The following is a 49,062-nucleotide window of genomic DNA, read 5'->3' as shown; positions in this document are numbered from 1 at the left end:
TTACTCACCCGTCCGCCACTAAGACAATCAGCGAACCAATTGTCTCCGTTCGACTTGCATGTGTTAGGCACGCCGCCAGCGTTCGTCCTGAGCCAGGATCAAACTCTCAATAATATGGTATCTTAACTACTCTTTCGAGCATTTAAAATCGTCACATTCTTGATCGCTGAATCTCAGCTTCTCAAAGTTTTTTATAGTTAGGCTCACGGTCGCTGACAACGCCGCTGCCCAACTTAAGGTCCCTTTTCACTGGCACATCTTTCGATGTGTCTGGTGCGTTCTTTTCTTACATTGTTTAATTTACAAGGTACACACAGTCGTGCTGTTGCCTCCCATGAGGCAAGATTGTAGGATACCACAGGATATCCTGATTGTCAACCTTTCGGCTGCCGCCAATCTCTGGCAGCGCTTCTTTTCCGGTTGATCGTGCGCTCTCTTACCCGAGGCGCGGATGTTAGAATACCATAGAGTATTCCATTTGTCAACCCTTGATTTTGCGATCCGTCAATTTTTTTTGGCGGCCGGCTCTCTTGAGTTGTCCTTGCTCCCTCCGTCTGACGGGAGGATGTTTAGGTTAACATACCGAATCGCTTTTGTCAACCATAAATCGCGCTATTTTTTACTGGGCCGTGAAGCCCCGCAGCGGGCTTTAGGCGTTAAAGAAGATCAGGCTGATATACGTCACCATATTGTTGCCGCAATCCACCGTCACGCCGAGCAGGGATGCCGTTTCCATGATCAGAATACCGTGGCTTTCGATCGTGGACAGGCGGTCCTCCGGATGGCGGCAGGGCGCGCCGGGATAGGTACATTCCTCGCAGAGCATGCAGCCGGTGGACAGCGCCAGGACCTTGCCGAAATGCTCCTGAAACCTCCCGCGCAGCTCCAGCGTCATGCGTTCATGGTCCCGCCGGGCCTCCAGGCAGGCGGAAAAATTCAAGCAGTCGGGCACCTCGGCGACGCTTGTAAACAGGAACGCGTGCTCAAAGGCCCCGCACTCCTCAATACAGTGGTCTATGGCGTCAATGGCCGGCGGGCAGGCCCAGGACTGGCCGTAGTGCGGGCACTCGTGCTCGCAGATGTACCGCACCTTGTCTGAGAAAATGAGGTTCCGGGGCTCCAGATAGTAAAATTCACAGACCGGATAATCGTAGATGAACCCCTCGATGATTCCCTTATAATCTTTTTCACCATTCATTTTAATAATAAGCTCCTCAAGGTAAAGGAAAAGCTGAAAACCCGCTTCATGGCGAAACGAGTTTTCATGTTTTTGTTTGCCTGTGGCATCGGGCGGCCTTAAAACGCGTTATTCGGCCGCCCTCGGGCCGGCGGCAATGATGTTTTTGGGCATGTCGGGATACTTCTTTGCAAAATTGTCCCGGAACATTCCCGCCAGCTTGTTTGCCGTCTCATCGTAAGCCTTTTTGTCCGCCCACGTATCCCGCGGATTCATGATCTCAGCCGGCACGTTGGGACAACTCTGCGGCACGTCCACATTAAACAGGCCGTCATGCTTGTATTCCGCCGAATCAAGCGTCCCGTTCAGGGCGGCGGCAATCATGGCGCGCGTGTAGCGCAGCTTCATTCTGCTGCCGACGCCATAGGGGCCGCCCGACCAGCCGGTATTCACGAGATAGACCTTCGTGTTGTACTTTGCGATCCTTTCACCCAGCATCTGCGCGTACCGGGCCGGGGCAAGCGGCATGAACGGTTCGCCGAACAGCGTGGAGAAGGTGGGCTGCGGCTCAACGACGCCGCGCTCCGTGCCGGCCAGCTTCGCCGTAAAGCCCGTGACGAAATGATACATGGCCGCATCCTGGTTCAGCCGTGAAATCGGAGGCAGAACCCCGAAAGCGTCGGCCGTCAGGAAAACGACGACCTTGGGGATGCCGCCGACGCCGGGGATCTCCGCGTTGCTTATAAAATCAATCGGATATCCGACGCGGGTATTTTCGGTTAAGCTGTCGTCCTGGAAATCGAACTCCCGGGTTTCGGGGTCCATCACCACGTTTTCGACCAGGCTGCCAAACCGGATCGCGCCGAAAATCTCCGGTTCGGCGTCCTTGTCCAGGTTGATGCATTTCGCGTAGCAGCCGCCCTCGAAATTGAAAATGCCCTGGTCCGACCAGCCGTGCTCGTCATCGCCGATCAATTTGAGCTGGGGGTCGGCGGAAAGAGTGGTTTTCCCGGTGCCTGACAGTCCGAAAAATACCGCCGTGTCGCCGGTCTCGGGATTCATATTGGCCGAGCAATGCATCGGCAGAATATTTTTCTCCAGCGGCATGACATAGTTCAGCGTCGAGAATACGGCTTTTTTGATCTCGCCGGCGTACTGCGTGCCGCAGATGACAATCATGTGCGCTTCATAGTCGATCATGATGGCCGCTTCGGAGTTCACGCCGTCAGCCTTGGGATCGCACTTAAACCCGGGGGCGCTCAGAATTGTAAAATCCGGCTCTCCGTAATGATCCAGTTCCTCTTTGGTGGGACGGATCAGCAGCTGATGGATAAACAGATTCTGGCTCGCGAGCTCGTTGACGACCCTGAATTTTTTTGTATAGGCAGGGTCGGCGCCGGCCCGGCCATCAAAGATAAACACCTCGCGGTTTTGCAGGTACGCCGCGACCTTGCCTTTGATGGCGTCAAATTTTTCCCGGCTGATGGGTTTGTTGGCCTTGCCCCACGCGATGACGTCGTGAACGCCCGGCGTATCGACGATAAACTTATCGTCCGGACTGCGGCCGGTATATTTGCCGGTCGTCACAACAAGCGCCCCGGTGTTGCTCAGCGTGCCTTCTCCGCGGCGCAGCGCCGCTTCCGTCAGCTGCGCGCCGGTCAGGTTGCGGTAAACAGTTTTTGCACCGATTATCCCAAGCTTTTCTATTCCGTATGTTTCCATTTTTCAACACCTTTGTTAATCAAATTTCCATCACGGCGAGGTTATTTGGGACGATGAGCTTTGCGTCCGTCACCGCCTGCACATCCTCCGCGGTGAAGCCGGGGGCGACCTCGGTCAGCACAATGCCGTCCTTGGTGATATCCATCACGCCCATTTCTGTAATGATTTTTTTGACGACGCCGACGGCCGTCAGCGGATACGTACACGTCTTCATGATTTTGGGCTCGCCCTTTATGGCGTGCTCCATCGCCACGATGACCTCTTTCGCGCCGACGACCAGGTCCATGGCGCCGCCCATGCCGGGGACGCGCTTTCCCGGCACCATCCAGTTGGCGATGTTCCCTTTTTCGTCGACCTGCAGGGCGCCGAGAATCGTGACGTCCACATGGCCCCCGCGGATAATCCCGAAGGACGTGGAGCTGTCGAAAAAGCAGGCCCCGGGCAGAACGGTGATTGGAAAGCCGCCCGCGTTGATGATCTCAGGATCTTCCTCCCCGGGCTTTGCCGCCGGGCCGGAACCAAGGATCCCGTGCTCGGCCTGCAGCGTTATCTGGATGCCCTCCGGCACGTAGTTTGCCACGAGCGTGGGCAGTCCTATGCCAAGATTGACGACGTCGCCGTCCTTGAGCTCCTTTGCCACGCGCTTGGCGATAAAATTCTTCGTGTCCATTTACGCATCCTCCGATTGCACGAGGGCGTCGATAAATATCCCCGGAATCGTCACAAGCTCCGGGTCCAGCTCGCCGACCTCCACGATCTTTTTGGCTTCCGCAACGACATAATCCGCCGCCCGCGCCATGATCGCGCCGAAGTTCTTCGTCGATCCGCGCATGAAGCAGTTGCCGAACTTATCGGCCACCGTCGCCTTGACGAAGGCGACATTTCCGCGCAGCGCCGTTTCCAGCAGGTAGTCCTTGCCGTCAAACGTGCGCTTCTCCTTGCCGTCCTCTATGATCGTTCCGACGCCCACCGGCGTATAGAAACCGGCGATACCGGCCCCGCCGCAGCGGATTTTTTCCGCCAGCGTCCCCTGCGGATACAGCGTCACGCTGTCCTTGTCGTCGATCAGCATCTGGCCCGTCATGGGGTTCGAGCCGATATATGACCCGTGTACCTTTTTGACGCGCCCCTGCTGCATCACCTTGATCATGTTTGAGTCAACCGTTCCCGTATCGTTGGAAACGATCGTCAGATCCTTTGCCGTGCTGGTCTCGAGAAGGGCTTTTATGAGTGTTTCGGGACTCCCTGCCATCAAAAAACCGCCTACGAGGAGCGTATCGCCGTCCTTAACCTTTTTAACGGCTTCTTCGGCGGTCGTTAATTTGTTCACAGTGATTCTCTCCTTGCCTCCAAATTTTAAGGCGCTGTGTCACTACTGAATATCAGAGGTTATTTGCCGATTCCGCTGGTAACCTCCGGTTTGATGCACTTTACAAACGCGCGCATCCGCGCGCGTTTGTAAGGCATGGCGTATCATTGGTATGTGTAAAAGCCTCTGCCGGTTTTTTTGCCGAGCAGCCCGCCCCTGACCATTTTCTTCAGGAGTATGTTCGGGCGGTATTTGGGGTCGCCCGTTTCTTCATAAAGAATATTCATGATATGGAGCACAACGTCGTTGCCGATGAGGTCTGAAAGCGCCAGCGGGCCCATGGGGTGGTTGGCGCCCAGCTGCATCGCCTTGTCGATATCTTCGGCGGACGCAATGCCGTCCTGGAGAACGCAGACGGCCTCGTTGATCATCGGAACGAGGATTTTATTGACGATAAAGCCGGGGCCGTCGTTGACCTCGACAGGCTCTTTGCCGATCACGCGGGACAGCTCCATGATCGCCTTGAATGTCTCGTCCGACGTGGCCATCCCACGGATGACCTCGACAAGCTTCATCACCGGCACGGGATTAAAAAAGTGCATGCCGATGAATTTGTCCTTGCGGGCCACCGCGGCCGAGATCTCCGTGATTGAGATGGAGGAGGTGTTGGTGGCCAGGATGGTCTCCGGCTTGCACAGGCCGTCCAGCTGCTTGAACAGGTCCTTTTTGATCTTGACGTCCTCGATGATCGCTTCGATCACCACATCGGCGTCGGCCGACGCGTTCAGGTCGGTGGTGAAGGAGATATGCGACTGCAGCTTCTGCTTGTCTTCCGCCGTTATTTTGCCCTTTTCCACGAGGCGGGCCAGGGACCTTTCCAGCTTGGCGGCGGATTTGCTGATGATGTCGTCCGTAATATCGCGGATGACCACGTCAAAGCCCTTTTGAGCAAAAACCTGGGCAATATCGGTGCCCATCGTACCGGCGCCGATCACACTGATTTTTTTCATAAAACAAAATCCTTCCCGGAGACGTCATACCAGGGGCCGGCGCCTCCGCATGGTGGTTACTTATTTTTAAACTGAGTGACCTTGCTCTTGCTGACAAAGGCGGTCATGGCATCCTTCTGGTCCTCGGTGGCAAAGCATACGGCAAAGGCCTGGGCCTCGTAGGCAAGCCCTGTCGCGATATCGCTCTGCATGCCCTTATTGATGGCGTCCTTGCTCTGCCGGACGGCCACCTGGGCGTTGGCGGCAATCTTGTTTGCCATCTCGAGGGCCGTGTTCAGAAGCTCTTCGTCGGGGACGACCTTGCTGACGAGGCCGATCCGCAGCGCCTCGTCGGCGCCGATCGTCTCGGCGGTCAGGATGAGCTCCTTGGCCTTTGAAGCGCCGACGATCCTGGGCAGCCGCTGGGTCCCGCCGAAGCCCGGCGTGATCCCGAGCCCCACCTCTGGCTGGCCGAATTTGGCCTTCGTGCCGGCAATCCGGATATCGCTGGCCATGGCCAGCTCACAGCCGCCGCCCAGCGCGTAGCCGTTGATGGCGGCGATGACGGGCTTGGACATGCTCTCGATTTTATAGAACACGCCGTTGCCGTAATCGCCGAAGGCCTTCGCCTCGACAGCAGTGAAATCCTTCATCTGCGAAATGTCCGCGCCGGCGACGAACGCCTTGCCCGCGCCCGTCAGGACGAGGACATAGACGTCGTTATCCGCTTCCGCCTGGCTCAGCGCCTGCGCCAGATCCTGGAGAACATTGGTGTTTAATGCGTTTAACGCTTCTGGTCTGTTGATGGTCAGGAGGGCGACATGCCCTTTCACCTCATAGGAGACGTTCATCAGGCGACATTCCCTTCGTTGTGTTATTACCTGTTCGGCGTGTAGCCCAGCTCGATGCCGGCGACAATGCCCATGTGGATGTTGGACGTGCCCTCCAGCGTTTCAAACTGCTTGGCGTCACGGAGCCATCTGCCGCAGGGATATTCGTCGGAATAGCCGTAGGAGCCGTAAATCTTCATGGCCATGTTGGCGCCGTGGACGGCGGCGTTGCAGGCGAACAGCTTCGCCATGGACGTGGCCTGCTGGCTGGGCAGCTTGTTTTCCTTCAGCCAGGCGGCTCTGAATACCATTAATTTTGCCGCGTCGTCCTCCAGCTTCATCTCGGCGATCTGCTGCTGGATCATCTGGAACTTGCCGATGGGCTGGCCGAACTGCGTGCGCTCATTGGCATACTGCACGGCGCCCTCAAGAGCGGCGGCCGACAGCGCCGCGGCGCCCGTGGCGCAGCCCATGCGCGTATTGTTCAGCATCCACATGCAGATCTGGAAACCCTTGTTCAGCGGCCCGAGGAGGTTCTCCTTTGGAATCTTGACGTCCTCAAAGACGAGCTCGGACGTGGGCGCCGGCCACATGCCGACCTTTTTGTGGATCGGAATCCTGCTGACGCCTTCGGTGGTTTCATTGTAATCGACGATGAAGCAGGAAACGCCCTTGGCGCCCGCGGCGGGATCGGTCTTGGCGTAGACGAGGCCGATATCGCAGGTGTGGCCGCCGGAGATCCACATTTTGCTGCCGTTTAACAGCCAGTGGTCGCCGCAATCCTTGGCCGTCATTTTCATGCTGGCCACGTCGGAGCCGGAGTTGGCTTCCGTGATGGCAAAGCTGCCGGCATACTCGCCGCTGCACAGGCCGGGGATATACTTCTGCTTCTGCTCCTCGGTGCCGTACTCGAGGATCGTCAGCGCGGGGCCCCAGACGTTGCCGCTGACGGACAGGCGCCAGGAGGTGTGGACCTTGGCGATCTCATACAGCGCGGCGACGGCTTCCATCCAGCCCAGGCCGTTTCCGCCGTACTCCTCGGGGATATTGAAGCCTAAAAGGCCCAGTTCGCCCATCTTGGACAGGATTTCACGGCGATAAAAATGGTTTTCTTCGTCCTCATCGACATGGGGCGCGATTTCTTTCTCCGCGAAATCTTTTGCCAGTTCTGCTATCATTTTTTGATCTTCAGTGTAACCGAAATCCATTGAATATTTCCTCCTTATTAATTTTCAAGCATCTTTCATCACGTGCCGTTTTACGCTGCGCCGCTATGCGAAAATGACCTTCCGGTTTGCCCCTGTTTCGCCTCGAAGCCGTGAGCGTCTGCCCACGGCTTTAAGACAAGTAACCCTTTTAACCGATGGAAACCACCGGCGTGCCGGTCTCGAGCACCGCGCCCTTGGACACGTGGACCTTTTTGACGGTGCCGGCGGCAGGCGCCACGATCTCGTTTTCCATCTTCATGGCCTCGAAAATCACGAGAACCTGTCCCGCCTTCACCTGCTGTCCCTCGGATACGGCAACGGAAAGGACGGTGCCGGGCAGCGGGGCCGTCACATCGCCGGAGCCGGCCGCCTTGGGCGCCGCGGCTGCTTTGGGTGCGGGCGCGGTCGCCGGCGCCGGTGCCGCGGGGGCCGCCTTCGGTGCGGAAACAGCGGCCTGGACGGACTTTACCTCAACGCCGCCATCGGCTTCTTCCACGCCCACATCATAGGTCTTGCCATTGATCGTAATTTTATAATTTTTCATATTACATCTGTCTCCGTTTCATCGAAATTTATCTGCAGCTGCGAATCGTGGGATTGATCGCCGGCATATCGGCGGTCGCTTTATGCGTGCTTCCGAAATTGCGGATGAGGGGATGAACCTGTTTCCCGCCATGCGCCTGAATCGCCGCTGTGATCACGGCAATGAGCTCGTCGCTGATGCCGTTTTCCTTTTCAAGGCGGCGCTCAAAGAAGGCTTTGGCGACCTGCGGGAAGAGCGCGTAGCTTAAAACGTCCTCCTCCGAGCGGGCAAGGTCTCCGATCTCCGCCTTGAGCTTTTCAAATTCCGGCTTGAGCAGATCGGCGGGGCGGACGGTGATCACTTCGTCGTCGCCGATGATCTTCTTCTGAACGGCGGTGTCCACAGGGCCGGGCAGCTGCCCGTATTCCCCGCGCATCAGCGCCTTGGATTCCTTGGTGACCATCTTGTAACGCTCTCCGCCGATGACATTCATGACGGCCTGTGTGCCGACGATCTGGCTTGTGGGCGTTACCAGTGGGGGATATCCGAATTCCTTGCGGACCCGGGGAATTTCGGCCAGAACGTCGTAATATTTATCCTCGGCCTTCGCTTCCTTCAGCTGGGAGATCAGGTTGGAGAGCATGCCGCCGGGGACCTGATACGTCAGTGTATTGGTGTCGACCTTCAGCACCTTGGGGTCAATGAGGCCCTGCGCAGCCATCTTGTCGGCGACGCCTCTGAAGTGCGCCGCGGCCCGGCTGAGCTTTTCAAGGTCGAGACCGGTGTCTCTCCCGTGGCCCTTGAGCGTGGCGACCAGCGGCTCGGTGGCCGGCTGGGACGTGCCGTTGCCCAGGGGCGACAGCGCGGTATCCACGATATCCACGCCGGCCAGCGCCGCCATGAGATAAACCATGTCGCCCGTGCCGGTGGTGTTGTGGGTGTGCAGATGGATCGGCACCTTCACGCGCTGTTTCAGCTTTTCAACGAGGCTGTACGCGGCCATCGGCAGGAGGAGGTTGGCCATATCCTTGATGCAGATGACGTCCGCGCCCATGTCCTCGAGCTTTAAAGCCAGATCGATGAAATACTGCTCGTTGTGGATCGGGCTTGTGGTGTACGACATGGCCGGCTCACAGAGCCCGCCGTATTCCTTGACGCTCTTCATGGCCTGCTGCAGGTTTCTCGTATCGTTCAGGGCGTCAAAAATCCTGACGACGTCGATGCCGTTTTCGATCGACTTTTTGCAGAATTTGTCCAGGACATCGTCGGAATAGTTCCGATAGCCCAGGATATTCTGCCCGCGCAGCAGCATCTGCAGCTTCGTATGCGGCAGCGCTTTCTTCAGCGTCCGCAGTCTTTCCCACGGGTCCTCGTCGAGAAACCGCATGCAGGAGTCGAACGTGGCGCCGCCCCAGCATTCCAGGGACCAGTAGCCGATGCTGTCGAGCACCTCGCAGGCGGGGAGCATATCCTCCGTGCGCATCCTGGTGGCGGCCTGAGACTGGTGGGCGTCTCTCAGGATCGTATCGGTAATGAGCAGCGGTTTTTTGTCCGTGGAGACCTTTATGCCACTTGACATTTTATCACCTCACAAATTTTGCTTGTCACGCGTTCAGCGCATCCCAGTCGCGGATGACGCGCGGTGTCAGCATCTGATGGAACGCGCACAGGCTCTTGGGATTCTGATAGGCGGCGCCGACAAAAGCGCAGATATAGCCGCGCAGTCCGTCCATCCGGACGATCTCGTCCACAAAGCCGACCTTGGCGCAGTAGCCCGGGCGGGACTTGTCATAGTAGCTCTTGATCAGATCGTTCATCTTGTCGATGACGGGCTGGATGTCCTTGCCCGCGTCCTGATCCTTCGCAAGCCGGCGGGCATACATGGCCGCGGCGGCCGTCTCACCGTGCATGACATAAATCTCGGTGGCCGCGGTGCCGAGGCTGAAGACGTTGGTATCGTTGCCCTGGGGACCGCCGATAACGTAGTGGGCGGCTGCCGTGCCCTTGCGGAGAGTGATCTCCATTTGGGGAATCTTCGCGTTCTGGATGCTGAAAATGAGGGACTGTCCAAGGCCCAGGAGCTCGGCCTTTTCAGCGGGGTCGCCCACGTCGATGCCGGTGGTGTCCTGGAGCCAGATGAGCGGAATACGGTCTCTGGCGCACAGCGTGACGAATTCGCTCATCTTGATGAGGCCCTGGCGGTACAGCTTGCCGCCGACGCCGACGCCGTTCTCGCGGTATTCCGGATAGTTCGGGAGCATGCCCTGATAGTTTGCCACGACGCCGCACAAAAGGCCGTTGACCTTGGCAAGGCCGGCGACGATTTCGGGGCCGTAGCCTTTTTTGAATTCCATAAACTCGCTGCCGTCAAACAGGCAGGCCAGGACCTTGCGCACGTCGTAAGCGCGGCGCTGGTTGAAGGGAACATGGGTATACAGGTCCGAGGAGGAATACGCGGGCTCCTTGGGATCGTCCACGCGGAAGAAATTTTCGTTGTAAGCGGGGATGGCGTCCATGTACTTCTTGATGGACTCCAGCACGCCCTCCTCCTGGGTGTAGACCTCGCGGAAGAAGCCGGTCTCGCCGAAGTGGACGGACACCGATCCGGGGGGATCCTCCTCCTTCGCGCCCTTCGTGGCGTCGATGAGGGTCTGGGCGGTCTCCTTGTCCACGTAGCCTTTAGGATTCATGCCGCCGACAATGCCGGCGCCGCCGACCGCCATATTCGCCTTTTCATGGGCCAAAAGGATGGTGGGGCTGATGGCGTGATAGCCGCCGCCGGCGGGATTCGTGCCGTAAATGCCGCAGATGATCGGAATACCGAGCTGCATCAGGTCGGCATGGCGGAAGAAGGGCGTACCGCCCGTGACGCGGCCGGCGTAAACCTTCTCCTGCTCATCCAGCTTGACACCGCTGCAATTGAGCACGTAGACAAGCGGAATGTTCAGCTGCTTGGCCATGTCGGTTGCGCGGGTCAGCTTCAGGGCCTGACCGGCAACCCAGGCGCCGGCCAGCTTTTTATTATCGGAGGCGATGATCACAGCCCACTTGTCATGGATTTTGCCGAGACCTGTGATGACGCCGGTGCTGCCGTCGGCATTGTCCTCGGGATTATAAAGGCTGTTGAGCGGAAACCAGGATCCCTCGTCTACGAGCAGATTCAGCCGCTGCATCGCGGTCATCTGACCGGACTTGTTGAGCGATTCGTCGGTACGGCCCGAGGCCAGGATGTCGGAAAGCTCTTTTTGAAGCTCTTCCTCGATTTTTTTCAGTTCGGCCTCGTTTTCGGCATTCGCCGTGTCAATGGGCGCGCCTATGGTGTTCATGTTCTGGAAATAGCTGGGCATAGAGTATCCAAATGTACTCATGCGGTTTCCTCCTTATCTTTCATTGACAATATCAATAATTATACGATTCCGTCAATATTATAGATGATGGCTCTCAAAAAGTATAGATAAGCACTTGTAAAAACTTCGACAAAAACGATTTTCCCGCGCCTCGCCGCGATTTTTGTCGAAACGGGGCGACGCTGTCCGGAGTGCGCCCGACGGGCGCAAAATAGTAATATAATATTATATCTCTAAAATAAATTTACAAAATTTATTACGCTTTGTAAATAATTAAATTACCATATCTGTGTAGGTGTTTTTATGTAGGATAGGTAGGAGTTTATGGGACGTCGATACTTAATTTCCGGTATTCGTCACATGGTTTACTCATTATAATTAAGACAATGGGAATTCCATTGCGGACAGCCGGCGGCAGAGGGAAAGAAAAAAGCAACGCCGCCTGGAAGCATTTCGTTGCAAATACAATGGAATATTTTTAAAAAATCAATTAAGATGTATATCATCGGAAAATCATTTTGCCCCTCGGCGGCAATACTGGCACAAGCGATACCAAGGACGGAAAGAAAGGTGAAACGCAATGAAAAGTGTATTAAAAGGCAATGTTTTTTGGGTCGGCAAGGTCGACTGGGAGCTCCAGACATTTCATGGCAACGAATATTCCACACACAACGGCTCCTCCTACAACGCATACCTCATAAAAGAAGAAAAGACGGTCCTGATCGACACGGTGTGGGCACCTTTCGCGAAGGAATTTGTTGAAAATCTGGCCTCTGAAATCGATTTGAATCAAATCGACTTCATTATCGCCAATCACGGCGAGCCTGATCACAGCGGCGCGCTTCCCGCACTGATGCAGCGCATCCCGAAAACACCGATCTACTGCACGGCCAACGCGGTCAAATCTCTGCGGGGGCAGTATCATCAGGACTGGGATTTTCATGTCGTCAAAACCGGGGACAAGCTGAGCGTCGGCAACGGCAAGGAGCTCATATTTGTGGAAATGCCGATGCTGCATTGGCCGGACAGCATGGCCACATACCTCACGGGCGACCAAATTCTGTTCAGCAACGATGCCTTCGGCCAGCACCTGGCCACCACCGCCCTGTTCAACGACCTGGTCGACCAGTGCGGCCTGATGAACGAAGCCATGAAGTACTATGCCAATATCCTGACGCCCTTCAGCCAGATATTGCGCAAAAAGCTGGAAGAGATCACTGCCTTTAACCTGCAGATCGATATGATCGCCACGAGCCACGGCGTCGTCTGGCGCGACAATCCCATGCAGATCGTGGAGAAGTACGCGCTTTGGGCCGACGATTATCAGGAAAACCAGATAACCATTATTTACGACACCATGTGGAACGGCACCAGGGCCCTGGCCGAAAAGATCGCCGAGGGCATACACGCGGCGGCTCCCGACGTGGCCGTCAAGGTGTTCAACATTACAAAAAGCGATGAAAACGACGTGATCACGGAGGTCTTCAAATCAAAAACCGTCCTCGTGGGGTCACCGACGAACTCCAGAAGCGTCCTGCATTCGATCGCCGGGTTTATACATCTGATGAAAGAGCTCCGGTTCAAAAACAAAAAGGCCGCGGCATTCGGGTGCTACGGCTGGAGCGGCGAAGCGGTCGGCGTCATCAGCGCCATGCTGGAGGACGCCGGCTTCCAAATCGTCGATCAGGGCTTTAAGAATCAGTGGAACCCGGATGGCGACGCCAGGCGGCGCGCTTTTGAATTCGGGGAAAAAATCGCCGCAATGTAGGCCGCACCGCTTGCCAACAGGCCTTTTTGTTTATTTTGAACTTATATTCAATATATAATTATCAGGTCAATTCACACAACATCACTGTGCTGCCCGGACGCTCCAGCCCAGGCTCTCCTGCTGAATGCGGTACAGCCTTTCATATAGGCCCTTGTTTTGCATCAGCGTTTCGTGGGTGCCCTCCTCGGCCAGCCGGCCGTCATTGAGGACGATGATTTTATCCGCGCCCGCCACGGTCCTGAGCCGGTGGGCGATCACGATGACCGTCTTGCCCGCGATAAGCTTGGAGATGGCCTGCTGAATGAGCGCCTCGTTTTCCGGGTCCAGGGAGGCGGTCGCCTCGTCCAGGAGGACGATGGGCGCGTCTTTCAAAAGCGCGCGGGCGATGGATATCCGCTGGCGCTCGCCGCCGGAAAGCGTGCTGCCGTTTTCGCCCAGCATCGTCTCATAGCCGTCCGGCAGGGCGCGGATGAATTCGTCGCAGCAGGCGGCCTTGGCCGCGGCCATAACCTGCGCCTCGGAGGCCTCCATGTTCCCGACGCGGATGTTGTTGTAGACCGTGTCGTTAAACAGCACCACATCCTGGAAGACGAAGGACATATAGCTCATCAGGTGCTCGGGGTCCAGCGTTTTCACATCGACGCCGCCGATTTTGACGGAGCCCTCACCCACATCCCAGAACCGCGCGATGAGCCTCGAAACGGTGCTCTTCCCGCAGCCGGAGGGGCCTACCAGCGCCGTGATGGCGTCTGCCGGGATGGACACCGTCAGGTTCTTGATCACCGCGTCCTCCTTGGGATTTTTCGCGTTATAGCTGAAAGACACGTTTTCAAAGTCGATGTCCCAGCGCCCGAGCTTTTTCTCCGCGTCGCCTTCCATGACCGGCGTATCCATCAGCGTGCGCATCCGTTTTGTGGCGATGCGGTGATAAAAGAGCTCCGGCAGGAGGGTGAACTCCACGAGGACCGGACCGTAGATCCTGACGACGATGACAAAGAACATCAACAGCGGGATGAGCTCGATCCTGCCCCCGGTCAGGAGGTATGTGCCGGTGAAAACCGTCAGGCCCACGCCCGCCTGCAGGATCATCTGCGCCCCGGTGACGAAGACGCCGGTGCCAAATTCCATTTTGATGGCCATCTTTTTCATCAGGCGCAGGGCGCTGTCGAGCGCCGCGAATTTTGAGCCGTCCAGCCCGCAGGCCTTGATGACCTTGATGCCCTCCAGATACTCCTGCACCTGGCCGGACGCTTTCAGCTTCGAGTCCACCTGCTTTTCACTCAGGCGGTTTTGTATCCTCCTGCTGGCCAGGATAATGAGCAGTGCAACCGGTACGGTGACGAACACGGCCAGTGCCATCCGCCAGTCAAAGGCGGCCATCAGGATACAGACAAGCGTGATGGAGATGGCGTTGGCGCTCAGCTGCGGGATGATATGGCTCAAAACGTGCTCCGTCGTCGAGCAGTCGGCCATGATATTCGTGGTGAGCTCGGACAGATCCTTGGAGTTAAAAAAGCTCATGGGCAGCTTTCGGATGTGCTCGGCAACGCTGATCCGTGAGGTCTCGGCCTCCATATACGAGGTGATGTACGTTTTTTTATAGTCGTTTTTGCTGGCGAAAAACACCAGCACGCCGGCGACGATGCCGCCCCCCAGGAAAAGCCACATCCTGGTCCAGGACAGCTCCTGTCCCATCAGCGGCTTTAAAAGCTCCGCGAAAATCTGGATGGTCACCATGAAAGGCAGCATCAGCGCCAGGTTTGTGAGCGTGCAGGCGGCGATGGCTTTCTTTAAATCGGAATACCCCTTATCGGTCAGCATCAAAAAGCTCTGGAGCTTACGCATGTACCCCGGCCCCCCTTCTGTCCATTTTCCAGTCAAGCGTTTTCGTATACATGTTCCACATGTCGAAATATTTGCCGCGGCCTGCCAGGAGCGCGCCGTGCCCGCCCTGCTCGATGAGGCGCCCCTTGTCCATGACGACGATCCTGTTGGCGCTGCGGACGGTGGACAGGCGGTGGGCGATCATGATCACTGTCTTGCCGTGCATCAGCTTTTCAAAGGCCCGCTGGATCAGGTATTCGTTCTCTGGGTCGGAAAACGCCGTGGCCTCGTCGAGCACGATGATGGGCGCGTCTTTGACGATGGCCCGGGCGATGGCGATACGCTGCTGCTCCCCGCCCGAGAGATGGACGCCCTTTGTACCGATGACCGTATGATATTTGTCGGGCAGCTTCTCGACGAATTCGTGGCACTGGGCCGCCCGCGCCGCCGCGATCACCTGTTCGTCCGTGGCGCTTTGGTTGCCAAGGCGGATGTTGTCCAGGATGCTTTGCTTGAACAGGAACACATCCTGAAATACAAAGCTGACCTTTTCCATGAGATATTCGCTCCTCATATCGCGTACATCCACGCCGCCGATCCTGATGCGCCCCTCCGTCACGTCGAAAAAGCGCGGGATGAGGTGCGCGATGGTGCTCTTGCCGCCGCCCGAGGGGCCGACAATGGCCGTGATCTGATTCTCCTCCGCCCGGAAGGAGACGCCGGACAGTGCCTCCGCCGCCGTCCCCGCATAGGAGAAGGACACGTTTTCAAAGGCGACGTCGTGCCCCCGGGTCTCCTTAGGAAGCCGCGCCTGGGGCAGGGGTGCTGTGTGCAGGACTTCGTCCATGCGTTCGACGCCGCCGATGATGTTCAGGCCGTTTGAGGCGACGTACATGATCTTCATCATGACGGTGGCGATAGAGGGCACAAAAATCAGGTAGAAGATGAACGCAACCGCAAACGCGGCGTAGTCCGCCGTGCGGAGCCCTACCAGGATGGCCGCCGGGATCAAAAACAGGTAGACGTTGTTGATGATGGTGGTGAAGGCCGACATGTAGTTTTCCCAGCTCAGCGTATAGGGAATGACCATTTTGGTGTATTCCCTGATGGCGGTGTGCATTCTGCGGAAGGAGTACACCGTCTGCTTAAAGGCCTTGACGACGGTGATGCCGCGGATATACTCGACGGCGGCGTTGTTCATATCCTCCATGGAGGTCTGATATTTATCCATCATCTTCTTTGCGCCGTCGTTGCCGTAGGCCTTCATCTGGATCACAAAGGCAATAATGATGCCCACCGTGGCCGCAAGGCCGAAGCGCCAGTCCACCGCGAACAAAATGACGAGCATCACGACCGGCGCCACAAAGGACGCCACAATATCAGGGAGCTGATGCGCGATAAAACCTTCGATCTTCTCAATATTCTCGTCCATGATCTTGCGCAGCTTGCCGCTGCCCACAAGCACGTGGAAGCCCAGCGGCACCTTGGCCAGATGGGACGCAAAATTCACCTTCAGCTCGTACAGCGTGCCGAACGCCGCCAGGTGCGAGCACATCAGCGCCGCAAAATACAGCAGGACGTTGAGCAGGATGCCGCCCAGCGCCAGCCCGCCATAGTCCAGGGCCGTCCGCAAATCCAGGTTCCCGAAATCCGGATACACCCCAATGATCTCCCGTATGAGAAAGTATATGGCGATGTGCGGGATAAACGAGGCCACGGAGGCCAGTGCCGACAGGACCACCGATGAGATCATCAGCGGCTTTTTAGTAGCCGCCAGCTCCAGCAGCCGCGCCATGCCGGTTTTCGGTTTTGCCGCTGTTTCCTTTTGTTTCATAATTGACCACTTCCTTCAAAAAATGCCGTTTGATTTTTTCCACGCCGGGACCATCCAGGGCGTAATGATCGGTCACGGTCCCGCCGGACAGCTCCAGCACCGAGGTGCAGCAGCTTAAAATAAACTCCAGATCATGGGTGATGACGGCCGTGATGAACACGCGGTCCGCCATATCCTGAATGAGAGCGCATATCCTGCGCATGTTAACGGCGTCGAGCCCGCTCGTCGGCTCGTCGTAGAGGAGGATCTCCTTGCCCGCGAACGCGGCGGCGGCCACGGCGAGCCTCTGCTTCTGTCCGCCGGACAGGGCCATGGGGTGCTTATCCCGGAGCTCGTACAGGCCGAGCGCCCGCAGCAGGTCCTCCGCCTCTTTGACGGGCGCCTCCCGCCGCCCCAGCGAGAGCTCCTCCAGGACGCTCTCCGTAAACAGCTGGCGGCTCACATCCTGCATGACCATATAGCTCATTTCAACGCGCTTTTTATCGCTCAGGGCTTTCCCGTCCACGGAAAAGGTCCCCTTATGCCTGAGGATACCGCCCAGGCAGTGGGCAAAGGTGGACTTTCCCGCGCCGTTTGCGCCCACCACCGCGAGGATTTCGCCCGAGGGGAGGCTCAGCCGCGGGATGTCCAGCACCCTCCGGCGGCCGCGCCTGCAGACGAGGTTTTCAATGAGCAGGGCGCCGCCGTCCCGAGGCGCGGCAGCCCGTCCCCTATAGTCCGCGCCGTTTAGGTCAAGGCTCCGCAGACCCATGGCGGCCCGCTCGCCGGGCGGCAGCGCGCGCATCTCCCGCCGATCCAGCGCCCTTGTCACTCTCCCGTCCTCCATATAGAGATACATGTCGGCCAGCTCCGCGAGATAGTACAGGCGGTGCTCGGAAATTAAAAGCGTTTTGCCCCGGGCCTTGAGCGCGGCCAGGATCTGCCGGAGCTTTTCCGTGGCGCCGGCGTCGAGGTTTGCCGAGGGCTCGTCGAGAACATAGACCTCGGGGCCTGCGGCATAGACGGAGCCGCAGGCGATGCGCTGCTTTTCGCCCCCGGAGAGCTCGAAGATGCTGCGGTCCATCAGGCCGTCCAGGCCGAAGAGAACGCGGGCGCCGTCCACCCGCCTTAAAATCTCCTCCCGGGGCAGGCCCTGGTTCTCGCAGCCGAAGGCGAGCTCGCCCGTCGTGTCCACATTGAAAAACTGGCTGCGCGGGTTCTGGAACACGGAGCCCACGATTTCGGCGGTCTTTGCCAGAGAGCGCGCGGCACTGTCCCTGCCACCCACCCGCACCTCGCCTGAGAGCACCCCCTCGTAAAAATGCGGGATCAGGCCGTTTACCAGCCGGGTCAGCGTCGTCTTGCCGCAGCCGCTCCTGCCGCAGAGCACCACGCAGTCGCCCTTTCGGATGTGGAGGTCCACCTCCCGGACACCGCCGGACGCGTCGCCGCCTGTACCGTAGCGAAAGCTCACATTTTGCAGAGTGATCATCCCCTCTCCCCTCATCCGGCCACCGCGCAGACCGCTATGGCCAGGCCTGCCAGCATGACGGGATAGTCTGCGGGACCGAGGGCCACCTGCGTGACGCAGGTGCGCGCCTTTCCGCTGTCCAGCCCGCGCGCCAGTGAGGCCGCCGCCAATTCCCCGGCAATGCCGGAGGCCGACATCAGCAGGGGGATCATCACGTATTCCAGCGTCAGCATCGGACGTATGGCCACGCTTTTGAATGAGATTCCGATGCCGCGGAACTTCATCGCGGCGCGGATGGCCTGCCATTCCTCTTTCACCGTCGGTATGAAGCGGAACATGACCGACACCGGAATAGTGATCTTATCGCTGACGTGCATCTTGCACAGGGCGGCGATAAACGCGCTCACAGTCGTGGTTTTCACCACCAGCGTAAACGCCATGCAGACGGGCAGGTAAATGCGGACAATGCGCGTCACGGCGAGGAGGACGACTCCGGCCGCGCCGTCCAAAAGAGAGGCGCCGAAAATGTCGGGCAGCAGCATCGCCGCGAATACCGCCAGCAGCTTCACGGCGAATCCTGTCTGCCGCTCATTGAGCAAAAGCAGTGTGAGAAACAAGATCAGCATGACCTCGGCGCTTTTAGGAGCCGCGCTCAGCGCGGCAAAACTGCCGGTGAGCAGCACCAGCAGCTTTGTCCGGGGGTCCAGCCGGATATAGGGTTTCTTTATTTGCGCGGCGCGGGTTGTCTCCATTCAAACCACGCCCGCTTTTTCAAAGTGTTTTTTCAGGAGCCGTTTGCCGATGGCGCCGCCGATAAACCCGCCCAGAACAGCGCTGCCGATCACCACCGGAACGATCCATGGGGGCGTCAGGGCGTCCATTCTGGCGGCGAACCCGGCGCCGTATGTATTTTCAATAGTGGCCAGCACCGCCGCTTTGGCGAACACCAGCATCCAGAACGGCCCGGCCGTGCTGCAGGCAAAAACGCAGAAGCTGGCGGCGTACCAGCCCTTCGACCCGTATCTTCCCAGCGCTGCCAGAAGCTCCGCCAGAAGCGCGCATATAATGCCCCACGCCGGGGCGGCCCAGCCGCCGGTGGAGGACAGCACCAGCGACACCACCACGCCCAGAATGAGTATCGCGCCGCGCTTGGGTATCTTCATGCAATACAGCATATACACCGTGCCCAGCACGACGGCGCAGAGGAGCGGCGCCATCAGCCAGGTCACGGGGGTGAGGCTGGCTGTGGAAACGATGACCAGCATGATCACCACATACAGCGCCGCAAAGGCGCCCGCCACAATAAGGTCTTTTACCGTCAGTTTCTTTTTTATCATGATCACCTTTTCTCCCTCGATTTGCGTACATATGAGGCAAAGTATTTTGTTAGATATATCTAACTCATTGTGATCATTATACATGACATTTTGCCGGCGGGGATGTACCGAACGGGATTGTTTTTCACCCAAAACGGATTTTGTGCGAAAACCTTCTCACCGCAGCTTTCTGTACTCCGACGGCTTGACGCCGTATTTTGCTTTGAATTTCTCCGTAAAGTGGTTTGTGCTGCTGTAGCCCACCGACAGGGCCGCCTCCGCGACGCTCATCCCCCGCTCTCCCATGAGCAGCCGCGCCGATTCCATGCGCTTGTTGATGATATAAGCATAAACGGGCAGCCCGAACAGCTCCCGGAACCCGGCTTTCAGCTTATATTCGTTCAGGCCGGAAAGCCGCGCCAGCCCCCGGATTGTCGGCGGGGCGTCGATGGCGCCGTCCAGAATGCTCCGGGCATGGTGCAGCGCCGCGATATCGGCCTTTGAGAAGCCCGGAAGAGCGCCGGAATTTCCATTTTCCAGGAGCATCTCGTCCAGATAGACAGCCAACAGCTCCAGGGCCTTCCCCTCAAGATAAATTCTTTCAATATCCCCGCGGTACCGGCAGCGGAGGATGTCGGCCAGAATCAGCCGGATACCCGGCGAAAACCTTTTTGCAGAGACGCAGCTTTCATCCTTACCCCAGGCCGGCTGACCGCTCCCCTCGCCTGCGCTTTCCGTCAGGGCTGCCAGGACGCCCGCGCCGCACTGGAGACTGATGCCGGAAAAGCGCTTTCCCGCATAATACGTACACATGCTGCTCCCGCGCAAGCCGTTGAACACATAGCTCTCCCCGGGACCGATCTCGTATTCTCCGCCGCCGTCCAGCCTCCAGTAAAGCGGGTCCTCCAGGCAAAACGCGAGGCCGTAATGCGCAGGGAAACTAATCTCCTCCCGCAGCGTAAGGTCCTCGTTAAAGGTCATATCGGAAATGGATATCTCCATTGACGGGTTTAAAATATACCTCCGGCAATACCCTTTTCCGGCTTCCTCAGGTATTTGCCGTCGCTGGCTTCGAAACGCATCATTTTTGTATACGCTGTTAAGCAGGCTGCCGACCGGGCAGTCCTTGTCCTCCGGATTAAAAATTCTGTATCTCGTCTCCGTATTTTCGGCCATCATGTCATCACCTTTCCGCTTTACGCAGGCTGTCCGCTTTTCAAAGGACAAAAGTGGTACAATAAGTTAGATAATTCTAACTTATTGTACCACTTTCCCACCAGTTTTTCAACCCCGGCAGCACGTGCCGCTAAATTAAAAGGAGCACTGCATTTTTGCAGTGCTCCTCCGCTTTATCTTTCAAAGCTGATATCCATGTCCACGTTCCCGGGGATTCCGTCTACCGTCCCGCTGCTTGTGTACTGCCACATCTGAAAATCATAATAAAAAGTCGGCGTGGCCGTATACTGCGCCAGCCAGAATTTGTAGTCCTGCACGGCGCTGAGGTCATATTTGAGATATCCGAGGCTCATATTGAAATAAATCATCGGCGTATAGCCGGCAGCCGCGACCCTGCCGCAGAATGCCCGCGCGCACTGTGTCAGCATCTGGGTGCTCATTCCGGCGGTGCGGGCGGAGCTGGAGCCGACCGTCTCCCAATCGAAGACGATCGGGTACGCGATATCATATCCGCTGATTTCAGAGAGCACAAAATCCGCTTCTTCTATAGCTTCCTGAGGCGTAATGGCCTGAGAGAAGAAATAGACGCCGACTTTCAATCCGGCATTCAGCGCCCCGGTGAGATTGGTGCGGAAGCGGCTGTCCAGATTCATGCTGCCGGAGCTTCCATACCCGCGGAAGCCCACGCGCAGTATCGCAAAATCTATGCCGGCATTTTTGACCTTCTGCCAATCGATGGTGTCCTGGTAGGACGATACGTCAACGCCGATTTTCGTCTTGACCGTCTGCGAATTATAGCGCAGCAGGCCATTGTCCAGATAGAAAGCACTTTTGTCATAAGAATTCACCGGAACGCCTTGCAGGACGTCAAGCCATGTGGACCCGAACTGGATCTGGTTGGTATGATCGCCCGCCCCCGGATTTGTTCCCGGGTTCTGAATCGGATCCGTTGTCGCCGGGGGCGGGTCCGGTTCTAAATTCAGATTATTGATCCGCCAGACAATTGCACTGATCTCCGCGCGCGTTATGCTGCTGTCCGGCATAAACAGCAGCGACCCGTTTGAAACGCTGCCTTCAACCACGCCATAGCTGTACAGCGACAATACGTACTGATCGGCCGTATCCGCAAACGGAGAGCTCACCGTTGCGGGAGCAAGCCCGAGCGCTCTTGAGGCGATCTTTGCGATGAGCTGGCGGCTGATCGTGCCGTTAATGTCCGGAATTTCGGCGGCATCGATCAGGCCTTTCGAAACCGCGAACTTTAAATAGCCACCGGCCCAGCTGCTGCTTGTGGAGGGCTGCTCGCTGTAGCCCGCGGCAAGGATGATCAGCTTCAGTGCCTCGGCGCAGCTCACAGTGCTGGCCGGCCGAAACGTTCCGTCGGGAAAGCCGTTGACGACATTGCGCTTATTGAGATCACTGACATAGGTGTAAAACCAGTCATTTGCCGAGATGTCGGGGAAATTATTGGCCGGCGCTTGGGGTATTGCCCCGCCGGTCCATTTTGCCGTGACCGTCAGGTTGTCCCCGGCGATATCGCCGGCGTTGACAACAGCGCCGTTTGACGTGTACCATCCGGCAAACGTGTATCCCGATAATTTAGCGCCCGGCAGCGTGCCATACGGCTGACCATATTTGAAAAAGTAAATATCGTGCTCCATGCTGCCTTTGCCGGCGTCGAAAATGACGTAGGTATATTTCCGGTCGCCGGTGTTGTAATCTCCGGAAATGAAAAGATTTGCCTCGGCCAGCCGGCGCACTATCAGCTGGGTATTGACCGCCTTCCCGACGTGGCACCATATGCCTATGGCATTGACGATGTCGATTTCCGAATATTTTGACAGCCCGCCGGTCAAATAACTGCTGATCCGATTGGACGGGTCCGTCCAGCCGGACCCGAGATTGTATGTAAAGCTGACGAGCGCGTCAAATTGGGCTTGTGTGAGGGAAATATTATTGCTGGCGATAAACTTGTTGACCGATGCCGTGCTGGGCTGCAAAGCCGCGGCCAGCTGGTTTTCGGCCTCAGCCCCGGTCGCACCGTTCCCCGACGAATTTTCGAAGCCTTCAATAAACTTTATTCCCGATTGGCTGACCGTCATCGTACCGCTGCCGGTCAAACCCGCCGCGGATGCCACCGTTGCGACCGATCCCGCTAAACAAAACATTAAAACGATACAGATGATTTTTTTAATCATGCGCTGCCGAGCCTCCTGATCCCACTGAAATTTTACCTGTCTGTATATGGGCGGCATAAAACAAATACAGTACTGTTTGGTACTGTATGACATCCGATGCCATCTTTTTTTTCTAAGTGGTAAGAAAAGCGCTATTGCTCTCCTATTAACATTATAGTCAAAAATGGACAAATTTCAACAGTATATGCTTATTTTTACAACTAATTAACAACAAAAGCCCCGAAACCATTCGATTTTGATGTTTTTTGGCAGGAACAGGCAGGAAAAGCACTGGGCGGGGCGCCGTAAATCGCGGTCCGGCACATTGGCGGCAAGCTTGACCGTTTCTCCTTCGCTCTGATAGAGTTGAAGATAATTCCGGTTGAGTGAAACTATTTTGAAGCCTCAAACGAATATATAAGCGAGCGGGTTAAAAGGGGTGAAAGCTTGGACGAGGAGCACCGCCTGATACGCAGGATACAGAAAACCGGCAGCGCGGCGGACGCGGACACACTGATCCGAAAATATTACGACGAAATCTACGTTTATGCCTACAGGCAAACCTCCGACAAGGAGACGGCCATGGACCTGACGCAGGACATCTTCGTCTCCGTTTTAAAATCCATCGGAAGATATGACGGCAGTCTTTCAAGCTTTCGGACCTGGCTCTACCGGGTCGCAACGAACAAGGCCATCGACCGCCTGCGAAGCCGCCAAATCAAAAACGTGCCCCTCGACGTCGATGCGCTCGACGCCCCGGACGAAAGCGCGTTTGCCCGGCAGATGGAAATCAGGGATATGACGCGCCGCCTCCAAAGCTATGTCGGCACGATGGATACCGATACACAGCAGATTTTTCGCCTGAAGTTTTTCGGCGAGTATACATTTTCACAGATAGCGGAGGTTTTGTCCATTCCGGAATCGACCGTCAAAACAAAATACTACCGCATGCTGAAAAGTATAAAAAAGGAGTTCGATGATGAATATACCGATGCCCGATGAAAATGAAAAAAGCGTGGCTATAGACGCGATCTTATCCAAAGGGCTGATTCGGCAGAAATCTCTGGGGAGGCAGCTCCGGGAGCTTCACCGGGCCCTTGGGCTTCGGAGCATCTTCCGGGACACCGCCGACGGCATGCTTATCGCCGCCGGCATAACGCTGGGCCTATGCTTTATTCTTTTCCGGTCCTTTCCCTACAGCTGGACAGGCGGCATGCTGTTCGCCGTCTCGCCGGTTTTTTACCTGCTGCTCTCTCTGGCGTCCGAAATAAAAGAGCGGGTCAGCGGACTGTACGAGCTGAAGATGACCTGCAGGTATACAATCCGGCAAATCTGCGTATTTCGGATGCTGTACTTCTCCGCCGCGGGAACGGCCTTTTGCGTCCTGATCGCGGCGTCCGTATCTGTACCGGGTGGGTTTCGAGATTTCTGGCACACGCTGGCGATTTCGCTTTGTTCTCTCTTCCTCTGTTCCTTGCTTTCGGCCAAGGCCGCGGCATTTATCGGCAGAAGGCGGATGTATTATCTGTTCCCCGCCATTTGGCCGGCCATCTGCATTTTGCCTGTTCAGGTATTCGGAAAGGCATGGGACCAGGCCCTTTTGCGCCTGCCGGACGGTATCGCCCTGGCCGTTGTCTTTCTGACAGCCTTCTTTTACCTGCGGGAAATCAAAAAGCTCATGACACGTTCTGAAAGAGAGGCGCTTTTCTATGTTAACGGTTAATCACGTCACGAAAAAATACGGGAGCTTTACGGCGCTGGAGGATATCACGCTGGAGTTCGACCGGGGCGTTTACGGACTCCTGGCGCCAAACGGGGCAGGCAAGACCACACTGATCAAAATGCTGACGACGCTGCTTTTCCCGACACAAGGGGAAATTCTGTACAATGGAGACAACATTTCAGATCTCGACGAAAATTACCGGAATGTCATCGGTTACCTGCCGCAGGAATTCGGTTATTACAAAAATTATTCGCCCCGCCAGTTTTTATCTTACCTTGGCGCTTTGAAGGGCATCGACAGGAAAACGGCGGATACAAAAGCCCGGGAGCTGCTTGAGCTTGTATCGCTCGGCGACGTTGCCGATACGAAAATGAGGAAATTTTCGGGCGGGATGCTTCAGCGTGTGGGGATTGCGCAGGCGATGCTGAACGATCCGGCGGTCCTGATTCTCGACGAGCCCACGGCGGGGCTCGATCCCAAGGAAAGAGTACGTTTCCGCAATCTGATTTTGTCGCTTTCGAAAGACCGCATTGTAATACTCTCCACGCACATCGTGTCCGACATTGAGACGATCGCGAGCCATGTCGTGATGTTCAAGGATCACAAGCTCCTGTGCAGCGACGCGCCGGCCGACATCTGCAAAATGCTCAGCGGCAAGGTGTATGAGACAAGTGACATCCACACGATATCCCAGCCGCACCTGCCTCTGACGGAACGACAGGAGGACGGGAGGACCCTTGTCCGGTTTGCCTGCGAGAGCGCGCTGCCCGACAGCGTCAAGGCGGTGACGCCCAACCTGGAGGATGTCTTTTTGTATATATACAGAGACAATGAATAATGGATATTTTTCGTTATGAGCTTAAAAAGCTTGTGTCCTCGGCGGCGCTGTGGGCGTTTCTGGCGGCCTGCATGCTCTTCAACATCCTTTTGATTGCCGCCGATGCATCCGGGAATACATACGCCGGTTTTGTCGGGACCGCGGCCGAAAAGACGGGCTATACGCTGGGAGAACGCTTCAGCAGCCGACTGGAACAGCTTCCCTTTTCCAATGAGACGGAAGAGCGATACCTGTCCTGGCTCCGCCGGGAGACATCGGACGTCAAAGATATTTTTGACGGCTATGATGCGCCGGAAAAGATCGGGGAGCAGTATATCGGCGCCCTTGGGCTGAAAGGAAGCACGGCCGATATGATGCGCGCCAAATATCAGGCCCTGCAGAAGAGTGTTGACGAAAAGGCCGCCCGCGGCGAGAGCCTGACCGTTTATTTTGCCGGAGATACTTACGGCATGCACAAGCAGCTGTTCGGCGGCGTGATGAAATGGCTCACCACGGAGGGGCTGCTTATTGCCGCTTTGGTCACGCTTCTCTCCGTGGGCTTTGAAAATATCTGCCGGACGGACCAACTCGTCTATTCCACAAAAACCGGCAGGCGCGTTCTGAGGAAAAAGCTCCCGGCGGCCGTTTTGACGGGTCTTGCCGCCTATCTGCTTCTGGTTGCGGTGACGCTGCCGGTGTATCTCCTCATGAATCATTACGGCGGTATCTGGGGGAGCAGCGTTTCCAGCGTTTTCAATTATGTATTTGACTACATATGCGGGCAGAAGCCGTTTATCACCTGGCAGAGCTATACGGTTATCACTTACATTCCGGCTGTCATCGCGGCCTCGGCGGGGCTTATTCTGTGCTTTGCGCTGCTGGCCTTTGTCATCGGCGTGCTGCTGAAAAACAGTTATGTCGGATTTGTCGTTTTTATCATCATCGACGCGGCGCTATTTTTGCTGCCTGCTTCCCTGAATCAGACAAGCCTCGCGTTTTATATCTCGGTGCTGAACCCGGTCTCTTTATGGTACAAGCAGTATTTGTGGTTTACGGACGGCGGCCCCGATATCCTGTGGCCGCATTTTGAAACGCTCGGGATTATCGCGACATTCTGCCTGCTGACGATATTTTGCATATTGTCCGCAAGGCGCTTCAGAAAGAAGGACCTGCTTTGAGAATTTTAAAAAACGAGATGAAAAAAGTATGGAATCCCGTCATGCTTGTGCTCGTGGCAGTGATTTGCGCGTTATTTTATCTGATGTTTATGGAATTCTATATTAAAAACTTTCCGAACGGCCATCCGACGACGGAGGAGTACGATTACAGCGTCGAGCTTACCGGAAAATACGGGGCTACCTTGGAGGACGATGAATTCCGGGAGTTTATAAAAGTAAAGGACAGCCTCATTTTGGAGGCAAACGACTACATAAAAGGCAATCCCGAATTCGCGGCGGCCGGAATCCTCAGCTATGAGGATTACCTGAAACTCGCGGAGAAGGATATGACTTGGACCGACGAAGAAACAGAAGCGTTTGATTTTCTGTACAGCGGCAAATGCCACGGGATTGCCTATAAGCTGGACCGGCTCAGCTATATCGAAAGCGCATATCAAAACGAAGCAAGGCGATATGAGAACAGAATATCTGAAACCGGCAGCGCAAAAGAAAAAGCCCGGTTGAATGAAATCATCGAAACCGGGCAATACCACAGCATATTGGACATATTTTTGATTGAAAATACCAACACCTATATCTCATGGTTTTCAGTCCTTGCCATACTCAGCGTTTTAATCTTCCTGTCGCCGCTTTTGGTCAGGGACAGGATGCAAGGCATTTATCTGCTGCAATACACCTCCAGGCGGGGCAGAAAAGTGCTCTTCAGCCAGCTCGGCGCGATCCTGATCTCGGCGTTTCTGCTGACGACGCTTGAGATTGCGGTATTCGGCGCCATTTACGCCGCGAAAGGCATCCAGGTTTTTTGGAACAACGGGATGGATTCTTTTTTGGGCTCGTATACGTTCCGGTTTTTCATAACCTATGGGCAGTACGTTCTCTATTCTGCCGGCATGATTTATCTCTGCACCATCGGCGCGGCCCTCCTCGCCTTTGCGCTGTCAAAGCTGAGCCGCAATTACATCACCCTGATTTTGAAGCTCATCCCCGTTTTTATCCTGCTCGCCAAGCTCTGCCTGTCCTTATTCAACGTGAGCTTTTCTTTTAGAAATCCGCTGTACGGTATTACCGGCATCGACGGCATAGAGCCTTTTGCCGGCTGCGCCGTCATTGCCGTCGGACTGATATTGAGCCTGCTTGTTTGCGCAAGAGAGAAAAAAGCCGATATTCGGTAAGCTTCGGCTGTCATTCGCGCGCGCCGTATCTTACAGTACATACTTTACATAAATTAAGGACCTCCGGCCAAGTGCGCCGGGGGTCCTCTTTAACAGGTTTGTTTGTCAGATATTTCAAATTGATAACAGGTTTCCGTATGGTAATGTTCGTTCTTTTTCAAAACTGGACTTGGGAAATGCGTATGCGCCATGGCGTTGGGGAAAACCTGGGTTTCAAGACATATCGCGTCGCGCCGGCCATAGGAGACGCCGTTTTTCCCTTTACGCGGCGTCAGGCTGTTGCCGCTGTATACCTGCAGGCCCGGCTGCGTCGTCAGGACCGTCATGCGGATTCCCGACTCGGCGCTGTGCAGCACGGCGGCCCTTTTCATTTCCACCGGATCTGACAGTACGAAATTGTGGTCGTATCCGCCGCAGCGGGTCAGCTGGGTACAGGCTGCGTCGATATCCCGGCCGATTTGCTTCGGTTCCCCAAAATCAAAGGGCGTCCCTTTCGCCGGGAGTAGCTTACCCGTCGGCAGGCAATACGGATCGTTTTCCAGGAACCGGTCCGCAAGCACCTGCAGGCTGTGCCCGAGCACGCTGCCCTTCCCGTTTAAATTAAAATAGCTGTGGTTTGTAAGATTGATGATCGTATCGGCATCCGTATCCGCGTCATATGTGATCCGCAGCGCGTTGTCATCGGTGAGCGTATAGGTGATCTTTACGTCGAGGCTGCCGGGATAATTTTCTTCGCCGGCCGGGGAACGCCGGGAAAATACATGCGCGTCTCCTTTAATAACGGCACTCCATATGCACTTGTCAAAGCCTTTCAGCCCGCCGTGCAGGTGGTTTTCCCCGTCATTTCGGGCCAGACGATACGTTTCTCCGTTCAGTGAGAATTCAGCGCCGCCGATACGGTTTGCAACGCGGCCTATGGCCGCCCCGGCATATCCGCCGTTTTCCTCATATTCCCCTATGGTATCGTAGCCCAGGACGACGTCGGTCAGCCTGCCCTCCGCGTCGGGCACACGGAGCGACTGCACCGTGCAGCCGTAATCCAGTATGGTGGCCTCGGCGCCCCGGCTGTTCTCCAGGCAATAACCGGTGACGGTATGGCCTGTCTTTGTCCGGCCGAAAACAAACTGTGTCAATGCTGCGCCTCCTCGCCTGATAGGGCTGTCACGCGTCAGCGGGAGCTCTCCCGCCTTTTGAAAATATTGAGAATACCGCCCTTCCGGACGTCGCTTTGTCCCGCCTGCGCCTGCAGCAGTTTCACGATTTTATTCTGGACGGGCAGGCGGACTGATCTCGGGTAGGTCTCGATATACCGGGCGGCCAGGCCGGCCGCGTCCTCTGTCGACAGAAAAGCAATCAGCTTTTCCGTGTGCGCATGGACTGCCTGCAGCATCAGATACACAAGCGTATTGTCCTTATACGCCACAGGCGTATCGTATATATACCGCAAAACCTCTTCCACATCCTGAGAAGACGGCGGTGCGGCGGCAAAAGCCTCCAGCGTCTGTTTGAGCTGCTCGGAAAACCGGTCATGGCAAGGGTCGGCGCTGGGGCCTTTCGTAAAGCCCATGAGCCCGTCCGTCGCCTTTTTGTTCATTGCCGCGCGGCCTGTTTCATCAAAGTATTCGCCATAGATGCGCCGGATTTCTCTCATCACTTGAATATTTTCCATCTTTCGTATGTTTTCATCTCCACTCAGGCAAAAGGATTTTCGGTAGGATACGGCAGCGCCCGCGGCTGATTGCTGCTGATATCGCCGATGCCGAGGTACCTGAACACATCATACAGCGTTTTGCCGCAATGCGCAAATGCCACGGCGCCGTGATGCGGATAACGCTTTTCTATGAGCACATGGCGGTAAAAGCGGCCCATCTCCGGAATGGCGAAAATGCCGATGCCGCCGAAGCTCTGCGTCCCCACGGGCAGCACCTCCCCTTCGGCGATATAGGCGCGCAGCGTCCCCTCACTGTCACACTGCAGCCGGTAGAAGGTAATGGGGCCGGCGGCGATATCACCCTCCAGCGTGCCGCGGGTGAAGTCCGGCGCGCTGCCTTCCGGCTCAAGCGTACGGTGCTGGATCAGCTGATATTTGACGGCGCGGTCCGGCTTCATCTTGCAGGACGGCGTGTTGCCGCAGTGGAAACCCATAAACGTATCCGTCAGCCGATAGCTGAATTTCCCGGCAATCTCATTTTCAAATTGCGATTTTGGCACGCTGTTGTTGATATCCAGAAGGGTGACGGCGTCCTCGGTAACACAGGCGCCGATATACTCCGACAGCGCGCCGTAGATATCCACCTCACACGCCACCGGGATACCCCGCGACGTCAGGCGGCTGTTGACATAGCACGGCACAAAGCCGAATTGCGACGGGAACGCCGGCCAGCACTTATCCGCGAAGGCCACAAACCGGCGGCTGCCTTTGTGCGACTCTGCCCAGTCAAGGAGCGTCAGCTCAAATTGCGCCATACGTTCATTGAGGTCGGCATAATATTTGCCCTCGCCCATCTCCTTTTCCATATCGGCGCAAACCTCGGGGATGCGCTTGTCGCCCGCGTGGGCCTTAAAGCTCACCAGGAGGTCAAGCTCGGAATTTTCCTCAATTTCAACGCCCAGCTCGTACAGGCCTTTGATCGGGGCGTTGCAGGCAAAGAAATCCTGCGGCCGCGGGCCGAAGGTGATAATTTTCAGGTTCCGTACGCCGATCACGGCGCGCGCGATTGGGATAAATTCCGCGATCATGCCGACAATGTCTGCGGCCGTACCGACGGGATAGGGCGGGATATGGCCTTTCAGACGGCGCATGCCGAGATTATAGGAGCAGTTCAGCAGCCCACAGTACGCGTCGCCGCGGCCGTCCACGAGATCGCCGTCCCCTTCGGCGGCCGCGGCAAACATACAGGGGCCGTCAAAATATTGGGCAATAAGCGTTTCCGGCGTCTCAGGCCCAAAATTTCCAAGGAAAACGGCCAGCGCGTTGCAGCCCGCCTTTGCCGCCTCGTCCACGGCCGCCAGCATATCCTTCTCATTTTCGACGACGGTCCCGGCTTCATAGACGTCCAGCTTCCTCTGTACGCACTGGGCGGCGACCGCGGCGCGGCGCATCGACGAGAGCCGGACAGGAAAGCAGTCGCGTGAAACAGCGATAATGCCTATTTTTACTTTGGGTATGTTCGTTATCATGATATGACCTCCCTGGCTCTTGTTCTTCTTTCCTGGCCAAAAGCAGGATAAAATCCTCCGTACCGAGGAGCATTTCATTTGAACGGCGGGGATTCCGTATCGCGGCGCACGCCGGCGTCCTTATCCCCACCGTCGCCGGCCGCTGCCATTTCCTCAGATAGCGCCGCGGCCTTCCAGGCTTTTCGAAAAGCCTTCCACGCGTACACGCAAAAGCACACGGCGACGGCCGCGAACGCGGCGGCAATGCCCCACGCGCCCCATGACGGGACCGGGCCGCCCTCCATCATGCCCGATACGATCTTAACGGCCAGATAAATCAGGTAGCCGGCAACGGCGGCACGCAACGCCAACCCTGCCCAGGCCCTGCTCCGGAGTGCCGGATCATATTTTTTCATTGAAGCACGCATATCTCAACCTCGATTCCGAAGCGCTGTTACAGGCGCTTGCCGAGCGGCTTCAGCGCGGGATAAATGTCACGGTAAACCTGATAGCGCGCGTCGTAACGTGCGGCAATATCGGCGTCAGGCTTTACAATGGAGGCGACCTTTACCAGCTTTTCCGCCGCCTCCTGCACAGACCGATATTCCCCGCAGGCCACGGCCGCCAGAATGGCCCCGCCGTAGCTCGGCCCCTCTTCGGTCTCCACGCACTCCAGTTCCAGATTCAGCACGTTTGCGATGATCTCCTTCCACAGCGGGCTCCGCGCCCCGCCGCCGCAGATCTTGCTGCGTTCGATCCGGAGGTCGGGCGCGCGCGCCGCCTCGAGCATATCGCGGAGGCCGAAGGCCACGCCCTCCAGCACCGCCTGCGTGATATCGGCGCGCGTGGAATCCATAGACAGGCCGATCAAAGCGCCGCGCGCCGCCGGATCGTTATGGGGAGAGCGCTCACCCATCAGATACGGCAGAAAATATACATGGGAGCACCCCAATCTGTCTCGCGTCACCGGCGCCTGCTCCGAGCCGTACTGCGCCGACCGCAGAATATCCTCCATCCACCACTTGTTGCAGGAAGCGGCGGACAGCATGCAGCCCATCAGGTGAAAGCGGCCGTCCGCATGCGCAAAGGCATGCAGCGCGTTATTTTTGTCTGGGCCGAACGTCCCCCGGGATATAAAAACCGTGCCGGAGGTCCCGACAGAGATGTTGCACCGGCCGCTCCCTACAGTTCCGGTGCCGACGGCTGCCGCGGCATTGTCGCCCGCGCCGGCGGCGACCTTGACGCCGGGGCTGAGCCCCAGCGCTCCGGCCATCGCGGGCGTCAGGGTGCCCACGGCCGCAAAGCTCTCAAAAAGGCGCGGCAGCCATTCCTCCCTGACAGCGCAGATGTCCAGCATTTCCCGGCTCCACCGCCTGTGTTCCACGTCCAGCAGCAGTGTCCCCGACGCATCCGAATAATCGGTGCAGTGGACGCCGGTGAGCTTATAATTGATGTAATCCTTGGGGAGCATGATTTTATCGACGCGGCCAAACAGCGCCGGCTCGTTCCTCTCCAGCCAAAGGAGCTTGGGCGCGGTGAAGCCGGCAAACGCGATGTTTCCCGTGAGGCGCGACAGCGTCTCCCGTCCCACGGCATTATTCAGATAGTCCGTCTCCTCCGCCGCGCGCCCGTCGTTCCACAAAATTGCCGGGCGCAGCACGTTATCGTCTTTATCGAGCGCCACGAGTCCGTGCATCTGGCCCCCGGCGCCGATGCCGGCAATCTGCGCTTTATCACAGCCGTCAGTCAGCTCCAGGATGCCGGCGATCGTCTCGCGCAGCCAGTCCTCCGGGTTCTGCTCCGCCCAGCCGGAGCGCGGGAAGGCGATCGGATATCCCCGCGAGACGCACTTTAAAATCTTTCCCGCGCCGTCCACTAGGAGCAGCTTTACCGCCGACGTCCCCAGATCAATGCCGATATACAACATGTAAGGACCACCAAAAACCTCTCCGGCGGACCTATCCCGCCTTGCCTGTTTTTTTATTGGACACGACATCAAAGACGACGGCGATCATAAGGACGATGCCTTTAACGACGTACTGCCAGTTGTTATCGAGGCCATAAATCGACATCCCCTGGTTAATGACGCCCAGCAGGATCGCGCCGATGATGACGCCGGGGATCGTACCCGAGCCGCCATACGCGGAGGCGCCGCCGATAAAGCAGGCGCCGATGGCGTCCATCTCATAGGTGTAGCCTGTGTCGCCGCTGACGGAGCCGATGCGCGCCGCCATCAAAAGGCCGGAGAAGCCGGCCAGGATGCTCATCGAGCAATAGGCGGCGAAATAGACCTTTTTTGTGTCGATGCCGGAGAGCTTCGTGGCCTTCTCATTGCCGCCCACGGCGTAGAAATGGCGGCCGAAAGCCGTTTTCGACGTGATGAACGCGTACAGGAAAACGACGAGCAGGATCCAGAGCACCATGACGGGGATGCCCTTGTAATGCGCCAGCTCCCAGCTGTAGGCGATGATCAGTATATCGACAACGGCGATCGTCCCGTAAGCTGTGGCCGCGGAATTCAAATCATAGCCCTTTTTGGCCTTTTTCGCGCGGCTCAATATCGTAAACAGGACGATCGCCGCCGCGGCAAGAATTCCGACGATAAGCGCCGACCGGTGTACCTCTCCGTCAATGCCGGGGATCGTTATGTACGAGGAGAAGATGGCCAGGAAGGTATTGTCATAGATGCTGACCGTTTTGGCGTCCAGCAGGACGCGCTGCAGGCCCCGAAAAAGGAACATGCCCGCCAGCGTCGCGATAAACGGCGGGATGTGTATATTGCCGATCCAGAACCCCTGCCAGACGCCTACCAGAACGGAGACGGCCAGACAAATGACGATCGTCAGGATGGGGTCCATGTGCGCTTTATCCATCAGCTGCGCGCCGATAGCGGCCACCAGGCCCAGCGTGGAGCCTACGGAAAGGTCGACGTTGCCGCCCGTGAGGATACACAGCAGCATGCCGCAGGCCATGACCAGTACATAAGCGTTTTGCAGGAGCAGATTTGAAATATTCTGCGCATATACGAGCCGGCCCTCGGTCAGGATCGTGAAGAAGACGAAAACTACCACGAGGGCGATGGACATGGTGTACTTTTTTACAAACGAAGATGCTTTCATTCTATTGATGCCCCCCTGCCCGCATCTTTGGATTTCTTTTTATCGGACCCGAGAATCGCCGCCATGATCTTTTCCTGTGTCGCCTCGGCGGCAGAGAATTCGGCGACCAGCTCGCCCTCATTCATCACGTAGATGCGGTCGCACATCCCCAGGAGCTCGGGCATTTCGGAAGAGATCATCACGACGGATTTCCCCTGTGCGACCAGGTCGTTCATGATGCTGTAAATCTCGTATTTCGCGCCCACATCGATGCCGCGGGTCGGTTCATCCATGATCAGCACGTCCGCGTCGGCAAACATCCACTTCGTCAGCAGGACCTTCTGCTGATTGCCGCCGGACAGGTTGCTGACCTGCTGATGGATGGTGGGCGTTTTTACGTGCAGCTTCTCTCTGTACTCCTCCGCCACCCTGTTTTCCTTGTTGACATCGATAATGCCGTGGCTGCACACCTTTTCAAGGCGCGCCAGCGTGTTGTTCCGCGCGACGGTATCGATGAGGATGAGGCCGTTTTCTTTCCGGTCCTCGGTCAGGTAAGCGACGCCGGCTTCGATGGCCTCCCGCTCTCCTTTCAGCCGGACCTCTTTTCCGCCCACCTTCAGCGTCCCCGTAATAGAGGTGCCGTAGCTCCGGCCGAAGATAGACATGGCCAGCTCCGTCCTGCCCGCGCCCTGCAGGCCGGAGAAGCCGACGATCTCACCCTTATGCACGTTGAAGGAGACGTGATTGACGACACGCTTATCGGTATAGACCGGGTGATAGACGCTCCAGTCATTAACCTCAAGACCGATTTCCGGACTGATGTTGTGTTCTCTTTTCGGATACCGATCCGTCATCTCTCGGCCAACCATCCCCCGGATGATCCGATCCTCGTCAATATTGCGGTCCTTGTTGTCGATGGTCTCGATAACCGCACCGTCCCGCATGATGGTGATCCTGTCGGCGACATACGCCACCTCGGAGAGCTTATGAGAGCTGATGATGGAGGTCATGCCCTGGTTTTTGAAGTCCTTCAGCATATCCAGCAGCATCCGGGCTTCTTCTTCGTTCAGGGATGAGGTCGGCTCGTCGAGGATCAGCAGCTTGACATTTTTCGACAGCGCCTTTGCGATTTCAACCAGCTGCTGTTTCCCGGTGCCAACGTCCTTGATCAGGGCGGAGGGCCGCTCGTTCAGGCCCACCTGCTTCATATGCTTTGCCGCCTGAGAATACGTTTCATCCCAGTCAATGCCAAGCCGTCCGCGGCGCTCGTTGCCCAGGAACATGTTTTCACCGATGGACAGCTCAGGGATGAGCGCCAGCTCCTGGTGGATGATGACGATACCGTACTTCTCGCCGTCCCGCACGTTTCTGAAACGGCACTCATGGTCGTCAAAGATGACGCCGCCCTCAAAGCTGCCGTGACTGATCGTGCCGCTCAGCACACTCATCAGCGTCGATTTTCCGGCGCCGTTTTCACCCACAAGCGCATGGATTTCGCCTTGCTCGATCGTCAGGCTGACGCTGTCCAGCGCCCGGACGCCGGGATAATCTTTTGTGATGTCCTTCATCACCAGAATGTGGTCCGCCAAAGGCTGTCCCCCCATTTCGCCGTATATGGATACAGTTACCGCACGTCAGGCAAAGCCGTTTTGTAAACTGGAAAATGGGCGGGGAGCAGCCCCGCCCATCCAGTGTGTGTCACTTATGTCCGGGCTTTGCTTTCGGTGCTTTAGCCGACGGCCTTTGGATATTTGCCGTCCATTTTGTAGTAGCCGGTATCGACAAGCTCTTTCTGGAGATTGTCGATCGTCACGACAGTCGGAACCAGGAGATATGAGGGGATGATGCCGGTGTTATTGTCATAAGTCTTCGTATCAAAGGTACAGGAGAACTTCCACCCGGATTTGTCGATCAGTGCCCCGTCGGGTTTCTCGCCCTTCAGCATCGCTATGCCGAGGTCTACAGTGACGACGGCTTCGTTGGCCACGGCTTTGTAAACCGTCATGGACTGCTTGCCGTCGATAATGTTGGCGAGGTTGGCTTCGTCGCCGTCCTGGCCGGTGATGACGACAGTATTTTTGCCTTTGTAATCCGACTGGATGGCCTGCGTCACGCCGAGAGACGTCGAGTCGTTGGAGCACAAGGCGACGTCAAGCTGCGTACCGCTCGAATAGAAGGACGCGAGGATATTCTGGAAACGGTTCATGGCCGTCGCGGTGGTCCACTTTGGGGTGGCAACCTGATCAAACGCGATCTGCCCTGAGGGGACCTTCAGGATGCCGGCGTCGAGGAACGGCTTGAGAACATCGTAGGCGCCCTGATAGAAGAACCGCGCGTTGTTGTCGGCCGGATCGCCGGCAGTGAACTCGATATTATAGGTCTTGGATTTGTCGTTGACATCCAGCTTCAGCGTGTCAACAACATACTGGCCCTGAAGCTTGCCGACAGTGTAGTTGTCGAAAGAGACATAATAAGCAACGGCGCTGGTGTCCATGATGAGGCGGTCATAGGCGATGGCGGGAATCTTGGCGTCGACGGCGTCTTTCAGGACGGTGGACAGGCCCTGGCTGTCAATGGCGGCGATGACCAGAAGATCCACTTTGTCGGCGATCATGTTCTCGATGTCGTTGACCTGCTTGGTCGCATCGTTGTCGGAGTATGTAAGCTCCACCGTGTAGCCTTGGGCTTCAAACTGCTTTTTCAGAAATGCGCCGTCGCGGTTCCACCGCTCCAGGGACTTGGTCGGCATGGCGACGCCGATCTTTCCCCCGGCTGCGGGTGCGGATGGCGATGCGGCGTCCGAGGCGGGAGCGGAGGATGTGGGCGCGGCGGAAGACGCCGAAGGAGAAGCCGAGGAAGTCTCTGTGCTGCAGGCCACCAGGGCTGCCGCCAAAACAAGTGCCAATAATAGCGCCAGAACTTTTTTCATTTTTTGTCCTCCTTAATATAATGATCTGCCCTTTTTTGTACTCCTTACATAAAAAACTTTTGCAAAATTATTTTACTTAAGTTTATGGCATAATAATACAATTCCGTTGCGGAGAAGTCAACGGAATTTTGACATAATTGCTATTTTTAGGAAACCATACAAATCCGCGCCGCTTTTTTGGTTGTTCGGGACGAATTTCTTAACAAACGCCTTCAGCTCAGGACTTTAATCAGTTAGTACAGCAATTCAAAGCGTATTTGCCGTGAAATTTGTCAAAAAAGCTGTCACAGCAAACTTTTTTGTTTTTTTCTTGCCAATTGACAATGATCGGCAGGGCGGCTACAATGAGGAATGATTTATAAAGTTCTTTTGCAAAAGTAAGAGGTATAAGAAATGACAAAACTGGCCGAAACGATCACGGAGCGCCGCCGGCAGACGCGCAACAGCATCTATCAATATATGTTCTTTTCGGACACGCCTCACTCCAAACAGGAAATCGCGTCCGATTTATCGCTCAGCATGCCGACGGTCCATCAAAACCTGACCGAGCTCATCGAGGCCGGCCTGGTTCGCCGCGACGGTACGCAGCAGTCCACGGGCGGGCGCCGGGCGATGCGGCTGACAATCGCCGAAAACGCACATTTTGCCATCGGCATCTCCGTCACGGAAACCGGCCTTCGCTTTCTTGCGGCAAATCTTCGGATGCAGGAGATTGCTTACAAAAGAACACAGGGGCTGCCAATCAACGAAATAGACGATCTTGGCAGGCTGTTGGCCGATGAGCTGGAGAAGTTCCTGGATGAATTCGGCCTTAACAGAAACAAGCTGCTGGGCGTCGGCATCGCCATCCCCGCCGTTATTAATGTGGAAAGAAACGAAATTGCCCTGGCGCCCACGCTGCACCTCAAAGATATCAGCCTGGATAAAATCACAAAGTACCTGCCGTATTCGTATTATATTTCAAACGATGCGACGTCGGGCGGTTACGCCGAATGGTTTACACAGACCGCGCAGAGCTGCATGGCCTATCTTTTCCTGGAGATTGGCGTCGGAGGCGCCGTGCTGTTAAACGGCGCGCCTTATGAAGGCCAAAACAGGCGCAGCGGCGAATTTGGCCACATGTGCGTCGAGCCAAACGGCCTGCCATGCAAATGCGGTAAACGCGGCTGTTTGGAGGCCTACTGCTCCACCGCGCGCATCAGCGACAACCTGGGAATAACTCTTGAAGACTTTTTTGAAGGGCTCGAGCTGCAAAACCCCGTTTACGGGGCTTTATGGCAGGACGTTCTGCAGCATCTCGCCATCGGTATCAACAATATCCGCATGGCGCTGGATTGCGACGTTGTCCTCGGCGGCTATCTGACACAGTTTATAGAGCCTTACCTCCCGGAGATTCGCCGCCTTGCCGCAGCGCTCAATACGTTTGAAAACAAGGCCGATTACATCAGGCTATGCCGTTACCCCATGCGCGCCAGTATGCTGGGTGTGGCCCTGCATTTTATCAGAGAGTTCATGGAGAATATTTAATAAAAACAACGCAAATCGGATTGAGTAGCTGGCAAAATATATATTGAATTTAAATTCAATATAATATCAGCTGGAATATTATTAAAACGCTCGTTAGCTCAGAGATCTTAAATGTTACCAAAAAAGTACCGGAAACTCTGAGTTTCCGGTACTTTTTAATGAACCTAAACGGAATTAAGCTTTTAACATCTTGAACGCCTTTTGCCCATATATTCGTCCGCGGTCAGTCCGCCGCCGGATGGACCAGGTCGCTTACCTCCAGCATATTTTCCCAGTACCTCTTGGGCATATGGGTCATCCGGCAGCGTGGATTTTCCCGGCCCTCGATGGCGATGGTGTTATAAAATTGTTTCCACAGCGCCTGGTACCGCGCCTCCCTTTCTGAAATCTCGGGAACTGTTACATGGTCAATCCGGAGAATTTCCGCCTTGCCATTCTGGTAAACGAGCGCCGCCTTATTGGTTTTGTCGAAGATCATGAACTGCTCGTTATGATATCTCAGGACGAAATGCCGCGCGATAAACGGCAGAATATAGTTTTTCGGTGTGATCACGGCGGCCAGTGCGCCGCCGACGTCGGCGAAGCGGACAAACCCTTTCAGGAGATGCGCCTCGCCTAAAAGGTGCTTTTCCGCGCTCAGAAGCGGCGCCATCACGGCGTCCCCCAGCCTGAAGCATAATTTTCCGCCCTCCCGGTATCCCCGCAGAAGAAATTCCAGGAGCCGCAGTTCCTTCTGCGCAAGGCAGCTGCAAAATACCGTCGTCACCAGCTCCAGCGCACGAGCGGAGATTTTCAAAGGGATCGAGGCGCGTACCCGCTCCGCCTTCGTAAGGTCCGTCACAACAGGACAAACCTCCATGAGCGTCAGCGGCGAATCCTCTTCGCGCAGGATATCAACCGGGACCTCGCCGGCGTAAACGCTTTCAAACACACAGCATAAAAAACCGTCAAAGCTCCCGTCGTAGGTATAAATGACGTCGGCGGGAACAGCTAAAGGCTTGATGCCAGGCATAAAACCGTCTCCTCTACTGCCTCTGCCATGCTTTTCACATCCCGGGCCGTCGGCAGCGGCCGGAGCCCCGGCGTCTCCTCAAAGAGGGAGAGCTGCTCCATTCCGAAAGAATAGACCTTCGGGTCAATCAGCGCCCGGACGGTCGTCTCCCTGTCCGGCCGCGCGCTTGTGGGCCAGTCGGAGGTCCTGATAAAATACTGCGCCCGCTTCAAAACCACCCCGATATTCTTAAGCTCCGAGAGACCAAGCCGTCCGTTCCGGCGCGCGGCCACAATGCGCCGCGCGCTTGTCGGCCCGATACCGGGAACGCGGAGCAGCTCCTCCAGTGCCGCGGTGTTCACATCCACGGGGAACTGCTGCATATGCCCCACCGCCCAGTTGCACTTTGGATCGAGATAAGGGTTGAAATTCGGCGTCTCGGGACTCAGGATCTCCTCTGCCCCGAAGCCGTACTGGCGCATCAGCCAGTCCGCCTGATAAAGCCGGTGCTCGCGCAGAAGCGGCGGCTTGACGTCGAGCGCAGGCAGGAGAGCATCCTCCACCGCGGGGATATACGCCGAGTAAAAGACGCGCTTCAGCGCATATTTACCGTACATCGCCTGGGCGAGCGTGATGATCTGGTAATCCGTCTCCGGGCTTGCGCCGATGATCATCTGCGTGGCCTGCCCGGCCGGCGCGAACTTCTCCGCCTTTTTATAGACGGCCAGCTCCTGCCGGTTCTGCCCGGCCTCCTGGCAAATCTGCTTCATGGGCGAAAAGATGGCCTCCCGCTTTTTATGAGGCGCGAGCCGGCGCAGGCTCTGCTCGCTCGGCAGCTCCACATTGATGCTGAGCCGGTCGGCCAAAAGGCCCAGGCGGCGCACAAGCTCCGGCGACGCGCCGGGAATGGTCTTCGCGTGGATATAGCCCCAAAAATTATGGCGGTAGCGCAGAAGCTGCAGCGCTCCGATCATCTGTTCCATCGTGTAATCCGGGCTGCGGACAACGCCGCTGGACAGGAACAGGCCCTCGATATAGTTGCGCCTGTAGAATTCGATCGTCAGCTCGGCGAGCTCTTCCGGCGTGAAGGCCGTCCGGCGGCAGTCATTGCTCGCCCGGTTCACGCAGTACTTGCAGTCGTAAATGCACTGGTTCGTCATCAGTACCTTCAGCAGGCTGATACACCGGCCGTCGGCGGAAAACGAGTGACAGCATCCGGCCGTAACGGTTTTCCCGGGGCGATCCGCGCCGGACGAGGTGCAGGCCGCGTCATATTTGGCGCTGTCCGCGAGAATCGTCAGTTTTTCCATTAAATCCATCGGCCCCTCCCGTCACCACGCCGCAGTGGTTTTCACAACCCGGCCGAAAATCATGAGCCGCTCCAATTCACTCCCCCGGAGCGTGACGGTTTCATACGCGTCATTAAATGGGACAAGCGTGACCGCCCCGTCCGAACAGTAATATTTTTTCAGCGTGGCTTCGCCGTCGCCGTAGATGACAACGCCGAGATCGCCGTTTTGCAGATCGGACTGGAGCCGCACGAGGGCCAGGTCGCCCTCGCGGATATACGGAGCCATGGAGTCGCCTTTAACAACCAGGTACCGGTATTCCGACCCGTTCTTCACCTCGGCCAGCGCGCTGCCCAAATCCTCTTCAAGTGCCAGAGCGTCATACCCGGCCCTGACGGTGCCGATAATCCGCACGCTTGAAACCGGCCCGACGGCGCGGAACGTCTCCGTCATATCCAGCAGATAATCCGTCGTCACGCCAAAAAATCCCGCAATACGGGAAATTGTCTCCGGCTCCGGCAGCGCGCGCCCCGCCTCCCACTTTGCAATCGTCTGCTGTGTGACGCCAAACCGGCGCGCCAGCTCCTCTTGCGTCAGCCTATTTTCTTTTCGCAGCTGTTTCAGCTTTTTTGACAGCATTGTTCTCACCCTTTATAGAGATAATACAACCAGTAGTTGTATTTGTAAAGGGCTTTTTAAATGCTCCGCTATAATAAAAAAGCTTATATGACACTCCCGGTATGGGCAATATCTGCTATTTTTTCACAGAAATAATTGTATTGCCCTGATACATAATAAAGCTAAGGAAGTGTAAAAAATGAAAATTATCGCTGCTTTTTTGGTCCTGAGCTTGCTCAATCTTCCGGCTTCATTCAGCAGACTTATTACAACACCGGAAAATGAAATAACTGCATTGCAAGCCGCGGCGGAAAGTACCGATTCCGCAGCATTCTCAGCGGAACTGGAAAGACTGGACAACACCAAAAAAGGTTGGGGACAAGGAAAACAGGTCGACGACGTCAATCGCCCCGTATCATGTACGGAGTTTCAAAATAAATACGGAAAGTACGATGCCATATTTATAAAAGATAACGCAAAGCAGATCTATCTCACTTTTGATGAAGGATATGAAAACGGATATACTTCAAAAATACTGGACGTATTGAAAGAAAAGAACGTAACAGCTGTATTTTTCGTCACTTACGATTATGCCAAAAGGAATCCGGAGCTGGTGCAGCGCATGATCGGCGAAGGGCATGTTGTCGGCAATCACAGCTATACGCATCCGTCCATGCCGACCTTGAGCCTTGCAAAAGCGTCGGATGAAATTACGGCCTTGCATAACTACGTCAAGGAAAATTTTAATTACACCATGACATTATTCAGGCCGCCGATGGGAGAGTTCTCCGAAAGAACGCTTGCCTTAACGCAAAGCCTCGGATATAAATCCGTTTTTTGGAGCTTTGCATATGTGGACTGGGATACGAGCAAACAGATGGGCTCCGATAAAGCATATACCAAAGTAGTAGGCGGTCTGCATAACGGCGCCGTTTACCTTCTTCACGCCGTTTCAAAAGACAACGCGGAAATCCTGGGCTCGTTTATTGATGAAGCCGGGAAAAAAGGTTATGTGTTCGCAAAATTGTCTTAAGAATACCCCTTGATATATCAAAGCTTCAGCGTATCGAAAAAGTCCAGCACAGCTGGGCTTTTTTGTTGCACTCCGAATGGCAAAAAAGTTTTGGGCAATACCGTTCGGTTAAAAATAGCTACCGTTCGGTTCTTTTATGTTTACAATAAGTCCTATTTTTTGCTATTTTTTACTCAGGGGTAATCGAAAACTTTTTGTCAGGCGAACATGTCGGCCCAGTGTAGTTAAACGCTGGCGAGTTCTGAATAGTAAAGAAGGGATCGATCTTATGAGTAAACCTTTTATTCATCTTATGAAAACAATCAACGGATTCTACTTTTTCGATGTCAACAAAAACGAGATCGTGAGCATCAAAGAAAATGTATTCAACGCCTTGGAAGCTGTCATGAACTCGAAAGAGCTTTCGAAGGATGATTATCGTGAAATGGACGAGCTTCAGCCGCTTCTGTCGCTGGGTTATCTGTCGGATAAACGGGTTGAGGAAATCAAACATCCTTATTCTGACGACATCGAATACTTTTTAGGCAGAAATCTCGAAAAAATCACATTGCAGTTGACCCAGAACTGTAATTTGAGATGCTCTTATTGTACATATTCGGAATCGAATAACTCGAAACAAAGGAAGCATTCTCCCAAGAAAATGACCTTTGACGTGGCTAAGCGGGCCGTCGACTTTCTTGCAAAGCATTCCATAGACAGTGAGAGGGTCAATATCGGCTTTTACGGCGGCGAACCGCTCCTGCGGTTTGATTTGCTGAAGCAGGTGGTCGAATACGCTAAAGAAGTGCTGCTCGGCAAAAAGTATAGCTTCAGTATCACGACAAACGGCACGCTGCTTACGGACGAGTTTGCAGAATTTCTTATTGAAAACGATTTCGGAGTAACGGTCAGCTTAGACGGGCCGAAAGAAATCCATGACAAAAACAGGAGATTCCGAGGAAGCGGAGAGGGCTCGTTTGATACGATTCTGTCAAACCTCAATAATCTGTATCAAAAGTATCCGACGTTCCTGTCTTCCCTGCTCATAAGTCTCGTAATGGACCCACAGAATGACTTTGACACCATTAATTCATTATTTCTCGAAAATGATCTGTTGCAAAACACTCATATCATCTCGTCGATCATTGACGACACCTATTGTGAAAACAAGAATTTCTACTCCAGCCAATTTGTTGAAAAGCACTCGTATGAAATATTCCTGGCATTCCTGGATATGTCGGGCATGGTCTGCGGCCTGAAAACTCTGCCGATCGCAATAGAACATCTCAACAAGTATCTTAAGTTCAACGGATCGCTTGTCAAAACGCTGCATCTGCCGGATAGTGCCGCCCCTGGCGGACCGTGCATACCGGGAAAACCGAGATTGTTCGTCGATACGGACGGGAATTTTTACCCCTGCGAACGTGTCAGCGAGGCCTCTCAAGTTATGAAGATCGGGAACGTGTACATCGGATTTGATTTTGACAAGTGCCGCAGGCTCTTGAATGTCGCGCAAATTACCGAGTCCTCCTGCAGAGACTGCTGGGTATTTAACGGCTGCTCTCTCTGCGCCAAATTTGCGGATGACGGCGAATCTCTTTCGGCACCTATGAAAGCCTCCCATTGTCAGAATGCCAGGAACAATTATGAGGACAAGCTGCTTTACCAGATATTCCTTGACGAGAAGAAAAAATGCTATTGATTCAGAAGGGGTGCCATATGGAAAAAGAAAAAATCATCGTTTATCCTTGTTCAAGAGAATTTCTTCCCGTGCTGAGCGCCATCATTGAGTATAGCGATACATATGAAGTCATTTCCGTCGTCACACCGAAGGCCTGGCTGGAGGAGGGCGCCGACGCGGGTACGCTTGACCGCAGGGGGCCTATCGGAATCTCCGTAACGAACGATTTCTACGCGAAATTACAGGAGTGTGATACCGTCGTCATTCCGGACTCTGAAAACGCCGGCCTGCTTGCCGATGATATCGCGCAGAAAATGAACGATACCCTTGATCATCAGAAAAACATTATCTGCTGTATCCCGCTCGACCCCGCCATGGCCGAGCGGTTGCAGAAAAGAGCCGACAAACAAAATACCTACTTTTTATATTGCCGTAGCGAGACGACAGGCTTCAGCTTTTCAAACCGCCTGTATAAACCGTATACGCCGGTTGTCTGTGTCGGTGACATGCTGACGGGGCTGAACGCGTTCGACATCCTGGTCAATTTGCATGAGCAGATGAAACAAAACGGCTTTCGGCCTCTTTCAATCTCTGCGAATGTAAACTCGGGAATTCTGGGCCATCACTTTTTACCGGACTTTTTGCAAAAGCCGGGCTTATCCGAAGAACGTAAAATATTTGGCTTCAGCCATTATATTGAGAGGCTTGAGGAAGAATACAGGCCCGATATCCTTCTCGTTCAGATCCCACAGGGCATGCTCAAATACAGCAACCGCATACCGAACGGGTTCGGCATCCGTGCTTTCCTGATGGCACAGGCATTGTTTCCCGATTATTTCATCTTATGCATCCCATTCGAGGACTACAAAGGGGACTGCTTCGGCCCGCTGAGCGACAACTTCAAGCATAGATTCGGGTATACCATTGATGCCGTCGCACTGTCCAATGCAAGAATAAACTACAGCGCCTCAAATCTTCAAAGGAGAATTGAACTCAATTACGTAAACCAGGAAGAGGTAAAGAAGAAGGCCGAGGAGCTCAAGCGCGATTCCGAGGTTCCCGTTTTCTGCTTCTCTGAGAAGGAAGCCATGGCCGAAGCGCTGCTTCGTACGCTGGAGTCCTACAGCGAAATTGCCGCGTTGAATGAACCTGATGAATAAGACAGGGAGGATCGATATGGAACTAAATAAAATTCAACACGTCGTGGCCGAACTGGTCGGAAGAATTAAAGGAAGTCCGCAAGCCAATCTGGATTACGACGAGAACCTGACGGGACCGGTTGTCCGCTTCACACCTCTGGATTTTGTGTACCTGTATTGTGAGTTGAAGAAAAGCTTCCGCATCGAATTCGACGCGGCGGATCTGGAGGGTTACGGTTTTAACAGCATCCGAAAAATATCGGATCGCATCGCCCATAAAGCCGGATAATAAGAATAAGTACATATAGGTTGCGATACCGGCGCCTTATCGTTTTATAAATACTTATGAAGGGAGAATATCCATGAAAACTTTAGGTAAAAAGCTTATTAATACCGAAAATACTATTGAGGCCTTCGCCGCCGCTTGTTTGCCGTGTATTTGTGACTACTGCGGCTGTGCTCCGGATGAACCTGCTGGTCCGGGTGCTATAAGTGGACTTTCAAGCAATTCTAGCTATTATCATACTTCAACAGGCCTGTAAGGGGTAAGATACATTCCCCGGGTGTGCGGCGGTTTAACTCGATTCTGCCGGTATCGTCTATATGTACTATTCACCCCCGGCACACCCGGGGGTCCCCCTTATGAGGCAAAATTATGAAAAGAAAACTAACGTTGCTTCTTTCCGGCACGAAGTCCGTCTTTTCCACTTTCGCATACTGTTTCAAGCTTTCCGTAAAATCCTCAGTCTCTTATACCCTGCTCCGGATCGCCTCGCAGTTCGTCTCCGGTTTCAGCGGTATCATCACGGCCTATTTTGGAAAGCTTATTATTGATATTTTGTCTGGAAGTCTGCAAATATCAAATCGCGTACAATACGTCATATTCATTCTCGCGCTCTCCAGCGGGATCGGGATCGCCGTCCTTGTGCTTGGTAAAATCAACGATTACGTGACCGGTATACACAACGAGGCCCTGACGCAATACCTGAATATCGACATCATCGGCAGGTCGGTCGAAGCCGATCTGGCCTTGTTTGATTCGCCGGAATATTACAACCAACTGGAGATGGCGAAGAGAAGCGTTTTATCCGTGATCAGCGTCCTCTGGAGCGGGCTTTCCTGCGTCAGCGCCGTCATCACGCTGCTCAGCGCGCTCCTCATCATTGGTAAGGTCAGTATCCCGCTGACGGTCCTGCTTGTGGCCGTCAGTCTGCCGTCGGCAATCCTGAACCAATCTTATACCAAAAAGCTGTATCAATGGAATCTGACGCACGTCAAGGAAGAGCGGCAGATGAACTATCTGTCTTTTATCATGACCGATAAGAAGTACGCTCAAGAACTCCGGCTTTTCAATATCGGAGATTTTCTGAAAGAGAAATTTAAAGCTATCTGGGGTCCTTATTTTGCGAAAAAGAAGAAGCTGACAAAAAAGAGGGCCCTTCTGGTGACCCTCTTGTCTGTCTTTCCCCAGCTTTGTATCCTCGGTATCCTCACTGTACTCTCCCTGAGGATTATGAGCGGTAATAACACCATCGGAGATTATTCGCTGTACTCGGGGCTTCTGGCACAGTTCCTGAGCAGCCTGATGGCCGCGCTGACTTCGATCATCAATATATACGATCAAAAGCTTCGGATTCACTCGTTTGAAGAGTTTGAAGCTATACCGAATACTGTTGCGAACACGGGCACGGAAAAGCTGAGCGAGATCACAAGCATTGAATTTGATGATGTTTCTTTCCGGTACCCAGGTACGGAAAAAGAGGTACTGAAGCACATTTCCTTTTCCGTAAATGCTCATGAGAAAGTCTGTCTGGTCGGCCTCAACGGCGCGGGAAAATCAACCGTCATCAAGCTCCTGCTTCGTTTTTATGACGCGGAGTCCGGCAATATCCGCATCAACGGCGTCGATATTAAAAACTACGAAATTACCAGCCTGCGGAAGGCGTTCAGCTGTCTTTTTCAGCAGAGCCCCAATTATGCATTTACATTAAGAGAGAACATTACAATATCCGATATATTTAAAAACGCCGATGAAAATGACGTGCTCGACGCGCTTTACAACAGCAGCGCCTCCGATATCCTTGGTCAGATGGCCGACGGATTGGACAGTTACCTGTCGAGAGCTTATGAAGAAAACGGCACGGAATTATCAGGTGGACAGCATCAGAAAATCGCTCTGGCGCGTACTTTTTTCCGCAACAGCTCGGTTTTGATCCTCGACGAACCCTCCGCGTCGCTGGACCCCGAGTCTGAATACAAGGTTTTCTGTTCCCTGGAAAAGCTGAGCCGCGGCAAAACGGCGATTTTCACGTCGCACCGTTTGTCGAACACGATTATTGCCGACAAAATCATCGTCGTAGAAAACGGGACGGTCATCGAGCAGGGGACGCACGACGAGCTGATGGAAAAGGCCAGCAGGTATGCCACCTTTTTTACATATCAGGCCGACCGTTATATTCGGAAGAAAGCCGGTCAGTAAGGGATTCTTATTTCGATGATTAACAACGGTGTGGATGGGGGCTGCTTTCCATCGCCAAGCTGGAAAACGAAACCATATCCTACATCTACGCGGGGGCAGTAACAACCATCGTTTTACAACTATACCTTTTCGCAACAAATACTGGCCAAATCTCCCATTTTATACTATAATAAACCGTGGTGTTTCCGTGATCATATGGCAGATTTCTGACAAAACATCTGGCAGAACCGGATGAACATGATGATAAGCCTACTTGTCATCTGAGCCGTTTCTATTGCTTAATAAACACAGGGGGATTGACGATGTCGGTCATCAAACGAAGCTTTCTGTACATAACCCGCAAGCGCGGCCGGAGCATCCTGCTGCTTGTCATCATGTTCGTGGCGGCGGTTCTCGCGATGCTTGGTCTCGCCGTCAAGTCCAGCGCGGACAGACAGGCAGACGCCGTCCGTAGGAGTCTGGGGGGCAGTTTCGCCATTAACCAAATCGAAGATATGCCGAGCGATAAGGCTCATGGTATCAGCACGGATCTGGCAAGCCAGATCCTGAAGCTGGACCATATTACAGGCTATTATACGGATATGGTGGCTCCCTTAATATACGTCGATGCGCAGCTAAGCCCCGGTGCATTTGCGGATGAATACAAGGGGTATCAGGAACACCCTGAATATTATTCTAATATACCTTTTAATCTTGACCAGGTCACAACTTGTATGCATATCCCATATATGCGTTACTGCAATAACAGCGGGCTCCATGAGTTCTTCAGAAACGGTGCCTTCACACTTATTCAGGGGCGTCATCTCCGAGATGGCGACGTCAATAAAGCCGTAATATCCACCAATGTGGCCCGTAGGAACAACTTGTCCGTCGGAAATACGATCACTCTCGAAAACAGGGAAGCGTTTTGCGCTGCTCCCTCAGGGGACTTTAAAAAAATTGTCGGAGAGCCGATCAGGCTGGAGATCGTGGGCCTGTTCGATATCAACTTCTCGCAGGAACTGTCGTTTGTAGGGGATAAAAGCAGCAATTATGCTATCTTAACGCCGGAGTACGAAATTACCGATAATATGATCTTCAGTGATCTGTCGACAGGGCTTCAGACCAAAAATATCGTCCGGACATATCGGAAAGATAACGGTTTAGAGGAGAGGCGTGATACGGGACCGAACCTTAATAGTGCCACGTTCTTTGTGGACAACCCGGAAAATCTTGAGGCCACCATCGCGGAGGTCAAATCGGTTAAGGGAATCGATTGGAATTATTTCACGATCAAGGCGGACGATTCGACGTACAAGACCGCCGTTAGGCCGCTGACGCAGCTCGGCACCATCTCGGGGGTCCTCATCGCCATCGCCGTCGTCGGCTGCGTGGCAGTCCTGGGGCTCACTCTGAACATGTGGTCGAAGAGCCGGAAGCGCGAAATGGGTATTCTGATGTCGCTGGGCGAGAGCAAGCGGAAGCTTGTGCTGCAGCAGCTCTATGAGAGCCTGACGCTGGCCGTCGTTGCGCTTATCCTCGCCGCCGCCGTTACCGCCGCCCTGGCGGGCCCCGTCGGAAGCATGGCCAACCGGCTCGCGTCTCCCAAGGAGACGGGGAG

Annotated in this window: 42 protein-coding genes and 1 rRNA gene; 14 read left to right on the top strand and 29 right to left on the bottom strand. The window is 55.1% G+C overall.

Translation table 11 applies throughout. The annotated features are described in order from the left end of the window. The 11 genes from BUB60_RS18360 to BUB60_RS18310 form a co-directional block, all read right to left on the bottom strand. Positions 1-114 (bottom strand): 16S ribosomal RNA (locus BUB60_RS18360); the annotation flags it as partial. 535 nt (positions 115-649) lie between these two features. Next, positions 650-1,198 (bottom strand): DUF2284 domain-containing protein, encoded by a 549-nt coding sequence (locus tag BUB60_RS18355; protein WP_073082791.1) that lies wholly within the window; start codon positions 1,196-1,198, stop codon positions 650-652. Positions 1,199-1,306: 108 nt separating this feature from the next. Beyond that, positions 1,307-2,899, bottom strand: a complete 1,593-nt coding sequence (pckA, locus tag BUB60_RS18350; protein ID WP_073082788.1) for a phosphoenolpyruvate carboxykinase (ATP) — start codon at positions 2,897-2,899, stop codon at positions 1,307-1,309. Between the two features lie 19 nt (positions 2,900-2,918). After that, positions 2,919-3,569: a 3-oxoacid CoA-transferase subunit B gene (locus tag BUB60_RS18345; RefSeq protein WP_073082766.1), complete on the bottom strand. Its 651-nt coding sequence runs from the start codon at positions 3,567-3,569 to the stop codon at positions 2,919-2,921. Continuing rightward, entirely contained in the window at positions 3,570-4,229 is a 660-nt protein-coding gene (locus tag BUB60_RS18340; protein WP_073082761.1) for a CoA transferase subunit A, read from the bottom strand. It lies immediately after the preceding gene. Between the two features lie 143 nt (positions 4,230-4,372). Beyond that, positions 4,373-5,218 (bottom strand): 3-hydroxybutyryl-CoA dehydrogenase, encoded by an 846-nt coding sequence (locus BUB60_RS18335; protein WP_073082757.1) that lies wholly within the window; start codon positions 5,216-5,218, stop codon positions 4,373-4,375. A gap of 56 nt (positions 5,219-5,274) precedes the next feature. After that, complete coding sequence (locus BUB60_RS18330; protein WP_073082753.1) at positions 5,275-6,048, bottom strand: short-chain-enoyl-CoA hydratase; 774 nt, start codon at positions 6,046-6,048, stop codon at positions 5,275-5,277. 26 nt (positions 6,049-6,074) lie between these two features. Beyond that, positions 6,075-7,235 (bottom strand): acyl-CoA dehydrogenase family protein, encoded by a 1,161-nt coding sequence (locus tag BUB60_RS18325; protein WP_073082750.1) that lies wholly within the window; start codon positions 7,233-7,235, stop codon positions 6,075-6,077. A gap of 148 nt (positions 7,236-7,383) precedes the next feature. After that, complete coding sequence (locus BUB60_RS18320; protein WP_073082747.1) at positions 7,384-7,779, bottom strand: biotin/lipoyl-containing protein; 396 nt, start codon at positions 7,777-7,779, stop codon at positions 7,384-7,386. Between the two features lie 28 nt (positions 7,780-7,807). Further along, positions 7,808-9,337, bottom strand: coding sequence for an oxaloacetate decarboxylase subunit alpha (locus tag BUB60_RS18315; RefSeq protein ID WP_073082744.1), 1,530 nt, complete (start codon positions 9,335-9,337; stop codon positions 7,808-7,810). 25 nt (positions 9,338-9,362) lie between these two features. After that, the gene (locus BUB60_RS18310; RefSeq protein ID WP_073082741.1) at positions 9,363-11,126 is read right to left on the bottom strand and encodes an acyl-CoA carboxylase subunit beta; all 1,764 of its coding nucleotides are present in this window, start codon (positions 11,124-11,126) and stop codon (positions 9,363-9,365) included. A gap of 559 nt (positions 11,127-11,685) precedes the next feature. Between BUB60_RS18310 and BUB60_RS18305 the strand changes: the two genes are divergently transcribed. Beyond that, a complete protein-coding gene (locus BUB60_RS18305) occupies positions 11,686-12,873 on the top strand; it encodes an anaerobic nitric oxide reductase flavorubredoxin (RefSeq protein WP_073082737.1) in 1,188 nt (395 codons plus the stop codon). A gap of 81 nt (positions 12,874-12,954) precedes the next feature. On the opposite strand, the gene BUB60_RS18300 is transcribed toward BUB60_RS18305, so the two are convergent. From BUB60_RS18300 to BUB60_RS18270, 7 genes are all read right to left on the bottom strand, one after another. Beyond that, positions 12,955-14,718, bottom strand: a complete 1,764-nt coding sequence (locus tag BUB60_RS18300; protein ID WP_073082734.1) for an ABC transporter ATP-binding protein — start codon at positions 14,716-14,718, stop codon at positions 12,955-12,957. After that, positions 14,711-16,531, bottom strand: coding sequence for an ABC transporter ATP-binding protein (locus tag BUB60_RS18295; RefSeq protein WP_073082730.1), 1,821 nt, complete (start codon positions 16,529-16,531; stop codon positions 14,711-14,713). Before BUB60_RS18295 ends, BUB60_RS18300 begins: the two co-directional genes overlap by 8 nt. Next, complete coding sequence (locus BUB60_RS18290; protein ID WP_073082726.1) at positions 16,461-18,002, bottom strand: ABC transporter ATP-binding protein; 1,542 nt, start codon at positions 18,000-18,002, stop codon at positions 16,461-16,463. Before BUB60_RS18290 ends, BUB60_RS18295 begins: the two co-directional genes overlap by 71 nt. A gap of 11 nt (positions 18,003-18,013) precedes the next feature. Then, entirely contained in the window at positions 18,014-18,733 is a 720-nt protein-coding gene (locus BUB60_RS18285) for an energy-coupling factor transporter transmembrane component T (protein WP_073082721.1), read from the bottom strand. Then, on the bottom strand, positions 18,734-19,318 hold the full coding sequence (locus BUB60_RS18280) for an MptD family putative ECF transporter S component (protein WP_159435468.1): 585 nt from the start codon (positions 19,316-19,318) through the stop codon (positions 18,734-18,736). Between the two features lie 156 nt (positions 19,319-19,474). Beyond that, on the bottom strand, positions 19,475-20,278 hold the full coding sequence (locus BUB60_RS18275; protein ID WP_207650779.1) for a helix-turn-helix transcriptional regulator: 804 nt from the start codon (positions 20,276-20,278) through the stop codon (positions 19,475-19,477). A 368-nt stretch (positions 20,279-20,646) separates the two neighbouring features. Next, positions 20,647-22,671, bottom strand: coding sequence for a GH25 family lysozyme (locus tag BUB60_RS18270; protein WP_073082717.1), 2,025 nt, complete (start codon positions 22,669-22,671; stop codon positions 20,647-20,649). A 426-nt stretch (positions 22,672-23,097) separates the two neighbouring features. Here BUB60_RS18270 and BUB60_RS18265 point away from each other — a divergent pair, with 426 nt between their 5' ends. Genes BUB60_RS18265 through BUB60_RS18245 form a run of 5 tightly spaced genes read left to right on the top strand, consistent with a single transcriptional unit; the run spans position 23,098 to position 27,540 of the window. After that, on the top strand, positions 23,098-23,652 hold the full coding sequence (locus tag BUB60_RS18265) for an RNA polymerase sigma factor (protein ID WP_073082714.1): 555 nt from the start codon (positions 23,098-23,100) through the stop codon (positions 23,650-23,652). Further along, positions 23,630-24,373 (top strand): hypothetical protein, encoded by a 744-nt coding sequence (locus BUB60_RS18260; RefSeq protein ID WP_073082709.1) that lies wholly within the window; start codon positions 23,630-23,632, stop codon positions 24,371-24,373. The genes BUB60_RS18265 and BUB60_RS18260 overlap by 23 nt, the downstream gene beginning before the upstream one ends. Further along, the gene (locus BUB60_RS18255; protein WP_073082705.1) at positions 24,360-25,211 is read left to right on the top strand and encodes an ABC transporter ATP-binding protein; all 852 of its coding nucleotides are present in this window, start codon (positions 24,360-24,362) and stop codon (positions 25,209-25,211) included. The genes BUB60_RS18260 and BUB60_RS18255 overlap by 14 nt, the downstream gene beginning before the upstream one ends. Then, complete coding sequence (locus BUB60_RS18250; protein ID WP_073082702.1) at positions 25,211-26,368, top strand: hypothetical protein; 1,158 nt, start codon at positions 25,211-25,213, stop codon at positions 26,366-26,368. Before BUB60_RS18255 ends, BUB60_RS18250 begins: the two co-directional genes overlap by 1 nt. Beyond that, on the top strand, positions 26,365-27,540 hold the full coding sequence (locus BUB60_RS18245; protein WP_073082697.1) for a hypothetical protein: 1,176 nt from the start codon (positions 26,365-26,367) through the stop codon (positions 27,538-27,540). The genes BUB60_RS18250 and BUB60_RS18245 overlap by 4 nt, the downstream gene beginning before the upstream one ends. 89 nt (positions 27,541-27,629) lie before the next feature. On the opposite strand, the gene BUB60_RS18240 is transcribed toward BUB60_RS18245, so the two are convergent. From BUB60_RS18240 to BUB60_RS18205, 8 genes are all read right to left on the bottom strand, one after another. Beyond that, positions 27,630-28,673, bottom strand: a complete 1,044-nt coding sequence (locus BUB60_RS18240; RefSeq protein WP_073082693.1) for an aldose epimerase family protein — start codon at positions 28,671-28,673, stop codon at positions 27,630-27,632. Between the two features lie 35 nt (positions 28,674-28,708). Next, positions 28,709-29,194: a hypothetical protein gene (locus BUB60_RS18235; RefSeq protein WP_143162415.1), complete on the bottom strand. Its 486-nt coding sequence runs from the start codon at positions 29,192-29,194 to the stop codon at positions 28,709-28,711. A 38-nt stretch (positions 29,195-29,232) separates the two neighbouring features. Next, positions 29,233-30,717, bottom strand: coding sequence for an L-fucose/L-arabinose isomerase family protein (locus tag BUB60_RS18230; RefSeq protein WP_200796653.1), 1,485 nt, complete (start codon positions 30,715-30,717; stop codon positions 29,233-29,235). A 77-nt stretch (positions 30,718-30,794) separates the two neighbouring features. Then, positions 30,795-31,115, bottom strand: coding sequence for a hypothetical protein (locus tag BUB60_RS18225; protein WP_143162414.1), 321 nt, complete (start codon positions 31,113-31,115; stop codon positions 30,795-30,797). Positions 31,116-31,153: 38 nt separating this feature from the next. Then, on the bottom strand, positions 31,154-32,626 hold the full coding sequence (xylB, locus tag BUB60_RS18220) for a xylulokinase (RefSeq protein ID WP_073082682.1): 1,473 nt from the start codon (positions 32,624-32,626) through the stop codon (positions 31,154-31,156). 31 nt (positions 32,627-32,657) lie between these two features. Continuing rightward, positions 32,658-33,818 (bottom strand): ABC transporter permease subunit, encoded by a 1,161-nt coding sequence (locus tag BUB60_RS18215; protein WP_073082679.1) that lies wholly within the window; start codon positions 33,816-33,818, stop codon positions 32,658-32,660. Then, positions 33,815-35,401 (bottom strand): ATP-binding cassette domain-containing protein, encoded by a 1,587-nt coding sequence (locus BUB60_RS18210; RefSeq protein ID WP_423242351.1) that lies wholly within the window; start codon positions 35,399-35,401, stop codon positions 33,815-33,817. The genes BUB60_RS18215 and BUB60_RS18210 overlap by 4 nt, the downstream gene beginning before the upstream one ends. Positions 35,402-35,526: 125 nt before the next feature. Then, entirely contained in the window at positions 35,527-36,726 is a 1,200-nt protein-coding gene (locus BUB60_RS18205; protein ID WP_073082670.1) for a substrate-binding domain-containing protein, read from the bottom strand. 393 nt (positions 36,727-37,119) lie between these two features. On the opposite strand from BUB60_RS18205, the gene BUB60_RS18200 reads away from it, so the two are divergent. Further along, a complete protein-coding gene (locus BUB60_RS18200) occupies positions 37,120-38,253 on the top strand; it encodes an ROK family transcriptional regulator (protein ID WP_073082667.1) in 1,134 nt (377 codons plus the stop codon). A gap of 223 nt (positions 38,254-38,476) precedes the next feature. On the opposite strand, the gene BUB60_RS18195 is transcribed toward BUB60_RS18200, so the two are convergent. Genes BUB60_RS18195 through BUB60_RS18185 form a run of 3 tightly spaced genes read right to left on the bottom strand, consistent with a single transcriptional unit; the run spans position 38,477 to position 41,172 of the window. Then, positions 38,477-39,265 carry a TIGR03915 family putative DNA repair protein gene (locus tag BUB60_RS18195; protein ID WP_073082663.1) on the bottom strand — a complete coding sequence of 263 codons (789 nt, stop codon included), beginning with the start codon at positions 39,263-39,265 and terminating at the stop codon, positions 38,477-38,479. Next, entirely contained in the window at positions 39,244-40,563 is a 1,320-nt protein-coding gene (locus BUB60_RS18190) for a putative DNA modification/repair radical SAM protein (RefSeq protein WP_073082659.1), read from the bottom strand. The genes BUB60_RS18195 and BUB60_RS18190 overlap by 22 nt, the downstream gene beginning before the upstream one ends. A gap of 12 nt (positions 40,564-40,575) precedes the next feature. After that, the gene (locus tag BUB60_RS18185) at positions 40,576-41,172 is read right to left on the bottom strand and encodes a LexA family protein (RefSeq protein ID WP_073082656.1); all 597 of its coding nucleotides are present in this window, start codon (positions 41,170-41,172) and stop codon (positions 40,576-40,578) included. 178 nt (positions 41,173-41,350) lie between these two features. Here BUB60_RS18185 and BUB60_RS18180 point away from each other — a divergent pair, with 178 nt between their 5' ends. The 7 genes from BUB60_RS18180 to BUB60_RS18150 all read left to right on the top strand — a co-directional run. After that, positions 41,351-42,184 carry a delta-lactam-biosynthetic de-N-acetylase gene (locus BUB60_RS18180; RefSeq protein ID WP_073082653.1) on the top strand — a complete coding sequence of 278 codons (834 nt, stop codon included), beginning with the start codon at positions 41,351-41,353 and terminating at the stop codon, positions 42,182-42,184. A 268-nt stretch (positions 42,185-42,452) separates the two neighbouring features. Next, on the top strand, positions 42,453-43,865 hold the full coding sequence (gene ccpM / locus BUB60_RS18175; protein ID WP_073082630.1) for a Cys-rich peptide radical SAM maturase CcpM: 1,413 nt from the start codon (positions 42,453-42,455) through the stop codon (positions 43,863-43,865). 17 nt (positions 43,866-43,882) lie between these two features. Then, positions 43,883-45,004, top strand: coding sequence for a TIGR04066 family peptide maturation system protein (locus BUB60_RS18170; RefSeq protein WP_073082625.1), 1,122 nt, complete (start codon positions 43,883-43,885; stop codon positions 45,002-45,004). Between the two features lie 16 nt (positions 45,005-45,020). Further along, positions 45,021-45,272 (top strand): hypothetical protein, encoded by a 252-nt coding sequence (locus BUB60_RS18165; protein WP_073082621.1) that lies wholly within the window; start codon positions 45,021-45,023, stop codon positions 45,270-45,272. Between the two features lie 73 nt (positions 45,273-45,345). Further along, positions 45,346-45,525: a CLI_3235 family bacteriocin precursor gene (locus BUB60_RS18160; RefSeq protein WP_073082617.1), complete on the top strand. Its 180-nt coding sequence runs from the start codon at positions 45,346-45,348 to the stop codon at positions 45,523-45,525. A 113-nt stretch (positions 45,526-45,638) separates the two neighbouring features. Beyond that, complete coding sequence (locus tag BUB60_RS18155) at positions 45,639-47,462, top strand: ABC transporter ATP-binding protein (protein WP_073082613.1); 1,824 nt, start codon at positions 45,639-45,641, stop codon at positions 47,460-47,462. A gap of 302 nt (positions 47,463-47,764) precedes the next feature. Continuing rightward, positions 47,765-49,062, top strand: a 1,298-nt coding sequence (locus BUB60_RS18150) for an ABC transporter permease (RefSeq protein WP_073082609.1), incomplete at its 3' end; no start/stop codon positions are given.

The sequence above is a fragment of the Sporobacter termitidis DSM 10068 genome (genome assembly GCF_900130065.1).
GTDB classification, from domain to species: domain Bacteria; phylum Bacillota; class Clostridia; order Oscillospirales; family Oscillospiraceae; genus Sporobacter; species Sporobacter termitidis.
This window is presented reverse-complemented; position numbering and strand designations above follow the sequence as displayed.

Bases quoted from the DNA above. Each gene is read 5' to 3' on its own strand.
- BUB60_RS18355 (WP_073082791.1), bottom strand. From the start codon at position 1,198: ATGAATGGTGAAAAAGATTATAAGGGAATCATCGAGGGGTTCATCTAC.
- pckA (WP_073082788.1), bottom strand. From the start codon at position 2,899: ATGGAAACATACGGAATAGAAAAGCTTGGGATAATCGGTGCAAAAACT.
- BUB60_RS18345 (WP_073082766.1), bottom strand. From the start codon at position 3,569: ATGGACACGAAGAATTTTATCGCCAAGCGCGTGGCAAAGGAGCTCAAG.
- BUB60_RS18335 (WP_073082757.1), bottom strand. From the start codon at position 5,218: ATGAAAAAAATCAGTGTGATCGGCGCCGGTACGATGGGCACCGATATT.
- BUB60_RS18330 (WP_073082753.1), bottom strand. From the start codon at position 6,048: ATGAACGTCTCCTATGAGGTGAAAGGGCATGTCGCCCTCCTGACCATC.
- BUB60_RS18325 (WP_073082750.1), bottom strand. From the start codon at position 7,235: ATGGATTTCGGTTACACTGAAGATCAAAAAATGATAGCAGAACTGGCA.
- BUB60_RS18320 (WP_073082747.1), bottom strand. From the start codon at position 7,779: ATGAAAAATTATAAAATTACGATCAATGGCAAGACCTATGATGTGGGC.
- BUB60_RS18315 (WP_073082744.1), bottom strand. From the start codon at position 9,337: ATGTCAAGTGGCATAAAGGTCTCCACGGACAAAAAACCGCTGCTCATT.
- BUB60_RS18310 (WP_073082741.1), bottom strand. From the start codon at position 11,126: ATGAGTACATTTGGATACTCTATGCCCAGCTATTTCCAGAACATGAAC.
- BUB60_RS18305 (WP_073082737.1), top strand. From the start codon at position 11,686: ATGAAAAGTGTATTAAAAGGCAATGTTTTTTGGGTCGGCAAGGTCGAC.
- BUB60_RS18300 (WP_073082734.1), bottom strand. From the start codon at position 14,718: ATGCGTAAGCTCCAGAGCTTTTTGATGCTGACCGATAAGGGGTATTCC.
- BUB60_RS18295 (WP_073082730.1), bottom strand. From the start codon at position 16,531: ATGAAACAAAAGGAAACAGCGGCAAAACCGAAAACCGGCATGGCGCGG.
- BUB60_RS18290 (WP_073082726.1), bottom strand. From the start codon at position 18,002: ATGATCACTCTGCAAAATGTGAGCTTTCGCTACGGTACAGGCGGCGAC.
- BUB60_RS18285 (WP_073082721.1), bottom strand. From the start codon at position 18,733: ATGGAGACAACCCGCGCCGCGCAAATAAAGAAACCCTATATCCGGCTG.
- BUB60_RS18280 (WP_159435468.1), bottom strand. From the start codon at position 19,318: ATGATAAAAAAGAAACTGACGGTAAAAGACCTTATTGTGGCGGGCGCC.
- BUB60_RS18275 (WP_207650779.1), bottom strand. From the start codon at position 20,278: ATGACCTTTAACGAGGACCTTACGCTGCGGGAGGAGATTAGTTTCCCT.
- BUB60_RS18270 (WP_073082717.1), bottom strand. From the start codon at position 22,671: ATGATTAAAAAAATCATCTGTATCGTTTTAATGTTTTGTTTAGCGGGA.
- BUB60_RS18260 (WP_073082709.1), top strand. From the start codon at position 23,630: ATGAATATACCGATGCCCGATGAAAATGAAAAAAGCGTGGCTATAGAC.
- BUB60_RS18255 (WP_073082705.1), top strand. From the start codon at position 24,360: ATGTTAACGGTTAATCACGTCACGAAAAAATACGGGAGCTTTACGGCG.
- BUB60_RS18250 (WP_073082702.1), top strand. From the start codon at position 25,211: ATGGATATTTTTCGTTATGAGCTTAAAAAGCTTGTGTCCTCGGCGGCG.
- BUB60_RS18225 (WP_143162414.1), bottom strand. From the start codon at position 31,115: ATGAAAAAATATGATCCGGCACTCCGGAGCAGGGCCTGGGCAGGGTTG.
- xylB (WP_073082682.1), bottom strand. From the start codon at position 32,626: ATGTTGTATATCGGCATTGATCTGGGGACGTCGGCGGTAAAGCTGCTC.
- BUB60_RS18215 (WP_073082679.1), bottom strand. From the start codon at position 33,818: ATGAAAGCATCTTCGTTTGTAAAAAAGTACACCATGTCCATCGCCCTC.
- BUB60_RS18210 (WP_423242351.1), bottom strand. From the start codon at position 35,401: ATGGGGGGACAGCCTTTGGCGGACCACATTCTGGTGATGAAGGACATC.
- BUB60_RS18205 (WP_073082670.1), bottom strand. From the start codon at position 36,726: ATGAAAAAAGTTCTGGCGCTATTATTGGCACTTGTTTTGGCGGCAGCC.
- BUB60_RS18200 (WP_073082667.1), top strand. From the start codon at position 37,120: ATGACAAAACTGGCCGAAACGATCACGGAGCGCCGCCGGCAGACGCGC.
- BUB60_RS18195 (WP_073082663.1), bottom strand. From the start codon at position 39,265: ATGCCTGGCATCAAGCCTTTAGCTGTTCCCGCCGACGTCATTTATACC.
- BUB60_RS18190 (WP_073082659.1), bottom strand. From the start codon at position 40,563: ATGGATTTAATGGAAAAACTGACGATTCTCGCGGACAGCGCCAAATAT.
- BUB60_RS18185 (WP_073082656.1), bottom strand. From the start codon at position 41,172: ATGCTGTCAAAAAAGCTGAAACAGCTGCGAAAAGAAAATAGGCTGACG.
- BUB60_RS18180 (WP_073082653.1), top strand. From the start codon at position 41,351: ATGAAAATTATCGCTGCTTTTTTGGTCCTGAGCTTGCTCAATCTTCCG.
- ccpM (WP_073082630.1), top strand. From the start codon at position 42,453: ATGAGTAAACCTTTTATTCATCTTATGAAAACAATCAACGGATTCTAC.
- BUB60_RS18170 (WP_073082625.1), top strand. From the start codon at position 43,883: ATGGAAAAAGAAAAAATCATCGTTTATCCTTGTTCAAGAGAATTTCTT.
- BUB60_RS18165 (WP_073082621.1), top strand. From the start codon at position 45,021: ATGGAACTAAATAAAATTCAACACGTCGTGGCCGAACTGGTCGGAAGA.
- BUB60_RS18160 (WP_073082617.1), top strand. From the start codon at position 45,346: ATGAAAACTTTAGGTAAAAAGCTTATTAATACCGAAAATACTATTGAG.
- BUB60_RS18155 (WP_073082613.1), top strand. From the start codon at position 45,639: ATGAAAAGAAAACTAACGTTGCTTCTTTCCGGCACGAAGTCCGTCTTT.